Origin of the sequence: Ferrimonas kyonanensis DSM 18153, assembly GCF_000425405.1 — a bacterium.
Taxonomy (GTDB): Bacteria; Pseudomonadota; Gammaproteobacteria; order Enterobacterales; family Shewanellaceae; genus Ferrimonas; species Ferrimonas kyonanensis.
Window position 1 is genome coordinate 1 of record NZ_AUDJ01000024.1, and the last position, 56,786, is coordinate 56,786.

Annotated in this window: 52 protein-coding genes, 1 tRNA gene and 1 other RNA gene (1 of these 54 running past the window's edge); 29 read left to right on the forward strand and 25 right to left on the reverse strand. The window is 59.9% G+C overall.

The window, feature by feature from the left end:
- Nucleotides 1-3: 3 nt before the first annotated feature.
- Together H598_RS0109315 and H598_RS0109320 are read left to right on the forward strand one after the other, a co-directional pair.
- Nucleotides 4-79: transfer RNA gene (locus H598_RS0109315), tRNA-Thr, on the forward strand.
- Between the two features lie 103 nt (nt 80-182).
- Nucleotides 183-1,484, forward strand: coding sequence for a CinA family nicotinamide mononucleotide deamidase-related protein (locus H598_RS0109320; protein ID WP_028112787.1), 1,302 nt, complete (start codon nt 183-185; stop codon nt 1,482-1,484).
- Here the strand turns inward: H598_RS0109320 and H598_RS0109325 are convergent.
- From H598_RS0109325 to argE, 3 genes are all read right to left on the reverse strand, one after another.
- The gene (locus H598_RS0109325) at nt 1,481-2,023 is read right to left on the reverse strand and encodes a YceB family lipoprotein (RefSeq protein ID WP_028112788.1); all 543 of its coding nucleotides are present in this window, start codon (nt 2,021-2,023) and stop codon (nt 1,481-1,483) included. The two genes, H598_RS0109320 and H598_RS0109325, sit on opposite strands and share 4 nt — an antisense overlap.
- Before the next feature lie 48 nt (nt 2,024-2,071).
- The gene (gene ppc, locus H598_RS0109330; RefSeq protein ID WP_028112789.1) at nt 2,072-4,714 is read right to left on the reverse strand and encodes a phosphoenolpyruvate carboxylase; all 2,643 of its coding nucleotides are present in this window, start codon (nt 4,712-4,714) and stop codon (nt 2,072-2,074) included.
- A 100-nt stretch (nt 4,715-4,814) separates the two neighbouring features.
- Nucleotides 4,815-5,975 carry an acetylornithine deacetylase gene (gene argE / locus H598_RS0109335; RefSeq protein WP_028112790.1) on the reverse strand — a complete coding sequence of 387 codons (1,161 nt, stop codon included), beginning with the start codon at nt 5,973-5,975 and terminating at the stop codon, nt 4,815-4,817.
- Between the two features lie 205 nt (nt 5,976-6,180).
- On the opposite strand from argE, the gene argC reads away from it, so the two are divergent.
- From argC to argH, 5 genes are read left to right on the forward strand one after another with little or no spacing between them, the layout of a single operon-like run.
- A complete protein-coding gene (argC, locus tag H598_RS0109340) occupies nt 6,181-7,188 on the forward strand; it encodes an N-acetyl-gamma-glutamyl-phosphate reductase (protein WP_028112791.1) in 1,008 nt (335 codons plus the stop codon).
- Nucleotides 7,185-7,955 (forward strand): acetylglutamate kinase, encoded by a 771-nt coding sequence (gene argB, locus H598_RS0109345; RefSeq protein ID WP_028112792.1) that lies wholly within the window; start codon nt 7,185-7,187, stop codon nt 7,953-7,955. The genes argC and argB overlap by 4 nt, the downstream gene beginning before the upstream one ends.
- A gap of 12 nt (nt 7,956-7,967) precedes the next feature.
- Nucleotides 7,968-8,870: an ornithine carbamoyltransferase gene (locus H598_RS0109350; protein WP_028112793.1), complete on the forward strand. Its 903-nt coding sequence runs from the start codon at nt 7,968-7,970 to the stop codon at nt 8,868-8,870.
- A gap of 11 nt (nt 8,871-8,881) precedes the next feature.
- Entirely contained in the window at nt 8,882-10,090 is a 1,209-nt protein-coding gene (locus H598_RS0109355) for an argininosuccinate synthase (protein ID WP_028112794.1), read from the forward strand.
- 1 nt (nt 10,091) lies between these two features.
- The gene (gene argH / locus H598_RS0109360) at nt 10,092-11,978 is read left to right on the forward strand and encodes an argininosuccinate lyase (RefSeq protein WP_028112795.1); all 1,887 of its coding nucleotides are present in this window, start codon (nt 10,092-10,094) and stop codon (nt 11,976-11,978) included.
- 58 nt (nt 11,979-12,036) lie between these two features.
- Here the strand turns inward: argH and H598_RS0109365 are convergent, their stop codons facing one another.
- On the reverse strand, nt 12,037-14,598 hold the full coding sequence (locus H598_RS0109365) for a penicillin-binding protein 1A (RefSeq protein WP_028112796.1): 2,562 nt from the start codon (nt 14,596-14,598) through the stop codon (nt 12,037-12,039).
- 164 nt (nt 14,599-14,762) lie between these two features.
- On the opposite strand from H598_RS0109365, the gene pilM reads away from it, so the two are divergent.
- From pilM to H598_RS23880, 9 genes are all read left to right on the forward strand, one after another.
- Nucleotides 14,763-15,677, forward strand: a complete 915-nt coding sequence (gene pilM, locus H598_RS23870; RefSeq protein ID WP_051252627.1) for a type IV pilus biogenesis protein PilM — start codon at nt 14,763-14,765, stop codon at nt 15,675-15,677.
- Complete coding sequence (locus tag H598_RS0109375) at nt 15,664-16,233, forward strand: PilN domain-containing protein (RefSeq protein WP_028112797.1); 570 nt, start codon at nt 15,664-15,666, stop codon at nt 16,231-16,233. The genes pilM and H598_RS0109375 overlap by 14 nt, the downstream gene beginning before the upstream one ends.
- Complete coding sequence (locus tag H598_RS0109380; protein ID WP_028112798.1) at nt 16,230-16,814, forward strand: type IV pilus inner membrane component PilO; 585 nt, start codon at nt 16,230-16,232, stop codon at nt 16,812-16,814. Before H598_RS0109375 ends, H598_RS0109380 begins: the two co-directional genes overlap by 4 nt.
- Complete coding sequence (locus tag H598_RS0109385; protein WP_028112799.1) at nt 16,811-17,347, forward strand: pilus assembly protein PilP; 537 nt, start codon at nt 16,811-16,813, stop codon at nt 17,345-17,347. The genes H598_RS0109380 and H598_RS0109385 overlap by 4 nt, the downstream gene beginning before the upstream one ends.
- Entirely contained in the window at nt 17,347-19,356 is a 2,010-nt protein-coding gene (locus H598_RS0109390) for a type IV pilus secretin PilQ (RefSeq protein ID WP_051252628.1), read from the forward strand. Before H598_RS0109385 ends, H598_RS0109390 begins: the two co-directional genes overlap by 1 nt.
- 148 nt (nt 19,357-19,504) lie before the next feature.
- Entirely contained in the window at nt 19,505-20,020 is a 516-nt protein-coding gene (gene aroK / locus H598_RS0109395) for a shikimate kinase AroK (protein WP_028112801.1), read from the forward strand.
- Between the two features lie 20 nt (nt 20,021-20,040).
- Nucleotides 20,041-21,123: a 3-dehydroquinate synthase gene (gene aroB, locus H598_RS0109400; protein WP_028112802.1), complete on the forward strand. Its 1,083-nt coding sequence runs from the start codon at nt 20,041-20,043 to the stop codon at nt 21,121-21,123.
- Nucleotides 21,116-22,591 carry an AAA family ATPase gene (locus tag H598_RS23875; protein ID WP_035415766.1) on the forward strand — a complete coding sequence of 492 codons (1,476 nt, stop codon included), beginning with the start codon at nt 21,116-21,118 and terminating at the stop codon, nt 22,589-22,591. The genes aroB and H598_RS23875 overlap by 8 nt, the downstream gene beginning before the upstream one ends.
- 39 nt (nt 22,592-22,630) lie before the next feature.
- Nucleotides 22,631-23,452, forward strand: coding sequence for a Dam family site-specific DNA-(adenine-N6)-methyltransferase (locus tag H598_RS23880; protein ID WP_035415767.1), 822 nt, complete (start codon nt 22,631-22,633; stop codon nt 23,450-23,452).
- 13 nt (nt 23,453-23,465) lie between these two features.
- Here H598_RS23880 and H598_RS0109415 read toward each other — a convergent pair whose 3' ends face one another.
- From H598_RS0109415 to H598_RS25515, 3 genes are all read right to left on the reverse strand, one after another.
- The gene (locus H598_RS0109415) at nt 23,466-23,645 is read right to left on the reverse strand and encodes a DUF2970 domain-containing protein (RefSeq protein WP_028112803.1); all 180 of its coding nucleotides are present in this window, start codon (nt 23,643-23,645) and stop codon (nt 23,466-23,468) included.
- Nucleotides 23,642-23,893, reverse strand: coding sequence for a hypothetical protein (locus H598_RS23885; protein WP_035415768.1), 252 nt, complete (start codon nt 23,891-23,893; stop codon nt 23,642-23,644). Before H598_RS23885 ends, H598_RS0109415 begins: the two co-directional genes overlap by 4 nt.
- Nucleotides 23,894-24,011: 118 nt before the next feature.
- Nucleotides 24,012-24,656: a TorF family putative porin gene (locus tag H598_RS25515; protein ID WP_084144404.1), complete on the reverse strand. Its 645-nt coding sequence runs from the start codon at nt 24,654-24,656 to the stop codon at nt 24,012-24,014.
- A gap of 187 nt (nt 24,657-24,843) precedes the next feature.
- Here H598_RS25515 and rpe point away from each other — a divergent pair, with 187 nt between their 5' ends.
- From rpe to trpS, 3 genes are read left to right on the forward strand one after another with little or no spacing between them, the layout of a single operon-like run.
- The gene (gene rpe / locus H598_RS0109430; RefSeq protein WP_028112804.1) at nt 24,844-25,518 is read left to right on the forward strand and encodes a ribulose-phosphate 3-epimerase; all 675 of its coding nucleotides are present in this window, start codon (nt 24,844-24,846) and stop codon (nt 25,516-25,518) included.
- Complete coding sequence (locus tag H598_RS0109435; RefSeq protein WP_028112805.1) at nt 25,518-26,216, forward strand: phosphoglycolate phosphatase; 699 nt, start codon at nt 25,518-25,520, stop codon at nt 26,214-26,216. The genes rpe and H598_RS0109435 overlap by 1 nt, the downstream gene beginning before the upstream one ends.
- Nucleotides 26,213-27,214 carry a tryptophan--tRNA ligase gene (gene trpS, locus H598_RS0109440; protein WP_028112806.1) on the forward strand — a complete coding sequence of 334 codons (1,002 nt, stop codon included), beginning with the start codon at nt 26,213-26,215 and terminating at the stop codon, nt 27,212-27,214. Before H598_RS0109435 ends, trpS begins: the two co-directional genes overlap by 4 nt.
- A gap of 52 nt (nt 27,215-27,266) precedes the next feature.
- On the opposite strand, the gene dolP is transcribed toward trpS, so the two are convergent.
- The 4 genes from dolP to H598_RS0109460 are packed head-to-tail and all read right to left on the reverse strand — an operon-like array spanning nt 27,267 to nt 30,616.
- Nucleotides 27,267-27,827, reverse strand: a complete 561-nt coding sequence (gene dolP / locus H598_RS0109445) for a division/outer membrane stress-associated lipid-binding lipoprotein (RefSeq protein WP_028112807.1) — start codon at nt 27,825-27,827, stop codon at nt 27,267-27,269.
- Between the two features lies 1 nt (nt 27,828).
- Nucleotides 27,829-28,419 carry a phosphoheptose isomerase gene (locus tag H598_RS0109450; RefSeq protein ID WP_028112808.1) on the reverse strand — a complete coding sequence of 197 codons (591 nt, stop codon included), beginning with the start codon at nt 28,417-28,419 and terminating at the stop codon, nt 27,829-27,831.
- An 11-nt stretch (nt 28,420-28,430) separates the two neighbouring features.
- Nucleotides 28,431-28,766 (reverse strand): YraN family protein, encoded by a 336-nt coding sequence (locus tag H598_RS0109455; RefSeq protein WP_028112809.1) that lies wholly within the window; start codon nt 28,764-28,766, stop codon nt 28,431-28,433.
- Nucleotides 28,763-30,616, reverse strand: coding sequence for a penicillin-binding protein activator (locus H598_RS0109460; protein WP_245595584.1), 1,854 nt, complete (start codon nt 30,614-30,616; stop codon nt 28,763-28,765). The genes H598_RS0109455 and H598_RS0109460 overlap by 4 nt, the downstream gene beginning before the upstream one ends.
- A 60-nt stretch (nt 30,617-30,676) precedes the next feature.
- On the opposite strand from H598_RS0109460, the gene rsmI reads away from it, so the two are divergent.
- The 3 genes from rsmI (at nt 30,677) to H598_RS23895 (ending at nt 34,168) form a co-directional block, all read left to right on the forward strand.
- The gene (gene rsmI, locus H598_RS0109465) at nt 30,677-31,516 is read left to right on the forward strand and encodes a 16S rRNA (cytidine(1402)-2'-O)-methyltransferase (RefSeq protein WP_211227282.1); all 840 of its coding nucleotides are present in this window, start codon (nt 30,677-30,679) and stop codon (nt 31,514-31,516) included.
- Between the two features lie 19 nt (nt 31,517-31,535).
- Nucleotides 31,536-31,919: RNase P RNA component class A (rnpB, locus tag H598_RS25525), an RNA gene on the forward strand.
- A 644-nt stretch (nt 31,920-32,563) separates the two neighbouring features.
- On the forward strand, nt 32,564-34,168 hold the full coding sequence (locus H598_RS23895) for a methyl-accepting chemotaxis protein (protein WP_051252630.1): 1,605 nt from the start codon (nt 32,564-32,566) through the stop codon (nt 34,166-34,168).
- Between the two features lie 74 nt (nt 34,169-34,242).
- Here the strand turns inward: H598_RS23895 and H598_RS0109475 are convergent, their stop codons facing one another.
- From H598_RS0109475 to H598_RS0109485, 3 genes are all read right to left on the reverse strand, one after another.
- The gene (locus H598_RS0109475; protein WP_028112812.1) at nt 34,243-35,730 is read right to left on the reverse strand and encodes a SulP family inorganic anion transporter; all 1,488 of its coding nucleotides are present in this window, start codon (nt 35,728-35,730) and stop codon (nt 34,243-34,245) included.
- A gap of 547 nt (nt 35,731-36,277) precedes the next feature.
- Nucleotides 36,278-38,740: a S9 family peptidase gene (locus tag H598_RS0109480; protein WP_028112813.1), complete on the reverse strand. Its 2,463-nt coding sequence runs from the start codon at nt 38,738-38,740 to the stop codon at nt 36,278-36,280.
- Between the two features lie 75 nt (nt 38,741-38,815).
- A complete protein-coding gene (locus tag H598_RS0109485; protein ID WP_028112814.1) occupies nt 38,816-39,403 on the reverse strand; it encodes an anthranilate synthase component II in 588 nt (195 codons plus the stop codon).
- A 105-nt stretch (nt 39,404-39,508) separates the two neighbouring features.
- Here H598_RS0109485 and H598_RS0109490 point away from each other — a divergent pair, with 105 nt between their 5' ends.
- The gene (locus H598_RS0109490) at nt 39,509-40,537 is read left to right on the forward strand and encodes a Kelch repeat-containing protein (protein ID WP_028112815.1); all 1,029 of its coding nucleotides are present in this window, start codon (nt 39,509-39,511) and stop codon (nt 40,535-40,537) included.
- 12 nt (nt 40,538-40,549) lie between these two features.
- Here the strand turns inward: H598_RS0109490 and H598_RS0109495 are convergent, their stop codons facing one another.
- Both H598_RS0109495 and H598_RS0109500 read right to left on the reverse strand, forming a co-directional pair.
- Nucleotides 40,550-41,233 carry a hypothetical protein gene (locus H598_RS0109495; protein WP_028112816.1) on the reverse strand — a complete coding sequence of 228 codons (684 nt, stop codon included), beginning with the start codon at nt 41,231-41,233 and terminating at the stop codon, nt 40,550-40,552.
- A gap of 163 nt (nt 41,234-41,396) precedes the next feature.
- Nucleotides 41,397-41,828, reverse strand: coding sequence for an autonomous glycyl radical cofactor GrcA (locus tag H598_RS0109500; RefSeq protein WP_028112817.1), 432 nt, complete (start codon nt 41,826-41,828; stop codon nt 41,397-41,399).
- A 305-nt stretch (nt 41,829-42,133) separates the two neighbouring features.
- Between H598_RS0109500 and H598_RS0109505 the strand changes: the two genes are divergently transcribed.
- From H598_RS0109505 to H598_RS0109525, 5 genes are all read left to right on the forward strand, one after another.
- Complete coding sequence (locus tag H598_RS0109505) at nt 42,134-43,219, forward strand: HDOD domain-containing protein (RefSeq protein WP_169629244.1); 1,086 nt, start codon at nt 42,134-42,136, stop codon at nt 43,217-43,219.
- Between the two features lie 324 nt (nt 43,220-43,543).
- Nucleotides 43,544-44,761, forward strand: coding sequence for an aspartate aminotransferase family protein (locus H598_RS0109510; RefSeq protein ID WP_035415769.1), 1,218 nt, complete (start codon nt 43,544-43,546; stop codon nt 44,759-44,761).
- 40 nt (nt 44,762-44,801) lie between these two features.
- Entirely contained in the window at nt 44,802-45,824 is a 1,023-nt protein-coding gene (gene astA, locus H598_RS0109515) for an arginine N-succinyltransferase (protein WP_028112820.1), read from the forward strand.
- A gap of 11 nt (nt 45,825-45,835) precedes the next feature.
- Nucleotides 45,836-47,296 carry a succinylglutamate-semialdehyde dehydrogenase gene (astD, locus tag H598_RS0109520; protein ID WP_028112821.1) on the forward strand — a complete coding sequence of 487 codons (1,461 nt, stop codon included), beginning with the start codon at nt 45,836-45,838 and terminating at the stop codon, nt 47,294-47,296.
- A gap of 14 nt (nt 47,297-47,310) precedes the next feature.
- Nucleotides 47,311-48,102: a DUF1338 domain-containing protein gene (locus tag H598_RS0109525; RefSeq protein WP_028112822.1), complete on the forward strand. Its 792-nt coding sequence runs from the start codon at nt 47,311-47,313 to the stop codon at nt 48,100-48,102.
- A gap of 73 nt (nt 48,103-48,175) precedes the next feature.
- On the opposite strand, the gene crp is transcribed toward H598_RS0109525, so the two are convergent.
- The 7 genes from crp to H598_RS0109560 all read right to left on the reverse strand — a co-directional run bounded on the left by crp (nt 48,176) and on the right by H598_RS0109560 (nt 54,785).
- Entirely contained in the window at nt 48,176-48,811 is a 636-nt protein-coding gene (crp, locus tag H598_RS0109530; RefSeq protein WP_028112823.1) for a cAMP-activated global transcriptional regulator CRP, read from the reverse strand.
- Nucleotides 48,812-49,033: 222 nt separating this feature from the next.
- On the reverse strand, nt 49,034-49,948 hold the full coding sequence (locus H598_RS0109535) for a phosphoribulokinase (RefSeq protein ID WP_028112824.1): 915 nt from the start codon (nt 49,946-49,948) through the stop codon (nt 49,034-49,036).
- A 116-nt stretch (nt 49,949-50,064) separates the two neighbouring features.
- Complete coding sequence (locus H598_RS0109540; RefSeq protein WP_028112825.1) at nt 50,065-50,310, reverse strand: YheU family protein; 246 nt, start codon at nt 50,308-50,310, stop codon at nt 50,065-50,067.
- A 2-nt stretch (nt 50,311-50,312) separates the two neighbouring features.
- The gene (locus H598_RS0109545) at nt 50,313-51,260 is read right to left on the reverse strand and encodes a DUF3187 family protein (protein ID WP_028112826.1); all 948 of its coding nucleotides are present in this window, start codon (nt 51,258-51,260) and stop codon (nt 50,313-50,315) included.
- A 68-nt stretch (nt 51,261-51,328) separates the two neighbouring features.
- Nucleotides 51,329-52,291 (reverse strand): hydrolase, encoded by a 963-nt coding sequence (locus tag H598_RS0109550; RefSeq protein ID WP_028112827.1) that lies wholly within the window; start codon nt 52,289-52,291, stop codon nt 51,329-51,331.
- An 88-nt stretch (nt 52,292-52,379) separates the two neighbouring features.
- On the reverse strand, nt 52,380-52,880 hold the full coding sequence (locus H598_RS23900; protein WP_051252631.1) for a TIGR02444 family protein: 501 nt from the start codon (nt 52,878-52,880) through the stop codon (nt 52,380-52,382).
- On the reverse strand, nt 52,881-54,785 hold the full coding sequence (locus tag H598_RS0109560) for an ATP-binding cassette domain-containing protein (protein ID WP_028112828.1): 1,905 nt from the start codon (nt 54,783-54,785) through the stop codon (nt 52,881-52,883).
- 73 nt (nt 54,786-54,858) lie between these two features.
- Here H598_RS0109560 and H598_RS0109565 point away from each other — a divergent pair, with 73 nt between their 5' ends.
- Nucleotides 54,859-55,062, forward strand: coding sequence for a YheV family putative zinc ribbon protein (locus tag H598_RS0109565; RefSeq protein ID WP_028112829.1), 204 nt, complete (start codon nt 54,859-54,861; stop codon nt 55,060-55,062).
- Here H598_RS0109565 and lpoB read toward each other — a convergent pair.
- Both lpoB and H598_RS0109575 read right to left on the reverse strand, forming a co-directional pair.
- The gene (gene lpoB / locus H598_RS0109570) at nt 55,059-55,652 is read right to left on the reverse strand and encodes a penicillin-binding protein activator LpoB (RefSeq protein WP_028112830.1); all 594 of its coding nucleotides are present in this window, start codon (nt 55,650-55,652) and stop codon (nt 55,059-55,061) included. The two genes, H598_RS0109565 and lpoB, sit on opposite strands and share 4 nt — an antisense overlap.
- 14 nt (nt 55,653-55,666) lie before the next feature.
- A protein-coding gene (locus H598_RS0109575) for a COG3014 family protein (RefSeq protein WP_028112831.1) crosses the window boundary here: on the reverse strand, nt 55,667-56,786 show its 3' portion. The gene runs 227 nt beyond the window's last position; 1,120 of the gene's 1,347 nt are visible here — the last part of the coding sequence; its start codon lies off the right edge, out of view — the gene reads right to left on this strand; it ends in the stop codon at nt 55,667-55,669.

Here is a 56,786-nt window from a genome sequence, read left to right on the forward strand (position 1 = left end):
TACGCTGATATAGCTCAGTTGGTAGAGCGCACCCTTGGTAAGGGTGAGGTCCCCAGTTCGACTCTGGGTATTAGCACCAGACTTTAAGCCCTGACCTGACGGTCAGGGCTTTTTTTATGCCTGCGATTCATTGCTTTCCCGTTGGCGCTTCTCTAGTGTGGCTATCAACAAGGAGATGCACTATGAAGATTGAGATGATCTGCACCGGTGAAGAGGTGCTGTCGGGTCAAATTGTCGATACCAATGCCGCGTGGGTGGCCAATACTCTGATGGAACAGGGGTATGAACTGAGTCGAAAAACCACGGTTGGCGATCGAATGGATGATCTGGTGGCGGCGTTTCATCACAGCGCCGAACGGGCCGACCTGGTGATCGTTAATGGTGGCCTGGGGCCGACCAGCGACGATCTCAGTGCCGAAGCCGCGGCACAGGCGCTGGGGGAGCCGGTAGTGATGTTTGAGCAGTGGCGAGCGGTGATGGAGCAGATGTTCAGCGCCCGGGGCCGGGTTATGACGCCGAGCAACTTGAAACAGGCGATGCTGCCTCGTTCGGCCATTGTGGTGGACAACCCGGTGGGTACCGCCTGCGGATTTCGAGTGCGGCTGGGCAAGGCCTGGCTGTTCTTCACTCCGGGGGTGCCCCATGAGCTGTTTCGTATGGTGAATGAACAACTGCTGCCGTTCTTACATGATCTGGATCCTCAGCAAGGGGGCTCGGTCAGTGTGCACAAGTTGTTGACCCTGGGCCAGGCAGAGTCGGCCATGGCCAATGACATCGATGCGTTGACCGTGCCCTGTCCAGAGGGGGTCACGGTAGGCTATCGGGCATCGATGCCCCATATTGAGGTTAAGCTGTTTCGGCGCTCGGCGGTGGATCTGGCACAGTGGCACGCCTATGTGGAGGCGGTGAAGGCTGCCCTTGGCGATTCACTGGTGGCGGAAAATCAACCGCTGCTGGCCAATGAGATTCACCGATTGCTGACGGAGCAGGGGGCGACCCTGGCCCTGGCCGAGTCCTGTACCGGCGGTATGATCGCCGATCAGCTGGTGACGCTGGCAGGCAGTTCGGCCTATCTGCAGGGATCGCTGGTGACCTACAGCAATGAGGCCAAGCAAATCTGCTGTGGTGTCCAGGCCAGTACACTGCAGCAGCATGGGGCGGTGTCGTTGCCGACGGTGGTGGAGATGGCCGAGGGGGCCCGTGCTCGCCTGCGCAGCGACTACGGCGTCAGTGTTAGCGGCATCGCCGGCCCGGATGGTGGTACTGACGATAAGCCGGTGGGTACCGTCTGTTTCTGTGTCAGCGGCCCTACAGGCAGTTGGAGCCAGACCCTGGCCTTTGGTTCCGGTGCCAACCGTTCCAGAACGCTGATCCGCAAGCTGTCGGCAGCGGTTGCCCTGGATATGCTGCGGCGACTGTTATTGGGGCAGCCGGTTATTGCCGACTACCCGTTCCTGAAGCGGGTGGATCGCCTTCCCGGTTAATCGCCGCTGCGTAAGTGAAACCTCAGGGCGCCGGGCTCAATGGTGAGTTCGCGCCCGAACTGGGCCAGCAACTCCTGCTTCCAGTCTTTTTGATCCAGGGTGTAGATGGGTTGATTGCTAAGGAATAGCTGCACCGCGGTCAGGCTCTGGCTGGACAGTTGTTGCAGCGGTCCGTTCAGCTCCTTCGGGGTGGCGGTGATCTCCACCACCTGCAGATCCCTCAGGTAGATGCTCTGATCTTCCGGCCGGTACCAGGGGACAGCCGACAGGGTGGCGGTCAGCGAGGCCCGGATCGGCAGCAGTGGGGTTCGAATCACCAACTCGGAAACGGTACTCACTTCCACGTTGTCGCCGCTGCGGCCAATGGCGACGTCGATGCGATTGAGGGTCATCTCGGCATCGACAAAGGGCAGTGGCGATTGCCGTTGCTGCACCGTCATGTTGTCGCTGAGGTAATCCTGCAGCTCATTCTCGGTCAGGGTGTAGCTGGTGGCGCAACCGGTCAGCGCCAGTATCCACGGGATCAACAGCCAGCGCATGAGCGTCCTCCTGTAAAAAAGCGGGCCGGAGCCCGCTGTGATTGATGGTTAGCCGGTGTTGCGCATGCCGGCGGCGATGCCGGCGATGGTGATCATCAGTGCCTGACGAATGTCGTCCAACTCCTCCTCCTTGCCTCGGCAACGTCGTAGCAGTTCCGCCTGCAGGAAATTAAGGGGATCGATGTAGGGATGACGCAGCTCCACCGATTCCCGGTTCCAGGGGGTGTGCTCCATCAGTGCCTGTTCCTGAGTCAGTTGCAGCACGGTTTGAATGTCCTGCTCCAGCTGTTGGCGCAAGGTGGTACCCAGACCATGCAGATCCTGCGGTACCAGTACCCGGTCGTAGTAAGCCGCCAGGTGCGGTTCGGCCTTGGCGTACACCATCTCCAGCATCGACAGTCGAGTGCGGAAGAATGGCCAGGATTGGAACATGGCGGTCAGGGTAGGCTGATCGCCGGCATCGATGGCTGTTTTCAAGCCGGCTCCGGCGCCGAGCCAGGCTGGCAACATCAGGCGGTTCTGAGTCCAGGCGAAGATCCACGGAATCGCCCGCAGGGACTCGACGCCGCCGTCGGCACGGCGTTTGGCAGGGCGACTGCCCAGAGGCAGATCGGCCAGTTCCTGCTCCGGGGTTGCGGCACGGAAGTAGGGCACAAACTGTGGCTCGTCGCGGACGATGCTGCGGTAGGCGTCCACCGAACTGGCGGCAATGCTGTCCATCAGCTCCCGCCAGGCCTGCTTAGGCTGAGGCGGTGGCAGCAGGGTGGCTTCCAGTACTGCCGAGGTATAGAGGGCCAGGCTCTGAACTGCCACCTTGGGCAGGCCAAACTTAAAGCGGATCATCTCGCCTTGCTCGGTCACTCGCAGGCGACCGTCGACTGAGCCCGGAGGCTGAGACAGGATCGCTTCGTGAGCCGGGCCGCCGCCTCGACCAATGCTGCCGCCACGGCCGTGGAACAGGGTCAAATCCACGTTGGCGGCTTTGCACACTTCAACCAGGGACTCCTGCGCCCGGTACTGGGCCCAGGAGGCGGCCATCACACCGGCGTCCTTGGCGGAGTCGGAGTAACCGATCATCACCTGCTGTTTGCCGCGGATGTACCCATGGTACCAGTCGATGGCCAGCAACTGCTCTATGCTGTCGGCGGCGTTTTGCAGGTCATCCAGAGTTTCGAACAGCGGCACGATGGGCATGGTGAACGGGCAGCCACACTCTTTGAGCAGCAGGGCTACCGCCAACACATCCGACGGTGAACTGGCCATGGAGATGACGTAGGAACCCATGGCTTCCGCCTGCTGTAGGGCGATCAGCTTGCAGGTGTCGAGTACCTCTTTGGTGTCGTCGGAAGGGGTCCAGTTGCCGGGCAGCAGCGGCCGTCGGTTGGCCAGCTCCCGCAGCAGGAAGGCTTGCTTCTCTTCCTCTTGCCAGTGTTCGTAGTCGCCCAGTCCCAGGAAGCGAGTGATCTCGGCCAGGGCACTCTCGTGACGGGCCGCATCCTGACGAATATCGAGTCGAATCAGACCGATACCGAAGCAGTGAATCCGGCGCAGGGTATCAAGTAGCAGACCGTTGGCGATCAGGCGCATCTTGCATTGCAGCAGGCTGTCGTAGATCAGTTGCAGTGGCTGCAACAGGTCGTCACGGGATTGAATTCGTTGTTCCGGCTCCAATGAGGAGGGGAATCCGTCCAGTTGGGCGTTGACCTCTTCCAGGTTGATCAGCAGGCGATCGCGCAGGCGGCGTAATTCCACCCGGTAGGGTTCGTTGGTGGTGCCGACCCGGGCCGCCAACTCGTCGCTGCACTCAACCATGGACAGTTCGCTGATCAGGGTTTTGACGTCCTGCAGGTACAGGCTCAAGGCCATCTTGCGGTTTTTCAGCAGCACTCGGGCGCTGACTTTGGCGGTGACATTGGGGTTGCCGTCGCGGTCGCCTCCCATCCAGCTGGAGAACTTCACCGGTACGGTGTCTGGTGGTAACTGCACGCCGGCGTGGGCTTCGAGGCGATCGTTCAACTGGCGCAGGAAGTCCGGTACCGCGTGCCACAGGCTGTCTTCGACTGCGGCCCAGCCCCAGGAGGCTTCGTCTTCCGGTGTGGGGCGCTGGGTGCGAATCTCATTGGTGTGCCAGATCTGGGCAATCAGCTGACGCAGGCGCAGGCTCTGCTGGTGGCGTTCTCGCTCGCTCAGCTGAGGGTTTTCCAGTTCGGCCAGGCATTCAATGATGGCGCTGTATTTGGTGATCAGGGTGCGGCGGCTGATTTCGGTTGGGTGGGCGGTCAGGACCAGATCGATCTCCAGCCGTCCTAACTCCTTCAGCAACACCTGAGGATCCAGTTGCGCCTTGCCATTGAGCAGGCGTCCGAACAGCAGGTCCACCGGATCTGGTACGCACACCAGCTGGTCGCAGTTGCGGGAGATGGTGTGGAACTGTTCGGCCAGATTGGCCAGGTTCAGAAACTGGTTAAAGGCGCGGGCAAAAGGGACCAATTCTTGATCGGAGAGCTGATTCAACAGTTCCAGCATCTTGTGGCGGGCGCCGGGCTCGCGCTGTCTGGAGGCTTTAGCCAACTGGCGGATGGTCTCCACCTTATCGACGAAACCTTCACCCAAATGATCGCCGATGGTGTCACCCAGCAGCTGCCCCAACAGGTTGACGTTGGCTTTGAGTGGTGCGTTGATATCGCTCATCTTGATCGTACTCCTTAGCAAAGATACCGCTTTCGCAATCGTTCAAAGTATCACGAATGACCCGGCTCAGATAGCCTCGGTCACCATATTAACCAGTGGTTTACTCGGCCAATAAACAGAATTTATTGATGAAATTACTTAATAGCCTGGGGGTGGCGGTGAGATAGTCCATGTGAACAAACTCATCCGGCTGGTGGGCTTGCTCGATGCTTCCCGGGCCAAGCACCAGCGTCTGGCAACCCAACTGGTTGATGTAGGGGGCCTCGGTGGCGTAGTTCACCGCCTCGGCGTCCTGGCCACTGAGTTGCTGGGCCAGATCCAGCAGGGTGTTGTCCCCCTGGTAGGCAAATGGCTCCGACCCAGGAAACAGCGGAGTAATGCTGATGCAATCCGGGTATCGGTTCATTACGGGGGCCAGCGCCTGCTCCAGCAAATGCTGCAGTTGCGACAGGTTCATGCCGGGCAGGGGGCGCATGTCGAGGTTGAGCTGGCAGCAGCCGCAGATGCGGTTGACTGCGTCACCCCCATGGATGTGGCCAAAGTTCAGGGTCGGGTAGGGCACACTGAAGCCTGGTTGATTGTAGCGGTCTGCCAGAGTGCGCTTCAGGGTCATCAATTCGCCAATCACCCCATGCATGACTTCGATGGCGTTGAGCCCCTTTGCGGGGTCCGACGAGTGGCCGCTGCGACCGCTGACCCGAATGCCATGAGCGGCGTGGCCTTTATGCATGTGCACCGGGCGCAGGCCGGTGGGCTCGCCAATCAAGGCGTAATCCGGTGCGATCTGTTTGCTGGCGGCGAAGGCTTTGGCACCGGCCATGGTGGTCTCTTCGTCGGCGGTGGCCAGGATGTACAGTGGCCGCTTCAGTGTCGACAGGTCGAATTGCAGCGCCGCTTCCAGGATCAGGGCGAAGAAGCCCTTCATGTCACAGGTGCCCAGGCCATACCAGCGCTGATCCTTTTCGGTAAGCTGAAACGGATCCTGACTCCAGCGTCCCTCATCATAGGGAACGGTGTCGGTATGCCCGGCCAGCAACAGGCCGCCGGCACCCGCCGGGCCGATGCGGGCCAATAGGTTGGCCTTGTTCGTTTGGCCGGGCAGTGGCAGTACCTCACACTGAAATCCCAGATGGCTGAACCAACCGTACAGCAACTCAATGACCGGCAGGTTGCTCTGATCCCATTCCCCCTCCAGGCCGCTGATGGAGGGGGTGGCGATGAGTTGCTGGAAGCGCTGTTTCAGGTCCGGGAAATTCTTCATAATTATTTATTCAAATTATTTGCATAAGTATAAATTAGTGGTAGTCTATCAGGGTGACAGTAAATAGACGACAACTACCGCTATGAAATTTGCATTCTGGAAACATCAGCCCGCCCCACTACGACGACGATAAAGTCGGTCGTCGCCTCCGTTATGGCTGCCCCCACGTTTTCCTGTTGTTACGTTTGCCAATGGACTCTTCCTCATGACCACTATAGCCATAATTGGTGCATCCGGGTATGCCGGTGCCACGCTGGCCAAATTGATTGCCACCGATGACTCCCTGACCCTGGGCGGGTTGTACGTTTCCGAAGCCAGCGTCGACGCCGGCACGCCGCTCAGCAGCTTGTATCCGGAGATGCTCGGGCTGGTGGACCAACCGCTGCAAGGGCTGAGTGCCGAGGCGTTGCAGCAACTGTGTCAGGATCACCAGGGCGTGTGCCTGGCCACCGAGCATCAGGTCAGCGCGACTCTGGTCCCAACCCTGTTGGAGGCCGGACTCAGCGTGTTTGACCTGTCCGGCGGCCATCGCTTCAAGGATGCCGCCATCTACCCCGAGTACTACGGCTTCGAACATCCCCACCCAGAGCACCTGCTGCAGGCGGAATACGGCCTGGTGGACTGGTACCCGCACACCCTGAATAAGAGCAAGCTCATTGCCGTGCCCGGGTGTTACCCCACCGCCTCTCTGTTGGCGCTCAAGCCGTTGCAGCAAGCCGGTTTGCTGGCCGAGTCGGCGATGCCGGTGATCAATGCGGTCAGTGGGGTCAGTGGCGCTGGTCGCAAGGCACAACTCAACACCCATTTCTGCCAGGTCAGCCTGACCCCCTACGGCGTTCTGGGGCATCGGCATCAGCCAGAGATCGAGACCTACCTGGGGCATCCGGTGGTGTTTACCCCACACCTCGGAAATTTTAAGCGCGGCATCCTGGCGACCATCGTCTGCCAACTGAAAGCGGGAATTACCGATTCTGAGATTGCCGAGGCTTATGCGGTGTATCAAGGCAATGCCGGCGTCAAACTGCTACCACAGGGGAGCTGGCCTAAGGTGGATGACGTCGCCGGCAGTGACCGCTGCCTGCTGGCCTGGAAGTTCGATGCCGGCAAACAGACTCTGGTGGTGGTCAGTGCCATCGACAACCTGATGAAGGGGGCGGCCAGTCAGGCGCGCGATTGCATAAACATTCATTTTGGTCATGAGGTGTATTCATGAAGACGATGGTCATAAAAGTGGGCGGCGCGCTGCTGGAGTGCGACAAGGGCATGGTGCGCTTGTTCGACACCCTGACCCAGTTGCAGCACAAGGGCTGGCAACCGGTGCTGGTGCACGGTGGCGGCGTATTGGTGGAGCAGCAGTTGAGCGCCAACGGCATGACCACCACCAAGCATCAGGGGCTGCGGGTGACCCCCGAGGCGCAGATGCCCATCGTCGCCGGCGCGCTGGCAGGCATTGCCAATACCAAGCTGGTGGCTGCCGCCAAGCAAGTGGGTTTGGTGCCTGTGGGGCTGACTCTGGCGGACGGCAACCTGGTGCAGGCACAGGTGCAGGACCCCGAACTGGGCTGCGTCGGGCAGGTGACCGCCAACCAACCTCAACTGCTGCAGCAACTGTTAAGTCTGGGTATGTTACCCATTATCTCTTCGGTGGCGGCCGACGCTCAGGGGCAGTTGCTGAACGTCAATGCCGACCAGGCGGCCACGGTCATCTGTCAGTTACTGAAGGCCCCGCTGACCCTGCTGTCAGACGTGTCCGGCGTGCTGGACGGCAAGGGGCAGTTGATTCCCGAGCTGACTCCGGAGCTGGCCCAAAGCCTGGTCAAAAGCGGGGTCATCGATGGCGGCATGAAGGTCAAAGTGGAGGCGGCTCAGGCGGCGGCCCGGGCCATCGATAATCGGGTTCTGGTGGCCAGTTGGCGCTACCCGGAACAGCTGGCTGGTCTGATTGAGGGCCACAGCGTTGGCACTCAGGTTTACCCCTAAAGGAATTGAATGATGCAGAACTTGTTGACGTTGAAAGACTGGACGCCGGAACAGATTCTGGCGGTGCTGGATAAAGCCAAAACCCTGAAGGCCGATTACGGCCCTTATCAGGACGCCCTCAAGGGGAAGAGCGTGGCCACCCTGTTTGAAAAGCCATCGCTGCGGACCCGGGTCAGTTTCGATGTGGGCATCAATAAGCTCGGTGGCCATGCGGTCTACCTGGATCAACAGAATGGCGCCCTGGGTAAACGCGAGTCGGTAAAAGACTTCGCCCAGAACCTGTCGCGCTGGTGTGATGCCATCGTGGCACGGGTGTTCGATCATGCCACCCTGGTGGAGCTGGCTGAGCATGCGACGGTGCCGGTGGTCAATTCGCTGTGCGATCTGTACCACCCGTGCCAGGCGATGGCCGACATGCTGACCATCATGGAACACAACCCCAATTGGCAGCAGTCCAAGCTGGCGTACGTCGGCGACGGCAACAACGTCACCCATTCGCTGATGATCATCGCCGCCAAGCTGGGCGTCGACATGGTGGTGGTGTGCCCTGCGGGCCACTTCCCCGATGGCCAGCAGGTACTGGAAGCGCAGGCGTTGGCGACTCAGTCGGGCGCCAGCCTGACCCTCAGCAGTGACGTCGCCGCCCTGGAAGGGGTGGACGTTATCTACGCCGATACCTGGATCTCCATGGGCGATGCCACGCCGATGGAAGAGATCAAAGCCAAGTTCGCCCCTTATCAGGTGAATGCACAGATGATGGCCGCCAGCGGCGCCAGTCATTTCCTGCATTGCCAACCCGCCCACCGCGAGGTGGAAGTGACTTCAGAGGTGATGGACTCGGAGCAGTCGCTGGTCATGGACCAGGCTGAAAACCGGATGCACGCCCAAAACGCAATTCTACTGACTCTGATTTAAAGGACACCCCCATGACAAAGATTAACAAAGTGGTACTGGCTTATTCCGGCGGCCTGGATACTTCCGCCATTATCCCTTACCTGAAAGAGCAGTACGATTGCGAAGTGGTGGCCTTTGTGGCCGATGTTGGCCAGGGCGCCGAGGAGTTGGTGGGCGTTGAGGAGAAAGCGATTGCTTCCGGTGCCTCCAGCTGCCACGTGGTGGATCTGAAGGAGGAGTTCGTCGGTCACTACATCAACCCGATCCTGCAGACCGGCGCCCTGTATGAAGGCACCTATCTGTTGGGTACCGCCATGGCCCGTCCCATTATCGCCAAGGCCCAGGTAGAACTGGCGCTGCAGGTGGGCGCCGACGCGGTGTCCCACGGCTGTACCGGCAAGGGCAACGATCAGGTGCGTTTCGAGTCCACTTATGCCGCCCTGGCGCCGCAGTTGAAGGTGATTGCCCCCTGGCGGGACTGGACCATGAAGTCGCGGACCGACCTGCTCAACTACCTGGCCAGCAAAAACATTCCGACCACCGCTTCGGCGGAAAAGATCTACAGCCGTGATGCCAACTGTTGGCACATCTCCCACGAAGGGGGGGAGCTGGAGGATCCAAACTGTGAGCCGTCCGAACAGGTATGGACCTGGAGCGTGTCGCCAGAGCAGGCGCCGGATGCGGCCGAGTACGTCACCCTGGGCTATGAGCACGGCGTGCTGACTCAGGTTAATGGCGAAGCCGTAACCCCGTTTAACGGCCTGAGCGTGCTCAACGAATTGGGGGCCAAGCATGGGGTCGGTCGCATCGACATCGTCGAGAACCGCCTGGTGGGCATGAAGTCCCGCGGCTGTTACGAAACCCCGGGTGGCACCATCGTCAATGCCGGCCTGCGTGGCCTGGAGACGCTGGTACTGGATAAGTCGGCGTTCAAGTTCCGGGAACAGATTGGGCTGGAGTTCTCCCACGTGCTGTATGACGGTCGCTGGTTTACTCCGGTGTCCAAGGCATTGCTGGCGGCGGCCGCCAGCCTGGCCGAGCCCCTGACCGGCGAGATCGTGGTTAAGCTGTACAAAGGTCAGGCGGTGGTGGTGAAGCGGACCAGCCCCAACAGCCTGTACTCGGAAGCGTTCTCCACCTTTGAAGAGGACGAAGTCTACAACCAGAAGCACGCGGAAGGCTTCATTCGGTTGTTCTCATTGTCGAGCCGGATTGCGGCCCTGCATAAGGAGCAGAACTGATATGGCGTTATGGGGTGGGCGGTTCAGCGGCGCTGCAGACAGTCGCTTTAAGCAGTTTAACGATTCTCTGCCGGTGGACTACCGTCTGCTGCAGCAGGACATCACCGGATCCATCGCCTGGGCCGGTGCCCTGACCCAGGTGGGGGTGCTGGATCAGCTGGAGCACGGCCAATTGGTTCGTGCCCTGCATCAGCTGGCCGAGGAGGTGACCGAAGAGCAGATCCTGGCGTCCGGCGCCGAGGACATCCACAGCTTTGTGGAGCAACAACTGATCGCCAAGGTCGGTGACCTGGGCAAGAAACTGCACACCGGCCGCTCCCGTAATGATCAGGTGGCCACGGATCTGAAACTCTGGTGTAAAGATCAGGGCCAGATTCTGGTGGAGGCGCTGGTGAAGGCGCAGCAGCAGTTGCTGATCCTGGCCGAACGCGAAGCCCAGACCGTGCTGCCTGGCTACACCCACCTGCAGCGGGCTCAGCCGATCACCTTTGGTCACTGGTGTCTGTGTTATGTGGAGATGCTGGAGCGGGACCTGACCCGGCTTAAAGATGCCCTTAACCGGCTCGACACCTGCCCCCTGGGCAGTGGCGCACTGGCGGGAACCGCCTACCCGGTGGACCGGCTTAAGCTGGCTCAGGAGCTGGGTTTTCGCGGAGCCGTCAGCAACAGCCTGGACGCGGTCTCCGATCGGGATCATGTGATCGAGCTGTGTGGGGTGGCCGCCACCTCGATGATGCACCTGTCGCGGCTGGCGGAAGACATGATCTTCTACAACAGCGGCGAAGCCGGTTTTATCGAGCTGGCGGACGCGGTCACGTCCGGGTCCTCGCTGATGCCGCAGAAGAAAAATCCCGATGCACTGGAATTGATTCGGGGCAAGACCGGCCGGGTCTACGGCTCGCTGATGACCATCATGACCACCATGAAAGCGCTGCCGATGGCCTACAACAAGGACATGCAGGAGGACAAGGAGGGGTTGTTTGACGCCCTGGATACCTGGCTGATGTGCCTGGACATGGCGACGCTGGTGCTGGAAGGGGTGCAGGTCAACAGTCAGCGGACCCTGGCGGCGGCGCAGCAGGGCTACGCCAATGCGACCGAACTGGCGGATTACCTGGTGGCCAAAGGGATTCCGTTCCGGGAAGCCCACCACATTGTCGGTGAGGTGGTGCTCGGCGCCATCGCCCAGGGCAAGCCGCTGGAGGACTTTACCCTGCAGGAGTTGCAGGTGTATAGCTACCGCATCGAGTCGGACGTGTATCAGCACCTGACCATCGATGCTTGCCTGGCCAAGCGGGAAGCCTTGGGGGGCACCTCCATCAAGCAGGTTCAGCATGCGCTGTCACTGCAAAACGACTCGCAGATCGAATCGCCGGCCATCGAAGAGGCGCTGGGAGCCAGTCAGCAGCGACTCAATGCCCACAAGGCCGAGATGCTGATGGTGCGCCCGGCCCGATTGTCGGACGTGGATGCCATTCACACCATCAATGGTCACTGGGCCCTCAAGGGCGAGACCCTGCCGCGCAGTCGCGACGATCTGCTGCGTGACATTCTCGATTTTGCGGTGGCGGAACAGGACGGCGAAGTCGTCGGCTGTGCCTCTCTGTACATCTATGAGACCGGGCTGGCGGAGATGCGTTCCCTGGGGGTAGACCCCAACAACCATGGTCAGGGACAGGGTAAGGCGCTGGTGGATTACATGCTGCAGCGGGCGCGTGAGTTGGAACTGAAACGGGTGATTGTGCTGACCCGAGTACCACAGTTCTTTACCAAGGCGGGCTTCAATCACACCGATAAGGAGACCTTGCCGGAGAAGGTGATGAAGGATTGCGACCTGTGTCCGAGAAAGCATGCCTGTGACGAGATCGCCATGGAGTACTGCTTCTGATTTCGATCCGAGCCAGAAAAAACGCCGCTGTTTAGCGGCGTTTTTTTATGGTGGCGGGTTAGAACAGCTCTTCGGTTTCCTGTTCGAATACCGGCTGCTCTTGTTGCTGGTTGTCCGCGTACTCGGTCGGCTCGGTGCCGGCGACAAAGAACTCGAACCGAGAGGTGTAATCGTTGCGCCGTGACAGTTTACCGGACGCCAGATCGATGCGGGCGGTGACCACCCCTTCCGGTGGTGTCATCGGTACCGTGGGTACCCCCTTGAGGGCCTGGTTCATAAACTGGTTCCAGGCCGGGCCGGCGGTCTTGGCACCGGACTCGGCGCCGGTGATCTGGTTGCGGGGGCCGTAGTTGTCCCAGGCGGTGCGCCCTAACTGGCGGCTGTGGTTATCAAAGCCAACCCAGGAGGTGGCGACGATGCCGGGGCCAAAGCCGCTGAACCAGGTGTCTCTGGATTCGTTGGTGGTACCGGTTTTACCACCGATGTCCCGACGTTTGATCAGCTGAGCCGCCCGCCAGGCGGTGCCGTTCCAGCCGGTGCCCTTGCTCCAGTCGCCGCCGCCCCAGATGACGCTGCTGAGGGTGTCTTTGATCAGGAAGGCCACCTGAGGAGACAAAATTCGCGGCGCCAACTGGCTGGCGGGGATCAGGCATTGGGCCTGAATGTCGACGGCGTACTGCTCAGGTTGCTGTTGCAATGCCTGCTCACACTCGGCACAGGCGATCTTGGGCTGGGCCTGATACAGCACCTGACCGAAGCTGTTCTCGATGCGCTCGATGACGTAGGGCTCGACCTTAAAGCCGCCGTTGGTGAAGGTGGCAAATCCTCGGGCCACGTCCATGGGCGTGGCGACGGCACTGCCCAGTGCCAGCGATTCGTTGCGCGGCAGGTCGTTGCGATCAAAGCCAAACTTCTGCAGTTGGGCGATGGCACCATCGATGCCGACATGGCGCAGCGTCCGTACCGCCATGACGTTGACCGACTGACCCAGACCCCGTCGGACCCGGGTGGGACCGGTGTAGACGTCGGGGGAGTTCTTGGGGCGCCAGGCGGTTCCCTGGCTGCGATCCCACTGGTTAATGGGGGCGTTGTTGACCAGAGTCGCCAGGGTATAGCCCTGTTCCAGTGCCGCAGAATAAATAAAGGGTTTAATGTTGGAGCCTAACTGGCGCTTGGCCTGGGTGACCCGGTTGTACTGGCTGTCCTGGAAGTTGTATCCGCCCACCAGGGCCCGCACGGCACCGTCGTCGGGGTTCAGAGCCACCAGGGCACTGCTGACCTGGGGTACCTGCGCCAGCATCAGTCGTTGCGGCTGCTGGCGCACCCAGATGAGATCCCCTTCACTGAGGATATCGCTGGCCTGTTTCGGGGCGGCACCCTGGCGGGTGTCAGAAATAAACTCCCGTCCCCAGTTCATGCCTTCCCAGCTCAGAACCGCATCGCTGCCGTCGGCCATCATCAGCATCGCTTGTTTGGCTTCGGTGCTCATGACCACGGCCGGCAGCAGATCCTGAATCGGCTTGGTGTCGGCCAGGGTCTGCAGAATGCGGTCGCGCTCCCATGGGGTGCTGGCGCTGGCATCGTTGCGGGCGGTGTCCAGTGAGCCGGTGCTGGCCAGGGCGGTATCGGCCGCCGGCTGCGGTTGCCACAACGAAGCGATGGGGCCACGGTAGCCATGGCGGCGATCGTAGCTGTACAGATTGTCGCGCAGGGCCTGCTGAGCCTGACGCTGGGTGGTGGTTTCGATGGAGGTATACACCTGGTAGCCACCGGTGTAGGCGGCGTCTTCGCCGAAACGCTCCACCATGATCTCACGGGCCATTTCGGCCACGTAAGGGGCATCCAGTTCGATCTCGGCACCGTGGTAGCGAGCAGAAATAGGCTGAACCCGGGTGTCGTCGAACTGTTGTTGCGAGATAAAGCCGACGTCCAGCATGCGTCCGAGCACCACGTTGCGGCGGGTGAAGGCGCGCTGCGGATTGCGAATCGGGTTGGCGGCGGAAGGTGCCTGTGGCAGTCCGGCGATCATCGCCATCTGCGCCAGCGTCAGCTGATCGACGTCTTTGCCGTAATACACCTGGGCGGCGGCGCCAACTCCGTAGGCCCGGTTGCCGAGGAAACTGCGGTTCAGGTACAGCTCCAGGATCTCCTCCTTGGACAGCAGCTGCTCGATCTTCAGGGCCAGAAAAATCTCTTTGACCTTTCGAATGTAGGTTTTTTCCCGGCTGAGGAAGAAGTTACGGGCCACCTGCATGGTGATGGTGCTGGCTCCCTGGGCTTTTCGACCTGTGGTGATCAGCACCACTGCCGCCCGAATAACACCGATGGGATCGACCCCTTTATGCTCGAAAAAGCGGGCATCCTCGGTGGCCAGGAAAGCATCGATCAGCGGCTGTGGCACATCCTCGTAACGCACCGGGATGCGGCGTTTTTCACCAAACTGGGACAGCAGGGCACCGTCTTTGCTGTAGATGCGCATCGGGGTTTGAAGCTGCACCGTTTTCAGGCTGTCGACGTCCGGCAGGGTCGGCGCAATCCACAGATACAGCGCCGCCAGAGCCCCCAGACCCAATACCCCACAAAGCACCAAAAACAGAAAAATTCGCTTAAACCAGCTCACCAGCCACCTACTCAGGATCAATCACAGCGGACCAGTATACTAAGATGGGCCTGAATGCTCAAAAATCATCAGGCTGAGTTTTGAGCAAGCCGACGCCGGTCTGGCCGGCTTGTGCTACGCTCAAAAGACGCAAACGGAATTGCGGCCGCTCAGGATACAGGTGGATGCTGTCTTTGTTTTCCCGCTCTGCCCCCACTTTCGTTGGGGTCGACATCGGAACCTCCCAAATAAAAGCCGTGGTGTTGGACAACAGCGGCGCGGCCCCCCGCATTGGTCATGCCTGCAGTGTGGCCATCGATCCCAGCGACGGTGCCGACGCCCTGGCGGCGGCCATGAAACGATTGCGACAGCAGTTGCCGGCCGGCAGTGAACGGGGCGCAACGGCGGTCAGTGGTGCCACGGTGATGACCAAGGTGATCACCATGGAGGCCGGCCTCAACGATCTGGAGCTGGAGACTCAGATCGAAATCGAAGCCGATAGCCTGATTCCCTATCCCCTCGACGAAGTGAATCTGGACTTTGAGCGCCTGGATAGCATCGATGGCAACCGGGTCGAGATCCTGCTCAGCGCCTGTCGGCGGGAGGACGTGCATGCCCGGGTGGAGGCGCTGGCGGCGGCGGAGCTGCGCACTGAGGTGGTGGACGTCGAAGCCTACGCGCTGGGGCGGGCCGCCGCCATGATGGTGGTCTCCGAAACGGTGGTGGCCTTGGTGGAGGTCGGCGTCAGCAAGACCTGTGTGGCCATCAACTGCGGTGACCAAACCACGTTTGTGCGTGAGCTGTCACCGGGTTCGAGTGCTCTGGATCCTGACGACAGCGACCCCGATGTGGCGCAGTTGGCCCAGCAGCTGCAGCGTACCTTTCAGATCTACGTTAACGGTGACACCAGCAAGGCCATTGGTCGGGTGTTGATCTGCGGCGCCATGGCGGAATCGTTGCTGGCACCGTTGCAATCCGCCCTGTCCATTCCCTGTTCGTTGGCCGAGCCCAGATCGGTGTCGCTGCCTGAGCCGCTGCCCGCCAGCGCCTACATGGTGGCTTGTGGGCTGGCCCTGAGGGGGAGCGATGGCACACATTAACTTACTGCCGTGGCGAGAGACCCGACGTCAGCAACTGAAACGCCGGTACCTGGGACTGTTGCTGGTGTCAGTGCTGGCGGCGGTGGTGTTGGTGGTGGCGGTAGAGCAGGTGTTGTCGGCGCTGGTGGCGTCTCAGCAGCAGCGCAATCAGTTTTTGCAGCAGCAGATCGGCGAGGTGGAGCGGCGCATCGCCGAGGTGGCCGAGGTACAGCGCCAGTCTGATGCTTTGCATCAGCGGCTGGACCTGATCGTGGATCTGCAGCGTCACCGCAGTGTGCCGGTGCACCTGATGTCGGAGCTGCACCGGGTGGTGGTGCCCGGAGTGTACCTAACCGAACTGATGTTGCAGGGATCGACTCTGCGTCTCAGCGGCTTCTGTGAATCCAACAATCACCTGGCCAACCTGCTGCGCCAGGTGGATGCCTCGCCATGGTTGTTCAATGCCCGAGTACAGGAGATCGTCGCCAGCCGTCAGCAGTCGTTGCGTCAGCACCGTTTTAGCCTGTCGATGTCGCTGTCGGCCCAGCCGCGACCGACCGAGGAGGCGACCCCATGAACCTTGAGCAGTTTAACGAGCTGGATTTTGACAGCATCGGCAGCTGGCCGCCGATGGCGCGCTGGGCTCTGAACCTGATGCTGGTGATGTTAGTGCTGGCGGCGGGGGGCTACCTGTGGATTGGCGAGCGCTACGGCGAGTTGCAGGCCGGCGTTCGCCAGGAGCGGCAGTTGAAGCAGGAGTACCGGGACAAGTATCAGTTTTCCGCTCACCTGGAGCGTCATCAGCTGGAGTTACAACAGACTCGGCTGGAACTGCATCAACTGTTGAGCATGCTGCCGAGCCGGGATGAGATGCCGGGGCTGTTGGATGACGTCACCTTCCTGGCGACTGAAACCAATCTGTCCATTGTCAGCATCGGCTGGCTGCCGGAGCGCACCGGTGAGCTGTATATCGAACTGCCGCTGAGCATCGAACTGCGAGGTGGCTACGTGGAGTTCGGTCATTTTGTGGCTGGAATGGCGGCGCTGCCACGGATCGTTAGCCTGGATGATTTTTCCGTTACCCGGCAGGAGACACAGCTATCGATGAAAGTGGTGGCCACCACCTACCGGTTGTTGGCGTCGGCGGAGGCACCGTGAGCGGCGGTCGGTGGTGGTTGTGGGCAGGGCTGCTGTTGAGCGGTTGCCAGGGGGATACCGGCGATCTGCAGCGGTATCTGGATCAGGTTCATGCCAATCCGCCCCCGTATCAGGGGCGCCCCCGCAGTCTGCCCCACTTCGAACCGGCTCGTTATGATCCAGGCGCAGGCCGCAGTCCGTTTATGGCAGCCCCCATGGTAACGACGTCGGCGGCTCAGACCGCAGATCGGCCCGGTTGCCTGGGCCCGCCCGCCGGAGTGTCTGGCCATCCGCTGCAGGGTGTGGCGCTGGACAGCCTGGTGATGCGGGGCACCCTCAGTGACCGTCATAATCGCTGGGCGCTGCTGGAAACCGCCGATGGTCTGGTGCACCGGGTTCGGAAAGGGGATTTGGTGGGGATCTTTGCCGGGCGGGTGGTGGCAGTGCACGGCGATCGGGTGGAGTTGGTGGAACGGGTCGAGCAGGGGCTGGGCTGTTACGTCGAACGTCAGGCCAGAATCGTGTTGGTGAGTCAGGACAAGGAGCGACTGTGATGAGAGGGCGGGCATTCTGGGCGGCGGTGCTGATGATGATGGCAACCTCGGTGCAGTCGGCGTCATTGCTGCGGGTAACGGTGGCGGATGAACCGGGCAACCAGTTGCAGCTGGGGTTGGAGTTTGATGGCCCCACCCAGACACCCCAGATTCAGTATCAGGCCCAGTCGCAGCAACTGTGGCTGGACTTTGACGGCGCCGAGTCTGCTCTGCCCGACGGGGTGATCGAGGTGGACGCCCAGGGCGTGGAACAACTGCAGGCACGCAACCGGCCCCAGGGGTTAAGGGTGGCACTTCAATTGACGGCGGCACGTCCGTATCAGGGCCGTTGGCAGGGCGATCGTTACCTGCTGACCTTTGCCGACGCCAATGCCGAGGTGGCGGCGCTGCGCCAGGGCAGTGACAGCGCGGTGGCACTGACACAGGTGCGCGGCATCGAGTTTCAGTCGCCTCAGCCTGGCGTGGGGCTGCTGAGTCTGCATCTGAATCAAGCCCTGGGCGGGGTGCAGGTGATTGAACAGGGGCGGGAGGTACGTTTGCTGTTGCCGGACAGCGAACTTGCCGCTGACCAGTTGCTGGTGATGGACGTGTCGGAGCTGGAGACACCGGTACACAGCTATGAAACTTTCTCCGAGCCGGGGCTGACTTCGGTGTTACTCAGAGTCAGTGAGGCGGTGTCGGTGTCCCAGAGCCGCCAGGGGCAGACGCTGCAGATTCGGGTTGCCGGGCAGCGGTCCGAGACCGTGGCCGACACGGCCGTTTATCGGGGCAAACGACTGTCGATGAATTTTCAGGATGTGCCGGTGCGCACCGTGTTGCAGATCATTGCCGAGCATCAGGGGCTGAACCTGGTAACCAGTGATTCGGTGACTGGCAACGTGACCCTGAGGTTGAACGACGTGCCCTGGGATCAGGCGCTGGCGCTGGTGCTCAAGGTGCGGGGCTTGGCCAGCCGGCTGGATGGCAAGGTGCTGCTGGTGGCGCCCAGGGAGGAGCTGGCGGCGCAGCGGCAAAGCGAGTTGCAGCTGCAGCAGGAGGCTCGGCAGTTGGCTCCGCTGGTGGCCCGCCACTATAAGATCAACTACGCCAAGGCCGATGACATCGCTGCCCTGCTCAAGGGGGATTCCGGCAGCAATCGACTGCTGTCGGAACGGGGATCGGCCACGGTGGATGAGCGCACCAACATCCTGTTGTTGCAGGACACCCGGGCCCAACTGCAGGAGGTCGAGGCACTGATTGAGGTGTTGGATGTGCCGGTAAAGCAGGTGGTGATCGAATCAAGGATGGTCAATGTGCGGGACAACGTCGATTCGGAGCTGGGGATCCGCTGGGGGTTGTCGTCGGGTCAGAGTGATGGCTCGTTTTCCGGCAGCATCGAAGGCAATGACAGCATCCGTCAGGGCGTGGTGCCCGCCATCGGCGATCGCCTCAACGTGAATCTGCCGGCGGTGGCCAACAACGCCTCGACTTTTGCGTTTCAGGTTGCCAATCTGGGGGACGAATTCATTCTGGACCTGGAGTTGTCGGCGCTGGAGGCGGAGGATCGGGGTGAGATCATCGCCAGTCCCAGGTTGACCACCTCCAATCAGTACACCGCCTTTATCGAGCAAGGGGAGGAGATTCCTTACGAGGAAAGCACTTCCAGTGGTGCCACCTCGGTGGCCTTTAAGAAGGCGGTGCTGAGCCTGACGGTGACCCCGAGGATCACCTCCGACAACAAGGTCGTGCTGGATCTGCTGGTGACCCAGGATACGCGAGGACGGGAAAGCTCCAGCGGCGAAGTGGGCATCAATACTCAGAGAATTTCCACCCAGGTGCTGGCAAAAAATGGTGAAACCGTGGTACTCGGTGGTATATTTCAGAAACAGGAGTTAAAAACCGTCACTAAGGTCCCTCTGCTGGGGGATATCCCGTACGCGGGCTGGTTGTTTCGCAATACCCGCAACACGGCGATCAAATCGGAACTGCTGATTTTTGTGACACCTAAGATAATCATTGAGCAGTTTTAGCTCCCTGCCTCAGAGGAAGGGTGAGTCTCTATTGCCTTCACCTAGTCTTCCTTGCGATAATCGACGACCAAATTTATGTCACAGTGGTGTTTTAAAGCCATCTGCTGATGGTCGATTAGTTATAGAATTGAGTAATTAGACGTAGAAAATGGCTGAAAAAAGAAACATTTTCCTGATTGGCCCTATGGGTGCCGGTAAGAGCACCATTGGCCGCCATCTGGCTCAAATGCTGCATTTGGACTTTTACGATTCCGATCACGAGATCGAAGCACGCAGTGGTGCGGACATCGCCTGGGTGTTTGATGTTGAAGGTGAAGAGGGCTTCCGTCAGCGCGAAGCCAAGGTGATCGAAGAGCTGACCGAGAAGCAGGGCATCGTCCTGGCGACCGGTGGCGGCTCCGTCAACAGCAAAGACATCCGCAACCGTTTGTCCGCTCGCGGCATCGTGGTGTACCTGGAAACCACCATCGATAAGCAGGTAGCCCGCACCCAGCGCGACAAGCGTCGCCCGCTGCTGCAGGTGGACGATCCGCGTGAAGTGCTGGAGAACCTGGCCGAAGAGCGTAACCCGCTGTACACCGAAGTGGCTGACGTGGTCGTTCGTACCGACGATCAGAGCGCCAAAGTGGTGGCCAGCCAGATCGTAGAACGCCTCGGCTTCTGATCCCAATAAGAAGAGTGACCATGGAACGGATTCAGGTAGACCTGGGGCAGCGCAGCTACCCCATCATGATTGCCGAATCGGTACTGAAACAGCCGGATCTGTTTCAGCCCTATGTTGCCGGCCGCCGTTTACTGGTGGTCAGCAACGACGTGGTTGCTCCGCTCTACCTGTCGACCCTGACCTCGACCCTGGAACAGGCGGGGGCGACGGTCGAGTCGCTGGTGCTGCCCGATGGCGAGCAGCACAAGAATTTAGACAACCTGAATGCCATCTTCACCCGCTTGCTGGAAGCCAACTTTGGCCGTGATGCAGTGCTGGTTGCCTTAGGTGGCGGCGTCATCGGTGACATGGTCGGCTTTGCTGCTGCCTGTTATCAGCGTGGCGTTTCCTTCATTCAGGTGCCCACCACCCTGCTGTCGCAGGTGGATTCCTCGGTCGGCGGTAAAACCGCCATCAATCATCCGTTGGCGAAAAACATGATCGGGGCCTTCCATCAGCCTCAGGCGGTGTTTATCGATACCCTGTGTCTGGCGACGTTGCCGGCGCGGGAGTTTGCGGCAGGGATGGCCGAAGTCATTAAATACGGCATCATCTGGGATCGGGCGTTTTTCGATTGGTTGGCAGAACACGCCAATGCCCTGCAGCATCTCGATAGCCAGTTGATTGCCCGTGCCATTGGTCGCTGCTGCGAGATCAAGGCCGAAGTGGTGGCCGAGGATGAGACTGAGCGCGGTGTCCGTGCCTTGTTGAATCTGGGTCATACCTTTGGTCATGCCATCGAGGCCGATCAGGGGTACGGCGTGTGGTTGCACGGTGAAGCCGTGGCCGCAGGCACTGTGATGGCCGCCAGACTGGCTCATCGCCGCCAGCAGATGACCGACGACGAACTGGCTCAGGTGATCGCCATCCATGGCGCCTACAACCTGCCAGTGACGCCACCTCAGGAGATGGATTTGCAACGCTTCCTGGTGCCGATGCAGCGGGATAAGAAAGTGGTCGCCGGATCGCTGCGTTTCGTGTTGCCGGTTCACCTGGGTCAGGCCGAACTGGTTGCCGACGTGTCGCACCAGGAGCTGGCCGACATCGTCAATGCCAATGGCTGAATCGACGCTGCCCTTCTCTTTGCTGCCCAGCCAGCATGTCCTGCTGGAACGGCTGAAATACCTGATTGAATACGGTGACCATGCGATTCTGTTGCATGGCCGTCCCGGTGTGGGCAAGTCGGTGGTGTCGCGGGCACTGCTGGACAAGGCCGAGGGCTTTAATCAGGGCCTGATTCAGTGCCAGCCACAACCGGACCCGGCCCAGTTGCGGGTGGACATCCTGCAGCAACTGTTTACCAATCCGCTGTTTGATCCCCATGAACCGCTGGTAGACAGCTTTGAACGCATTCTGGCGGACAGCCAGCAGCGGCTGTTTGTGGTGATCGACGATGCCCATTACCTGCCTCAGGTGATTTTGGCTGAGCTGCTGGCCATTCTGCTGGGGCAGGAGCAGCGTCACTGGCGCATGACCCTGGTGCTGGTGTCGCAGCCGGTACTGGTGGAGCACCTGCTGGCGGAGTTGCCGTCGGAGTGCCAACAGCACCTGTTGCCGGTGACCATCGAGCCCTTGTCCCTGGCCGAGCAGAAACAGCTGTACCATCAGCTCACCGGCGATCGCCCTTTAGCGCGTTTTATCAGCCAGATGAGCATCGATGCTCAGTTGCAGCAATCCGATGGCAGTGCCGCGGCGGTGGTGGCTCTGGCTAAGGGGTTGTCCACCGGTAAGGCGATCCCGGTCAGTGCGCTGCGGCATCGGAACTGGATTATGGCCATCGCTACGGTCATTTTGATGTTGATGCTGTGGGTGTGGGTGTCGCCGACGCCGCCGGCAGAGATCGAACCCGAGCATGGTGGTCGCTCCGCCAGCGTTAAGCTGGTTGAAGTGGCCCCGGGCCTGCAGGAAAACCACGCTTCGGCAGCGGAGGCTGTGGAGGGGAAGGGTGTCCCGGGCAACGCCGAAGCAGCCTCAGAGGTGGCCGAGTCGGCGCAGTTGGGACTGGCAGGCGAATGGCAGGCCATTAACCAACCGGCCGCTCCCCTGCCTCAGCGCAAACGGAAACAGGCCGAGGCAGCGGATCCGCTGCTGGAGTCAGCCCGGGCCGGTTTGCAGGAGCTGGAACAGGAGTTGTCCCGGCCTAAGCCTAAGGTGGAGAGCCAGCCTAAGCCGAAGCCGGCGCCGACAGCAACGGCCAAGCCGGTGCTACCGTTGCCGCAACAGCCGCTGATGGAACGCCCGGCCAGCGGTTATACCCTGCAGTTGGCGGTGTACTCCTACCCGCAACTGGCGCAGCGTTACCTTCGCCGCCTGCCCTCAACCGACGGGCTGGCGGTATACAAGAAGCGTCGCGACCCCCAACCTTGGTTTGTGGTGGTCTACGGCGGTTATGTCGATAAAGCGGCGGCTCAGGCGGCCGTGGCAACCTTGCCACAATCGATTCAGGACAGTAAACCCTACGTGAAACCGGTACGGGATGTGCAGCGGGAGTTGCTTGAGCAACTCGATTTAGCTGCGTTTTTATCTGAGTGACGGTAGAATCACGTCTTTTCCACGGTGATTGGCGAGCGAATGAACATTAAGACGCGGGCATTTTTGAAATGGGCAGGCGGGAAGTACTCTCTCGTCGAAGAGATTGCCCGTCGCCTGCCAGACACCGACAGGCTGGTGGAGCCTTTTGTGGGCGCCGGCTCGGTGTTTCTGAACACCGATTATCCCAGTTACCTGCTGAGTGACATCAATCCGGATCTGATCAACCTGTATCAGACCCTGCAGACCGATTCCGATCACTACATTCAGGAAGCGCGGAAGCTGTTTGTGGCCGAGATGAACCACAAGCCGACATACTACGACATGCGCACCCGCTTCAATGCCACCAACGATACCTTCGAGCGGGCGGTGATGTTCCTGTACCTGAACCGCCATGGCTACAACGGCCTGTGTCGTTACAATAAGAAGGGCGGTTTCAACGTGCCCTTTGGCTCCTACAAGCGCCCCTACTTTCCCCAGAAAGAGCTGGAGTTCTTCGCCGAAAAAGCCCAGAAAGCCACCTTTATCTGCGCCGACTATCACGCTACCTTTGCCCAGGTGAATGCCGGTGATGCGGTGTACTGCGATCCGCCGTACCTGCCGCTGTCCAACACCGCCAGTTTCACCAGCTACGCCAGTGGTGGCTTCAACCTCGATGCCCAGCAGGCCCTGGCCCAGTGTGCCTATGACGCCGCCGCCAAAGGGGCGACGGTGCTGATCAGCAACCACGATACCCAGCAGGCCAGAGAGATTTACTGCGATGCGGATCGGCACGAGTTTTTGATGGTGAAACGCACCATCAGCCAGAAAGGGGCCGGCCGTAAGAAGGTCAACGAGATTTTTGCCGGCTACGGTCAGGCCTGAGCGGCGGCGTCGCTCAGTCGAGCACCGCAGACACCACGGCCATCAGTCCGAGCACAAACAACACCACCATCACCACCGCGGTGATCATGTAAGGCAGTGGCGACTGTTGACTGAAATCGTGTTGCCGATTGGCTTCGCTCTGAACTCCCAGCAGGGCGGCGAGCACGCTGGCCACCACCCGCAGCGGATTCATCGCTGCTCCATCGGCGAGTTGGCGTTGTCGGTGTCTTTATGAGTAGTGCGGTACAGCAGTTCCAGCAGATCCACATAGTGAAACTGATTCGAGCCGCTGCTGCCGGCCAGCCAGGTACGCCATTTCAGCGATTCGATGCTGGCATGGGCACACTGGTTGTCACAGTGATGCAGGTTCCACAGTACGGCTGCGCCCGTAGGCAGGGACAGGGTCAACACCAGTAGCCAAATTTTCCGTTTTTTCAGCATGGTTGCTCAGTCCTGGAACATGAAAGGTTACACAGTATAACAACCTGGCCACAAATTGAACACCCTTAATCGAGCCGGTCGGTGACAGAGTCTGTCACCGACCGGTTCATTCGCTGAATCAGTAGCTGAAGGTGACACCGACCACGTAGGTGTCGTCCAACTCCTCGTGGTAGGCGGCGCCGGCATACAGGTCGATGTTGGGGTGCACCACATAGCCGACGGTGGCCATCAGATCGTAGAAGCCGTCGCCCTTGTCCGGTTCGGCGTAGCCGCCGTGGAGGCTGACGTACAGCGGCTCGGTGATGTTGATGTCGTAGTTGACTTCACCGTACCAGGACTCCAGGGTTTGATCGTAGTGCAGGGCGGTACCGATGCCGTACAGATCCAGGCCGACGTGCCATTCGGTGGTGTGGCCACCGACATCGGCGTAGTAGTAGCGGATGGCACCGACATCGACACTGACGTCGTCGTTGATGGCAAAGGTGTAGCCACCGTACCAATCGATTTCGATCTCATCGTCGCCTTCCAGATCATAACTGGAGGCCCAGATTCCGGCATAGAGGCCGCTGTCATGGGCATAATCCACGCCGCCCTGATAGGCCACATCCTCATCGGACAGGGACACACCACGGAAGATGTAGTTGCTCACCAGACTGGCATTTACGCTGATTTCGTGCCCGCCATCCAATTCGACGGCGCAAACACTGGCGGAAGCCATTACCAGAGCGGCAACGGCAGAGGTTTTGAACAGAGTTGTCATCATCCTGACCCTTATTTATCAATTGGCATCAGTGCCATAAAAGCTTGAAAAACGAGTCGGACCTGGGGGGTAGTTATGAAACTAATTACTTTTTATTAACAATGCAAGGGCTTTTTGCCCCTTGGGTCGAATCGGTAATGGGGCTAAAATGAGCGCCAATAGAGTGACTTCAACCCCCCGAGGAAAGCTGATGAGCAAGTTTCTGATCGCTCCGTCCATTTTGTCTGCCGATTTTGCCCGCCTGGGCGAAGAGGTCGAAAAGGTGCTGGCGGATGGCGCCGATGTGGTGCATTTCGATGTGATGGACAACCATTACGTCCCTAACCTGACCATTGGCCCCATGGTGTGCCAGGCCCTGCGTGACTACGGCATTCAGGCTCCCATCGACGTCCATCTGATGGTGAAGCCGGTGGATCGCATCATTCCCGATTTCGCCAAGGCCGGGGCATCGATCATCACTTTCCACCCGGAAGCGTCTGAGCACGTCGACCGCAGCCTGCAGTTGATCAAGAGCCTTGGCTGTCAGGCCGGCCTGGTGTTCAACCCGGCGACGCCGCTGCACTACCTGGATTACGTCATGGACAAGGTGGATGTGATCCTGCTGATGAGCGTCAACCCGGGCTTTGGCGGTCAGTCATTCATTCCGGCCACCCTGGACAAGATTCGCGAAGTGCGTCAGCGTATCGATGCCAGCGGTCGCGACATTCGTCTGGAGATCGATGGCGGCGTGAAGGTCGACAACATCGGTGAGATTGCCGCGGCGGGTGCCGACATGTTTGTGGCCGGTTCCGCCATCTTCGCCAAAGATGACTACAAGGCCGAAATCGACAAAATGCGTGCCGAACTGGCTAAGGTCGCCGGCTAATGACGGACTTCTCTGCCATCAAGGGCATAGGCTTCGATCTGGACGGCACCCTGGCGGACAGTGTGCCGGATCTGGCGGTGGCCTGTGATGCAGCCTTAAAACAGTTTAATCTTGGGGGCTGCACCGAGGCGCAAGTGCGCCACTGGGTCGGCAATGGTGCCCGGGTGTTGGTGCAACGGGCGTTGGAGTCGGTGATGACATCGCCGTCCGAGGCGCTGGTTTCCGAAGCACTGGCGGCGTTTGAGTGTCATTATCAGGCCACCAATAACCGCGGCAGTCGCCTTTATCCGGGCGTGGCTGACACCCTGGAAGTGCTGGCGCGTCGTGGCTATAAGATGGCGGTGATCACCAACAAGCCGATGCAGTTTGTGCCCGAACTGCTGGAGTCGCTGGGCATTGCCCACTACTTCAGTCAGTGCCTGGGAGGCGACTCGCTGGCCGAGAAAAAACCGTCGCCGCAACCCTTGCACCATGTGATGGGGCAGTGGCAACTGCCGGCCTCGGCGTTCCTGATGGTGGGAGACAGTCGCAACGACATTCTGGCTGCCGAGGCAGCCGGAGTGGCCAGTGTCGGCCTCAGCTACGGTTACAATTACGGCGAGGACATTCGCCTGAGCCAGCCAACGCTGGCTCTGGATCATTTTGAAACTCTGCTGGCGCACCTGCCAGCGCAAACAGAAGAGAGCACAAGGGTATGACTAAACCTGTCGTTTTGAGCGGCGCCCAGCCGTCCGGCGAACTGACCATCGGCAACTACATGGGGGCGCTGCGTCAGTGGGTCAAACTGCAGGAGAGCCACGATTGCCTGTTCTGTATTGTTGATCAGCACGCCATTACCGTGCGTCAGGATCCCGAGGCACTGCGTAAGGCTTGCCTGGATACCCTGGCCCTGTACCTGGCGGTAGGGATCGATCCGAACAAGAGCACGGTGTTCGTGCAGTCCCATGTGCCGGAGCACGCGCAGTTGGCCTGGGTGCTGAACTGCTACACCCAGATGGGTGAGCTGAACCGCATGACCCAGTTCAAGGACAAGTCTCAGAAGCACGCCAGCAACATCAACGTTGGCCTGTTCAGCTACCCGGCACTGATGGCGGCCGACATCCTGTTGTACCAGGCCGATGAGATTCCGGTGGGCAGCGATCAGAAGCAGCATCTGGAACTGACCCGCGACATCGCCGCTCGGTTCAACAACGTCCATGGTGACATCTTCACCATTCCTGAGCCGTTCATTCCGCCGGTGGGCGCTCGAGTGATGAGCCTGCAGGATCCGACCAAGAAGATGTCCAAGTCCGATGACAACAACAACAACGTCATCGGCTTGCTGGAAGATCCGAAGAAGGTCACTAAGAAGATCAAGCGAGCGGTGACCGACTCTGATGAGCCGCCAGTGGTGCGTTTCGATATCGACAACAAGCCTGGTGTGTCTAACCTGCTGAGTATCCTGTCCGGTGCGACCGGCAAGAGCTTTGAAGAGCTGGAAGCGGAGTTTGAAGGCAAGATGTATGGCCACCTGAAAGGCGCGACTGCCGAGGCAGTCGTGGCCATGTTGGAGCCGTTGCAGGAGCGCTACACCGCCATTCGTAATGACCAGGCCTATCTGGAGCAGGTGATGCGCGATGGCGCCGCCGCCGCTCGGGAACGTGCCGCCAAGACCCTGAAGCAGGTGTATCAGGCCATCGGTTTCCCGGTGCTGTAAGGGTCAGACACAAAAAAGCCGGGCAGCTGCCCGGCTTTTTTTATGCCTGAGATCAGAGGAACTCGAACACCTTGACCACCTTGCGCACTCCGGCGGTATTGCGGGCAATTTCTACCGCTTTCTCGGCTTCCTCCCGGGTCACCAGGCCCAGCAGAAACACCTCGGCGTTTTCGGTGATGACCTTGACCCGGGTGCTGTCGAACTCGTCGGCGGTCAGCATGCGGCTTTTCACCTTGGTGGTGATCCAGCTGTCGTTGCTGATGGTGCTAAAGCCCACCGGGTTGCCGATGCGCACCTGGTTGTGTACCACCCGCACCTCCCGCAGGGGGCGCACCAGTTCAACGGCTTTGCTGCGCAGCATCTCGTTGGGCGCCTGCCCCACCAGCAGTATCGCCTGGTTCATGCTGATGGCGGTGATGTGGGTCTGGTTCTTGATGCCGTCATCGGCGCTCAGGGCGTTGTTGACCTTCACCTCCAGGGTTTGGTCATCAAACTGACTGCCCACACTGCGGCGATCGTTGAGCATCATCGCCCCGCCGACGGTGCCCACGACCACGGCGCCGGCACAGCCATTCAGGATCAGGACGATGAGCGCCATTACCCCCCAGCGCATATCAATCTTCCTGTTGCGGGAACAGGGTGCGATCGATGGAGTCGCACAGGCAGTGAATCGCCAACAGGTGCACCTCCTGAATGCGGGCGGTGCGATTGCTCGGCACTCGAATCTCCACATCCCGGTCGGACAGCAGGCCAGCCATGGCACCGCCGTCTTTACCGGTGAGGGCGATGATGGTCATGTCGCGGTTGACCGCCGCTTCCATCGCCTTGATGACGTTGTCGGAGTTGCCACTGGTGGAGATCGCCAGCAGGATGTCGCCGGGCTGACCCAGGGCGCGTACCTGCTTGGAGAACACCTCGGAGTAGCTGTAGTCGTTGGCGATGGAGGTCAGGGTTGACGAATCTGTGGTCAGGGCGATGGCCGGCAGGCTTGGACGCTCGGTCTCAAACCGGTTCAGCAATTCGGAAGAGAAGTGCTGCGCATCGCCGGCACTGCCACCGTTGCCGCAGGTCAGAATCTTGTTGCCATTGAGCAGGCATTGCACCATGGCGCCCGCGGCTTTTTCCAGTGACTCCGGCAGCGCCTCCAGGGCGTCAATTTTGGTCTGGATGCTTTCGGTGAAACTCTCTTTAATCCGCTCTAGCATGGATAACCCTCTTAAAATGCATTTTGAATCCAGTCGATGCGATCGCCCACTACGGTAACCACATCGAAGCGGCAGGGACGGTCATTCCAATCCCGCTGCTGTAAAAATAGGGCTGCGGTCTGGCGCAGTCGTCGTTGTTTGGCCTGGGTAACGGCGCCAATGGCGCCGCCAAAGCCCGGAGTCTGGCGGTATTTTACCTCAATAAACACCAATTCGTTACGCTGTTGCATCACTAAATCCAACTCACCTATTCGGCAGTGGAAGTTGTGGGCCACCGGCGTCAGGCCACGCTGTTGCAACCAGGTTTGCACCTGCTGCTCAACGATTTGACCTTTTTCCCGGCTCATTGTTCAGCGCGTAACTTGCCGCGGCGGTATTGAGCCCAGCCCAGCTGACGGCTGAGAACGCCCTTATCGGTGACCGCTAACTGCCCCGACAGCCCTTGAACCCGGTAGCCGGAGAACACCCGCATCTGTGCCAGGCGGTCGATCAGGGCCCAGCTGTCGTGGCCCATGGCGTACAGGCGCAACTGACTGTCGCTGCGATCCGGCCACAGAGTGTGGACCTGCTGGCGATTGGTGGTGTTGCCCAGCAGCCACGGCATGTCACTGACGTACAAGCCATCGAGCTCGCCTCGAGCCTGACGGCTGTCGCTGCGGGCATTGGCGCGACTGCTGGTGTACAGCTGTGGGGGCTCGGCGAACACCGCGATGTTGACGTCGATAAACGGCTTCAGCAGCCTAACCTCGTTGACGTCGGCCACCACGAAGATGGCGTCGATGTCGCGGCGGGAGCGGAAGTCGGCAATGGTCTTGTTGCCAAAGGCCTGTTTCACTTCGGCAATTTGAGCCAGGCTGGCATCCACCAGCAGCGCGCTGCGAACCGCCGCCTGCATGGTATCGGTGCGATCAAAGTAGTGTACTTCCACCGGCTTGCTGGTGAGGGTCTGCCAGGTGGCATCGAACTCCCTGGCCATGCGCCGGCCCACCGATGAGGCGGGAGCCAACACCAGTGGCGTGGTGCGTCCGTCCTGATACAGGCGTTCGGCCACGTGCATCGCTTCCTCTTCCGGCGACAGGGCGAAGAAGAAGTGGTTGTCTTCGTTATTGAACTCGATGCCCGGTTGATTGAGCATCAGCATCGGCAACTGCGGATCGGCGATGGCCATCACCTTGTCGACATTGGTTTTCAGCAGCGGGCCGATGATGAACTCGGCGCCGTCGCTGACCGCCTGTTGATAGGCGTCGGCCGCATCCAGCTTGCCGGTGTCGTAGAAGCGCACCTGACGGCCGGTTTCCTGCTCCAGGGCCCGGGCCAGGATGCCATCCTGAATCGACTTGGCCTGGGCGGCCACTCGGCCACTCAGGGGCAGCAGCACGGCTACGGCCTGGGGCCGGTAAGGCTGTACTGTCAGGGCCAGTTGCAGATCCGCCGGCAGATTACGGGCCGCCGGGTGCTGCGGATTATCCCGTTGCCAGCGGGCCAACTCGCCCACCAGGGTCGAGGGTTGAATGGCGAAATGCTTGGCCAGCCACGCCAGTTCCAGCCAGCCGCGCCACAGCGGATCCTGAGACTCGCCGATGGCGGTTCTCAGCTGGGTTTCATCGGCCTGGCCCAGGCTTTGCCACAGGCTGTCCTGGCTTTGCTGGCGTTCCCCCTTGGGCTGGTAGCGGGACAGGGTGTAAAACGATGCCGCCGCCGGTAGCGGTGCCGCCGACGCCTGGTACAGCTCACCTTTCAATCGGTAGTAGTGTTGCCACTGGGCGTTGCTCAGGGGCCAGTTCAGGGGCCAGTCCAGCAGAGTCAGGGCTTCGGCGCGTTTCTGAGCCGCCATCGCCTGTTCACTGAGCAGCAGCCGGTATTCCGCCTGTAACTGGGGGGCCTGGCCCAGACGCGACTCCAGCCCAGTCAGGATCTGAGCGGCGTCGGCCAGATCCCCCTGTTCGGTGTAGGCCCGGGCTGCCAGCAGCAGCCAGCGCTGCTGTTTGTCGCCCTCAGCCTGGCTGGCTTGTTGCAGGTAATACTGCGGCGTGTCGGTGACCACCCCCAGCTCAACCTGAGTCTTTGGCGCCGACGTCGGGGCGCTGGGGCCCGAGGCGCAGGAGGCCAGCAGCATGGTCAAAGCCAACAGACTGGCGGTTTTTGCCAGTTTTGAGGAGAAGTTTTTCAACACCGGAACCCACTCTGATAAAATCACAGCCAATAGTGTAACCCTCTGTCGATGCTAAACCAATCAACAGTCACCAAGAGTTTATCCATGGAATCCAAGCCAACGCTCTACATCGTGCCAACCCCCATTGGCAATCTGGACGACATTACCCAGCGCGCGCTGACGGTGTTGGCTCAGGTGGATCTGATCGCCTGTGAAGATACTCGCCACAGCGGCAAGTTGCTGAGTCACTTTGGTATTAAAACCAAAACCTTGTCGGTTCACGACCACAACGAACGGCAACGGGCGCAGTGGCTGATCAGCAAGCTGGACAGCGGCGAGTCCATTGCCCTGGTGTCGGATGCCGGTACGCCGCTGATCTCCGATCCGGGCTATCACCTGGTGTCTCAGGTGCGCGCCGCCGGCCACCCGGTGGTGCCGCTGCCGGGCCCCTGTGCCGCCACCACCGCCCTGTGCGCGGCGGGGCTGCCGTCAGACCGCTTCAGTTTTGAAGGTTTTTTGCCGGCCAAGAGTAAGGGCCGTCAGGATAAGCTGCAGGCGCTGTTGCAGGAGCCTCGCACCATGATTTTCTACGAATCGCCCCGGCGGGTGCTGGATACTCTGGCTGACGTGGTGGCGGTACTGGGGCCGGATCGGGACGTGGTGCTGGCGCGGGAGATCACCAAGACCTTTGAGACCATCGAAGGACGGCCGGCGGCGCAGCTGCTGGAATGGTTGCAGGAAGACGACAACCGTACCCGTGGTGAGATGGTGCTGATGATTGCCGGTTTCCGCATGCAGGACGATACCCTGCCGGCGGAGACGGTGAAAGCGCTGAAACTGTTGGCGCAGGAGTTGCCTTTGAAGAAGGCCGCTGCCATCACCGCCGAACTGTTCGGTCAGAAAAAGAACGCTCTGTACAAGTATGGCTTGGAGCAGGGCTGGTAGCGGGGTATACTCCCGCCTCGGAGTTGGCTAGGCAATCGCTGCCTCGTCGTTGTGTTCCTCTTTCGGGAGGGGCAGACGGGCGAGGGGGAGGAAAGTCCGGGCTCCACAGGGCAGGGTGCCAGGTAACACCTGGGAGGCGTGAGCCTACGACCAGTGCAGCAGAGAGCAGACCGCCGATGGCTCCTTCGGGAGCACAGGTAAGGGTGAAAGGGTGCGGTAAGAGCGCACCGCGCGGCTGGCAACAGTTCGCGGCACGGTAAACTCCACCCGGAGCAAGACCAAATAGGGGTTCATTGGTGCGGCCCGCACTGAACCCGGGTAGGTTGCTTGAGCCCAGGAGCGATCCTGGGCCTAGAGGAATGATTGTCCACGACAAGACCCGGCTTATCGGCCAACTCCAACCTACATTAGAAAAACCGCATCACCGTCAGGTGATGCGGTTTTTTGTTTTTTTTGGGAGAAATTGGCTCAGGTGGCCGCAGGCAACGGCGGCGGTGCCGGGGAGAGCGTCCACTCCGCTAACATAAGAGCGGCGGCTTATGGGCCAACGCCAACCTACAATAGAAAACCCGCTGATTCGACAGAGTCAGCGGGTTTTTGTTTAAAAGGGATTTACCCTGATGGCCGCAGGCAACAGCAGCGGTGCCGGGGAGAGTGTCCACTTCGCTAACATAAGAGCGGCGGCTTATGGGCCAACGCCAACCTGCAACTGAAAACCCGCTGATTCGACAGAGTCAGAGGGGGTTTTCCTCTGTGACGGGCACCGGGTGAGTTGTGGGATCGGTACAGCGAACGGCTTGGTGGTGTGGATGTTTCTTCAAGATAGATTGGCGCTTCGGATCTCAAAATGGGGAAAAACATGATCCAGCTCGGCTTTGGTGTGGCGGGATCGTGGTACAACTCACATTGAAAAATTGAACCCGCTTCACAGAGTGGCGTTCAATCCACATTTTGCACTTACATGGATGGTGCATACGGTCGATATCAAGATTTGTATGCCAGAAGAATCAAAGGCGGCAGTCGATCGCCGATAAAGGAGAGGTGTTCATGGCGAACCAACTTAATCAGTGGCTTCATCAGTGTTTTAGGGCCGTCGGTATTCGGTCGGTTAAACGTCAGTTTTTGGTGATTTATGCCCTGCTGTTCCTGTTGGCATCGGTCAATGCGGTGATGTTGTACGCCACTTCAGGCAATAGTGCCGAGATGATCAATGTCGCCGGGGCACAGCGAATGTTAAGTCAGCGCTATGCCAAGGAGGCGCTGCTGGTGGTGCAGGGCGGAGTCGATCACGCTGCCCTGGACAAAACTGTGGCCCGATTTGAGCGGGCCCATCGCCTATTGCTGGAGGGGGACGCCAATCGAGGCCTGCCACCGGTATCGGAACCCGCCATTGTGCAGCAGTTGAATCGAGTCGGGGAGTTTTGGAGTAGCTATCGTCAGCAGGTGGATGCCTATTTAATGGCGCCGTCGCCTCAGCAGCTGCCTCAGATTCAGGAGTTGTCGGTACAGGTGCTGAAAAACATGCATCAGGCGGTGGGGATGATGGCCTCGTCGGCCAATGCCACGGTAGCCTTGCAACAGCAGGTGGCTCTGGGCACCTCGGTGGCCATTTTGCTGATGGTGTTGCTGGGGCAGTGGTATGGCCGTTGCAGTCTGATTGAGCCCTTGGCTCAGATGGCCGTGGCGTTGCAGAAAGTCGGCCGGGGTGAGTTCTCCCACCCTATTGCCGCCACGGTGATCAGTCAAGACAACGAACTGGAGCAGCTGCACAGCGCTTACAACAGTATGTTGAGTCAGGTCAGTGCCCTATTGACCCGAATTCAGACGGTGACCGAACAGGTCGAGCAGCGGGCGTTGTCGGTTCGGCAAACCGCATTAACTGCCAGTGAAGGCATGACCCGTCAGTCTGATGAAGTGGCGCGCATTGCCCAGTCCATGAACGAGATGAATCTTACCGTGCACCATGTTACCAGTAACATTGCTCAGGCGTCGGAAGCTGCCACTCGGGCCGATGGTGAAGCCCACCTGGGCTCAGAAACGGTGGCGGACACCGCGGTAAGCATCAATGCCATGGCCTGCCAGGTGGACTCGGCCTCAGAGGAACTGTTGAAACTGGAGCAAGAGAGTCGCCAAGTGGGACGGGTACTGGAGGTGATCACCGGCATTGCCGAGCAGACCAACTTACTGGCGCTGAATGCCGCCATTGAAGCAGCACGGGCCGGAGAGCAGGGGCGTGGCTTTGCGGTGGTGGCCGATGAAGTCCGTTCCCTGGCGCAAAAAACCCAGCAGTCTACCGAGGAGATTGGCAACATCGTTCGGCGTCTTCAGAGCCAGGCTCGCAACGCAGTGTCTGTTATGGGGGAGAGTCGCGATCAGGCCCAGGGGAGTGTTCAGAAAACCGAACAGGCCAATGAAGCTCTGGGAAAAATCGTGACGTCGGTGTCGGTGATAAGCGATATGAATCGACAGGTTGCAACTGTGGCGGAGCAGCAAAGCGCGGTGGCCGAGGAGATGGATGCCAGCATGGTGAACGTGTCCAGTCTGGCTCAGGATACCTCCCAGGCGGCGGCCCGTATGCTGGCATCGGCGCAGCAGATTGAGCAGGAGATGCAGGAGCTGCACGGCCTGGTGGCGCGCTTTACTCACTTGTAATTATGCCGGCTCTCCGGTTCCGGGGAGCCGGCCTGTTGTCCGGTTCTGGGCAATCGCCGGGCGTCGCCCCGGATTTAGTGCCCGGCCAGCAGCGCGTCCGCCTGCTCCGGTTTATGGTGCACGGCCAGTTTGTCGATGATGGCCTGGGTGGCCGGGTTCATCCCTTCCAGGTTGACCGTGGCGCCCTGGCGCCGAAACTTGATCACTACCTTGTCCAGTGCCGACACGGCGCTGATGTCCCAGAAGTGGGCCTGGGACAGATCCAGGGTGACGGTCTCCACTGTCTCTTTGAAGTCGAAGCCTTCCATAAAGTGGTCTGCCGAGGCAAAGAACACCTGGCCGATCACCTGATATTCCCGCATCGACGGCTGCGGAGTCTGGCGTTTAACCACCATCAACCGGCTGATCTTATGGGCGAAGAACAACGAGGCCAGCAGCACGCCGACAAACACGCCCAGCGCCAGGTTGTGGGTCAGCACCACGATGCAGACGGTGGTCACCATCACGACGTTGGTGGACAGCGGATGCTGTTTCATCTGGGTAATGGAACGCCAGGAGAAGGTGCCGATGGCCACCATGATCATCACCGCCACCAGCGCGGCCATGGGGATCTGTTGTAACCACGGCCCCAGAAACACCACCATCAGCAACAACCAGGCGCCGGCTGCCAGTGACGACAGCCGGCCGCGGCCGCCGGACTGAATGTTGATGATCGACTGGCCGATCATGGCGCAACCGGCCATGCCGCCAATCAGTCCGGTGAGGATGTTGGCCATCCCCTGGCCCTTGCACTCGCGGTTTTTGTCACTGGCGCTGTCGGTCAGCTCGTCCACGATGGTGGCGGTCATCATCGATTCCAGCAGGCCCACCACCGCCAGTGCCGCCGAGTAGGGCAGGATGATCAGCAGGGTGTCCAGGGTCAGAGGCACATCCGGCCACAGCAAAACCGGCAGGGTATCCGGCAATTGCCCCATGTCGCCGACGGTACGAACATCGATATGAAACACCATGGCGGTGGCGGTCAGCACCACGATGCACACCAAGGGGGAGGGGAGGGTTTTGCCGATGAGCGGCAGGTAGGGAAACAAGTAGATGATCGCCAGTCCGGCGGCCGTCATCAGGTACACCTGCCAGGAGGCACCGGTCAGTTCCGGTAGTTGCGCCAATAGGATCAGGATTGCCAGTGCGTTGACAAAGCCGGTGACCACAGAGCGGGACACAAACCGCATCAGGCTGCCAAGCTTAAGGTAGCCACAGCCGATTTGCAGGACGCCGGTGAGCACCGTGGCGGCCAGCAGGTACGCCAGGCCATGTTCTTTGACCAGGGTGACCATCAGCAAGGCCATGGCGCCGGTGGCGGCAGAGATCATGCCGGGCCGACCGCCACTGAAGGCGATGACCACCGCAATGCAGAAGGAGGCGTACAGCCCGACTTTCGGGTCGACGCCGGCGATGATGGAGAAGGCGATGGCTTCGGGAATCAGGGCCAGGGCGACCACAATGCCGGCCAAAAGGTCGGCGCGAGTGTTGGAAAACCAGTGGGTTTTTAGGTGTTTTAGCATGAATATTCCAGGTTGCACACAGCCGCACGCCCTCCAGAAAGCCTGGAAGCGACTCGGTGTGTTAACAAAAGTGACGGGCACAACAAACCCTGCAGCGAGGTGCAGTCAGTCGCAGAGGACCAGAGTGTGTGGCGCGTGAATTGGCAATGAGTGCCGAGGGGGAGGATGAATTAAGGCGGCGTAATGGACACGGGGATCGAATCGTTCTCTTGTGGATTGTGGGGGCCGCAGTGTAGCAAAAGTCGCGGTGAAGCGTCCATGTGAAATGCGGGTCACCTTCCGGGTTAGCCGGGCTAACGCCTCGAACGATTTATCCTGCTGCCGGTGTCGCCGCAGTGTTGTTGCGGGCAAAAAAGAAAATGCCCCACCAACTCCGTGGCGGGGCAAAAGTAGGACGAACACAACCATTCAAGGTAGTCACAGTGTCAGTGACAGTTTCAACTTAACGTGGTGTGATTAAATATTCAACATTTTAAAATAAATATTTAACCTTTTTTAAACCACATTTCAGTCATTGTCATTAATAGTCACCCGTGACTGCGTTTTGCTAGGGGTTGAGATTTTCCTCGAACAACTCAAAAATGCGTCGATATTCATCCAGCCAACTGGAAGGCTGGCGGAATCCATGCGGCTCCACCGGGTAGATGGCGGTCTCAAACGTCGGCTTTTCCAGTTCAATCAGGCGCTGCACCAGGCGAACGCTGTCCTGGAAGAATACGTTGTCGTCCAGTACGCCGGTCATGATCAGCAGCGGTTTCTCCAGCCCCTGGGCAAACTCGATGGGCGAGCTGCGTTCGTAGGCGATGGGATCGACCTGCGGCGTATTGAGAATGTTGGAGGTGTAGCCGTAGTTGTAGTGGGCCCAGTCGGTGACCGGCCGCAGGGCGGCACCGGCCTGAAACGCCTGAGGCTGGGTAAATAGGGCCATAAAGGTCAGAAAGCCGCCGTAGGATCCACCGTAGGTGCCGACGCGCTGCTCATCCACCTGCAGCGCCTGGGCCATCCAGTTGACCCCATCGAGCATGTCTTCCACCTCGCTGTGGCCCATGTTGCGGTAGATGGCGGTGCGCCAGTCGCGGCCATAGCCCTTGGAGCCGCGGTAATCGATGTCCATCACCACGTAACCCTGCTGAGCCAGCAGGTTGTGGAACATGAACTCACGGAAATAGCCGGACCAGCCATAGTGGGCATTCTGCAGGTAGCCGGCACCGTGATTGAAGATCACCGCCGGATAGCGGCCCTGCCGCTTCTTGCTGTCGTTCTGTGGACGGTAGATGCGGGCGTACACCGGTTTGTCCTGATGGCTGGAGGGGATGGCGACCACTTCTGGCGTTTGCCAGGCGTAATCAAGAAACGCGTCGCTGCTGGTGTGAGTCAGCTGGCGGGCCTGGCCGCCAATGGGCTGAATGAACAGCTCCGGCGGGCGGGTGCGGCTGGAGGCGCTCAGCAGCAGCTGGCTTTCGTCCGGGCTGAGCCGGTAGTCCAGTCCCCCTTTGAGGTCGGTCAATTGCTGAATGTCGCCGCTGGCGGTGGCCACGCTGAACACCTCGTACTGGCCCGGGTGGTTGGCGTTGGCCTTAAACAGAAACTGGCTGCCATCGCGGCTCTGGGTCAGGTTGGAGACCACGTACTGCCCCTGGGTCAGGGCACGGGCCTTGCCATTCAGCGGCTTCAGATACAGCTGCGAGTAACCGGACTCCTCAGACAGGTAGTACAGCGATTCGCCATCGCGGCTCCAGCCAAACTCATTGTGGGTGTAGTTGACCCAGGCGTCGTCATGGAGTCGATGCTGACTGGTCAGGGTGCCCCGCTGCAGATCGACGGTGGCCAGCCAGCGATCCTTGTTGTCGGCACCGGCCTCCACCATCACCGCCAGCTTGCTGCCGTCCGGTGACCACTGAATGGCGCTCTGCTCCCAGCCCCAGTCCTGCATCAGCCGCAGGGTGCGCAGCGCCTTGGTCGACTGGTATTTTTCGCCATTGCGGGCGGCATTTTCCCGCTTCACCTCGGCCAGAACGTCGGCGTCGAAACCGGGCAGTCCTTCCCAGCTGACGTCGGTATGCTGGCCGGTGTCAGTATCCAAAATCACCAGTCGCTGCGAGGCCACTTCGGCTTCGGCGACCCGGGCGCGGGCTTTGACCGCCTCGACGTAGCCGCTTTTATCCAGGTAGTTGGGCATGATGTCGTGGTCTTTGCGCCAACTGCCGTCTTTGTCGGTGACCACCGCCAACAGGTAGCGCCCTCGAGGAGACGGGCTCAGGGTTACCAGCTTTTCGCTGCCATTGAGGTAGAACGGGCGCGGCGCCAGGGTCGGATCCGCCTGTTGACGCTGCTGCTGACGTTGGGCCTTGTCGGCGGCATCTAGGTACTGCTTGTCGACGTAGCGGATCAGCCGCTTCTGTTGCTGGGCCAGGTAACTGTCCGGCACCTTGGTGGCATCCGGTTTCTGGCCGAACACCAATTCGCTGTGCAGCCGGGTCAGGCCTGAGCTGGGATCTATGCGAAACAGCTTATTGCCACGGCGGATCAGCAGTTGGTTGTCCAGGGTAAAGCTGAAGTCATCCAGGGCACTGCTGTCCCGGGTCAGCTGACGCGGGCTACCGTCGGGAAGATCCATCACCATCAGGTTGCCTTCGTACAGCCAGGCGGCCAGTCGACCGTCTTCGCTCAGGCGCTTGTATTCGGCCCGGTGCCACTGTGGGTAGGCCAGGGCCTCGGTGTGGCCTTGAATGTCCACAAAAAACGGTACGCTCAGTTCAGAGCCGGCCTGTTTCTGCCAGTAAAAGAGGCCACTGCCGTCCAGGGCCCAGCTGGGGTCTTGCGGGGCGTTGCCCATCCAGTCCGGGTTGGCCATGATCCGCTTCAGGGTCAGGGGTTGGTCAACGGTCAGTGGTGCCAGTGCCGGCAGGGTGACGGCGGTGGCGGGGGAGGGGTCGGTGAAGGTGGGGGTGACCGAGGCGCAGGCCGTCACCAGGCTGAGCGTGCAACCCAGTCCAATCCATTTTTTCATTGTTGTGTTTCCTTCATGGGGGATAACTGTGGGTTATATCACACCTTGAAGGGCAGCTTAAAAGTTCGCGCCGGCTCAGTTGTGGCTGTTTTGTTTCAAGAAGTTATTCAGCAGTGTCAGCCCCTGTTCGGTCAGGATCGATTCCGGATGGAACTGCACCCCCTCCAGTGGCAACTGCCGGTGACGAAAGCCCATGATCTCTTGCTCGCCGGCGGCGTTGTCGCACCAGGCGGTTACCGTCAGGCACTCCGGCAGACTGGCAGGGTCCACCACCAGGGAATGGTAGCGGGTGACCCTCAGCGGCTGGTTGAGGCCCTGAAACACGCCGCGGCCATTGTGGTTGATCAGCGAGGTTTTGCCGTGCATTACGGTGTGGGCCCGCACCACCCGGGCTCCCAGGTGCTGGGCGATGGTCTGGTGGCCCAGACAAACGCCAAGAATCGGAATCCGGCCGGCAAAGTGGCGCACCAGCGCCAGCGACAGTCCCGCTTCATTGGGGCTGCAGGGGCCGGGGGAGATCACCAGGTAGTCCGGCGCCAACGCTTCGATCTCCGCCAGACAGGTCTGGTCGTTGCGACGCACCACCACTTGCTGCCCCAACTGCTGGAAATACTGCACCAGGTTGTAGGTGAAAGAGTCGTAGTTGTCGAGCATCAAAAGCATGCGGTCATCCGTTGTCTGCGGTTGCTGGGGGTAGTCGGGCGGTGGCATTCTACCTGTCCGGCACGCCAAGATCACCTTGGGGTGCACCATCAGTATGAGGTAAGGATGTCTCTGTTTGCGCTTTTGTTGGCGACGGCGCCGCTGTCGCTGCCCCCCATGCCTGAGCCGGTCAGTAATAACGCGGTGGCTGGCGTTCACGTCGATGGCCGAAATTACCTGCTCAGTTTTAATGGTTTGGGGTCGAACAAAGACCACCGGGATGTACACAACCGGGCCTGGGCACTGGCGCTGGATGGCGTCTCCCGTTGGCAGTCATTGGCTCCGGTACCCGGCCCGGGGCGATTGGCGTCGGTGGCGGTGGGCATCGGTGAATCGGCGTATGTGTTCGGTGGGTACACGGTGGCGGCAGACCACTCTGAAGTGTCGCTGGCGGACGTATGGCGGTTCGATGTGGCCAGCAATCGCTATACCGCGCTGGCGCCGATGCCGGTGCCGGTGGATGATGCGGTAGCGGTGGCCTATCAGCAGCGCTACCTGTACCTGATCAGTGGCTGGCATAACGACGGCAACGTCAACCTGGTGCAGCTGTATGACACCCACACCGATCGCTGGCAGCAGGCCAGTCCCTACCCGGGCACGCCGGTATTTGGCCATGCCGGTGCCCTGGCCGGCAATAGCCTGGTGGTGTGCGACGGTGCCAAAGTGGTGTATCACGACAGTCGGCGCCGCAGTTTTGCCGCCGAACCGGCCTGTTACCGGGGCGAGATCGATGCCGATAATCCGGCTCGCATCGACTGGCGCCAGGCTGCGCATCACAGCGGTGTGGCCCGATACCGAATGGCCGCCATTGGCCTGCCCGAGCGCGGTGAGCTGTGGTTTATCGGTGGTACTGAGACCCCGTACAACTACGACGGTACCGGCTACGATGGCATTGCCGCCCGTCCCAGCGATCGCATCAGCGTGTATGAGCTGGCCAGTGGCCGCTGGCGCAACCATCAGGATGCGGTGGCCACGATGGACCACCGCGGTGCCCTGAAGCTGGGGCAGCAGTTGTTGATACTCGGCGGTATGGGGCCGCAGCAGCGGGTGCTCGACACGGTGCGTCAGATTCCGTTGTCGGCGCCTACCCCCTGATTGCCGCCACGGTTACAGGTCTTTTTCTGCCGCTTCCGTCAGGCCTTCACTGGCGTCTTTGATCAGGGTAATGGGCGCGGTCAGTACCCCTTTGACCGAGCCCTGGACCACCCCTTCGGTGGCTTTGGCCACCACTTGCTCGGCGTCTTGAGTCAACCGCTGTGCTTCAGCCAGCACCTGGGGCGTCAGGGTACGGACCTCGGCGGACTCCGCTAACAGGGCTGGAATGGTGTGATCCTGCAGTTGTCGGCTCTGGGCCAGCAGCGCCGGAATGGTGTGGTCCTGCAGTTGTCGGCTCTGGGTCAGTAGCGCCGGAAGGCTGTGTTCGTTGATCAGCGCCACTTGAGTCAGCAGCGGCGGCATCACCTGAGTGCGAATCAGGGTCACCTCGTTGAGGATCGCCGGTACCGTCTGCTGCTGGAGCCGGGTCACCTGCTCCAGCAGCGCCGGCAGCTGTCGGTTAACGGCTTCCACTTGCTTGAGGGCGCCGGGCAGTTGCTGATTCACCCGTTCCGCCAGAGTCAGCCAGCGGCCGATTTGCACGCTCTGCTCCAGAGTCTGAACCTGCTGCACCAGTTGCGGCAGTTGCTGGCGAACCTGACGCACCTCCTGGCCGACCTGAATCAGGGCAAAAGCCAGGTAGGCGATGGCGGCGGCCAGGGCCAGCTGGACGATCGGTTTCAGTGTGGCTGTCATGATGCGGCTTCCGCTCCGTAGGGTTGTCACTGCTCTAACGCCATGAAAATGGGGGGGATTTCTGTATGAGGCGAGTGTATCACGTTGGCGGTGGGCGACGGCAGGGGCAAACAACAACGCCGCTCGGTGAGCGGCGTTGTGGGGGTAAGCGCGCAGGGCGAACTTACATGCTCTGGGTAAAGGTACGGGTGATGACGTCCTTTTGCTGTTCCAGAGTCAGGGCGTTGAAACGCACGGCATAGCCGGAGACGCGAATGGTCAGCTGGGCGTTGTCCGCCAGCAGCGCATGGTCGTCGTCGTTGGCGGCACCGGCTTCGACGCGCTCGCGGGCGTCCATCAGCTGCTGCAGAACTTCACGCTTGAGCACGTTGACGTTCAGGTGCTGACCGCCTTCACGGCCACTGGTGGTTTGACCTTCAACCGGCAGCTCCCGGTACTCAAACTCACCCAGTTGATCCAGAGAAACCGTTTCATCGGCTTGGTACTGGTCCTTGGCGGCCAGGCAGCGGGCTTGCTGTGCTTGCTTATCGATGAGCCAAATACTGCCTACCAGAGAAGCAGTTGCGGATTGTGTAATTTGAATACCTGTAACCATCTTCATACTTCCTATATTGAGGATTGGGTCAAGATTACGACATTCAAACCGCATTGACACATGATCAATTTCGTGGTGGTAAATGAAATCCACTCATCCGACAGGGTTTTTGCTTCATGCGAACCGTTGCTAATCCAGCTGTCACGGGCGCTGCAGCCGGATTTGGGTGTTGGAAAAATGATCAGAAAAAGCCGCTAACCCCCCGGAAAAGAAGTTGAAATTGAGTAAATTGATGCAGATTTTTAGTGCGGTTCCGGTAAATGCTTATGTTATAAATGGGACAAAATCATCGACACCGAGACTCCGTGAACGCCCATCTTCCCAAGCCTGAGGTTCTGCAAAACCTCGAACGCCAGTTCTGGCAATACCAAAGTCTGGCCGAGCCGGTGTTTTCCAACAAGCCCTCCATGGACGACGAAGTGGCCTTCGTCTGGCGTCATAAACTGGCGGTGGAGCGGGCGGCAGAGTTCAAGCGAATCCAGAGAAACCGTCAGCGGGACGAGCAGGAGCAGCGGCTGAGGCTGTTCTTTGATCGGGCCTATGCCGCCGAGCTGGATCGGCACCTGGAGCAGCCGCAATGGCTGCAGCGGGATCTCGGCATTCAGATCACTCAACTGGAGTTGCTGGAGGAGTTGCTGGACGACGACGGCGACATCCGCCGCCTCAGTCGCCTGATTGAGGCGGACATCTGGTTAAGTAAGGCACTGATTCGACACATCAACTCCAATCGATTCGATTTTCGGCGGGTCAATGACGTTCAGGATGTGCAACTGGCGATCAACTACCTCGGTTACGAGCGACTGCGCAACCTGTTGCCCGGGTTGATCTTCGAGCATTGGAGTTGGTCACCGAACCAGAGCCAGGGAATTCATCAACGCAAACTGTGGCGCTGGTGCCGGTTGATGAAGACCCGCAGCGCCCATTGGTTGAAGCTGGAGGGGTTGGATCCGCAGACTGCGCGGGTGTATTCCTGTGTGTTTGCCCTGGGGGCGATTCTGGTGCACCGTCAGGCCACCACTCTGTATCAGAGTATGCGCCAGTCCTGGCTGAGCCAGGCACGGTTGGAGTCAGGCAGTGAGGTGTATGAGGGGGTGCGGTTCTTACGGATGCCTTGTCAGCCCATCGCCGGGCACCTGCAGCAGCACCTGAAAGTGGCAGAGGCCTTTCTGCAGGGGATCGGCTATGAGGGCCGGTTTCTTGCTCTGATGCAGGGGCTACAGACGCCCTGGTTTAACAGCGATGCCGAGGCGCGCGCCCTGAGCCGGGCTTTTGGTGAGGTGGTGTACCTGACACTGGGCAGTCGAGTGATCAAGCAGGTGGAGGGGTTGGAGGTGATCACCGCCTATTATCAGATCCCTGAGGCCCGAGTAACGGCAGCGGTACGTTCCTGAAGCGGGTTTTTTCGCTGCATAGGCGGTCGTATTTGCTGCATGACTAAGTGAAACCAGCCTTTGGTGAAAGTTTTTTCGCTTAAATGCTAATAACTTGCATTAAGCTGCGGCACGTCTATAAAAACAGCAGCTTAAATAATGTTCGTGAACGAAAGCGGGAAAAATCAGTGCCTTTTATGGTGAATAATTACCCTTTTTAGGACGTTTTCTGTACCAGCCCGCAGTTTTGACTGCATTGCTACAATTTTATATGGTTGGTTGTTATCAGAATGATAATTAGGTCACGTTTGCATCCCCTGCAAAACAAAAGACCAAGGAGAATTTATGACAATGCAATCAACGCTAAACCGTGCTCTTTTCGACCAGGTAATGGTACCAAACTACAACCCTGCTGCGGTGATCCCCGTTCGTGGCCAAGGCAGCCGGGTCTGGGACCAGGAGGGCCGGGAGTTCATCGATTTCGCCGGAGGCATTGCCGTTAATTGTTTGGGCCACTGTCACCCTGCGCTGGTGGCGGCCCTGAAAGACCAGGGCGAGAAGCTCTGGCACCTGTCCAACGTGATGACCAACGAACCGGCCCTGCAGTTGGCCAAGACGCTGACCGACTCCACCTTTGCCGAGCGCGCCTACTTTGCCAACTCCGGCGCCGAAGCCAACGAGGCGGCCCTGAAGCTGGCTCGCCGTTGGGCACTGGAAAACGGCGGTGAACAGAAAGATCAGATCATCGCCTTCACCAAAGCCTTCCACGGCCGCACCTTCTTTACCGTGACTGTCGGCGGCCAGCCGGCCTACTCTGACGGCTTCGGTCCTAAGCCTCAGGGCATCGACCACATCGAGTTCAATGACCTGGCGGCACTGGAAGCGGTGATCTCCGATCGCACCTGCGCGGTGATGATGGAGCCGATCCAGGGCGAGGGCGGCATCATTCCGGCCACTCAGGCGTTTATGGAAGGGGTGCGGGCCCTGTGTGACAAGCACAACGCTCTGCTGATTTTCGATGAGGTTCAGACTGGTGTTGGCCGTACCGGCAACTTGTACGCCTATCAGCACTACGGTGTGGCGCCGGACATTCTGACCACCGCCAAGGCGCTGGGCGGCGGTTTCCCTATCGCGGCCATGCTGACCACCGCCAAGATTGCCGAAAGCCTGAAAGTGGGCACCCACGGCTCCACCTACGGCGGTAACCCGCTGGCCTGTGCGGTGGCGAACGCGGTATTGGGCGTGGTCAATACCCCGGATGTCCTGGAAGGGGTGACGGTCAAGCATCGTAAATTCCTCGAGGGCCTGAATGCCATCAACGACAAGTACCAGGTGTTCAGCGAAGTACGGGGCCAGGGACTGCTGATTGGCGCGGTGCTGAATGACGACTTTGCTGGCCGCGCTCGCGATTTCCTGGTGGCGTCGGCGGACGAAGGCCTGATGTGCCTGGTTGCCGGTGCCAATGTGGTTCGATTTACTCCCTCTCTGGTCATTAGCGACGAAGAGATCGAGTTGGGCCTGGCACGCTTTGAAAAAGCCGTTGCCAAAGTGAAACTGGGCTAACTCCCTCCCCGCCAGGGGCGGGCTGGAGTGGAGACCGGCCATGCTGAAAGTACGACCGATTGCGGAGCGGGATTACCCCGCCCTGCTGCAAATTGCTGAGGATTCCGGACACGGATTCACCTCGTTGCCCATCGATGAGACCTTGCTGAAAAGCAAGATCCAGCGATCGCTGCGCAGCTTCGCCAGGCAGGTGGAGGTGCCCGGTGATGAGCTGTACCTGATGGTGTTGGAAGACACCAGCAGTGGCGATGTGGTGGGCACCTGTGCCATAGAAGCGGCGGTGGGCATCGAAGATGCCTTTTACCACTACCGGTTGGGGAAAGACGTGCATGTCTCGCCGCAACTGGGGATTCGCCGTGAAGTCAGCACCCTGACCCTGTGCAACGACTACACCGGTGCCGCCGAGCTGTGCACCCTGTATCTGAAACCGGATTGGCGCAAAGACGACAATGGCCGCTTCCTGTCCATGTGTCGTTTCCTGTTGATGGCGGCCCACCCGCAGCGCTTCGGCGACAAGGTGATCGCCGAGATGCGTGGCGTCTCCGATGGCGACGGATCGTCGCCGTTCTGGCAGTGGCTGGAGCGGCACTTCTTTGGCATCGATTTTCCCACTGCCGACTACCTTACCGGCATTGGTGACAAGGTGTTTGTGGCTGAGCTGATGCCCCGCCACCCCATCTACGTCAACCTGCTGAGCCCGGAGGCCCAGGCGGTGGTCGGTGAGGTGCACGACAACACCCGTCCGGCACTGCGGTTGCTGGAGAACCAGGGCTTCCGTTGCCAGGGCTACGTCGACATCTTCGATGCCGGACCGACCGTCGAGTGTCAACGGGATCAAATCAAAGCGGTGCGGGAATCCGCCAGCTATACCCTCAAAGTCAGCGAGCACACCAGTGACGCCAACCTGATCGTCTGCGGCAGCGAACTGGCGCAGCTGAGTATCATTAAAGCCAATGCCCACATCGATGCTGAGGCCGGGGAACTGACCCTGAAGCCTGCCGATGCCAAGGCACTGGGATTAACCAACGGGGCAAAAGTCTGGGCCCTGGGACTGAACCGATAAGGATGTAACCGATGAGTCTTTTTATTAATGGCCAGTGGGTCGAGGGACAGGGTCATGAGATGCAGTCTCTTAACCCGGCCACCGCCGAGGTGATCTGGCGTGGCCACAGCGCCACTGCGGCTCAGGTCAGCGACGCGATTCGGGCGGCACGAGCGGCCCAGTTTGCCTGGTTCAGTCAGGGCATCGACGCCCGCCTGCAGGTGATTGAAGCCTACAAGGGACAGCTGGAGCAGAACAAGGAACAGATGGCAGTGACCATCGCCGAGGAGACCGGCAAGCCACTGTGGGAGACCCGCACCGAAGCGGCGGCGATGATCGGCAAAATTGGCCTGTCGATTACCGCCTACCACGAGCGTACCGGCAGCAAGGAGGGGGAAACCCCGGCCGGGCGTGCGGTGCTGCGCCATAAACCCCATGGGGTGGTGGCGGTATTTGGCCCGTACAACTTCCCCGGCCACCTGCCCAATGGTCACATCGTGCCGGCACTGATTGCCGGTAATGCCGTGGTGCTGAAGCCGTCGGAGCAGACGCCGAAAGTGGCGCAATTGATGCTGACTCTGTGGCAGCAGGCCGGCCTGCCCGACGGTGTCATCAACCTGGTACAGGGTGAGCTGGAAACCGGCAAGGCGCTGGCGTCCGACATCGACATCGACGGCCTGTTCTTTACCGGCTCCTCCCGCACCGGTCACCTGTTGCACCAACAGTTTGGTGGCGAACCGGGCAAGATTCTGGCGCTGGAGATGGGCGGTAACAACCCGCTTATCGTCCGCCAGGTGGCCGACGTCAAGGCGGCGGTGCACGACATCATTCAGTCGGCCTTTATCTCCTCCGGTCAGCGCTGCACCTGTGCCCGTCGCCTGTACCTGCCGCGGACCGCACAAGGGGAGGCGATCCTCGAGATGCTGGTGGCGGCCACGGCCAAGATTCGCGTCGGTGAGTACAACGCCGAGCCTCAGCCGTTCATGGGGTCGATGATCTCCGCCCAGGCGGCCGCCGGGATGGTGGAGGCGCAGCAGCGTCTGCAGCAACTGGGTGGTCAGTCGCTGATCGAACTGGCGCCACTGGTGCCCGGCACCGGCCTGGTTAACCCGGGTATCATCGATGTGACCGCCATTGCCGAGTTGCCGGACGAAGAGTACTTCGGCCCGCTGCTGCAGGTGATTCGCTACGACGAGTTCGATGAGGCCATCGAGCTGGCCAACCGGACCCGTTACGGTTTGTCGGCGGGACTGCTGTCCGATGATCGCTGTGAGTGGGACTATTTCCTGGCGCGCAGCCGTGCCGGTATCGTTAACTGGAACCGCCAGATCACCGGGGCCGCCGGTTCGGCGCCGTTTGGAGGCATTGGAGCCAGTGGCAACCACCGGGCCAGCGCCTATTACGCCGCCGACTACTGTGCCTATCCGGTGGCGTCGGTGGAAGCGGACAAAGTCACTCTGCCAGCAACGCTGGCTCCGGGTCTGGATCTTTAAGGAGCGTTTGCGATATGGACATCAATACCTTGTTTAACCACATGTGGCAGGACTACCTGCATCAGTGCCCCAGTGCCGATGCCATTCATCGGTTGCTGGGCAAGGGTGAGGCGATCATCAATGACCACGTGGCTTTCCGTACCTTCCGGGCACCGGGGCTGGGCATCGACAAATTGGCTCAGCACTTCCTGGCGTTGGGCTACGAGGCCAAGGGTGAGTATCACTTCGAAGCCAAGAAGCTGTATGCCCGTCATTACGAGCATCCGGATGCCAGTCAACCAAAGGTGTTTATCTCCGAGCTGATGCTGGAGCAATGCAGCGAAGCGCTGCAGGCCACCGTGGCCAAACTGGTGGCGCAACTGCCACCGGGCTACACCGACGAGGTGGCGCACCTGTACGGGGGCGCGCCCTGGCAGGTGACCCAGGAGCAGTATCGCAGCCTGCTGGCGGAGAGCGAGTACGCCGCCTGGTTGTCGGCCTTTGGTTTCAGAGCCAACCACTTCACGGTCAGTGTCAATGACCTCAGTGGCTTTGACACCCTGGAGGCCGTCAATGAGGCCCTCAAGGGGGCAGGATTTGTACTCAACAGCGCCGGGGGGGAAATCAAAGGCAGTGCCGAGGTGTTGCTGGAGCAATCCTCCACCATGGCCGATAAGGTGGCGGTGGCGTTTAACGATGGGGCGCTGGAGATTCCGGCCTGCTTCTATGAGTTTGCCCTGCGCTACCCCATGGCGGACGGTGCGCTGTACAGCGGCTTCGTGGCGGCCTCGGCGGACAAGATCTTCGAGTCCACCAACGCCGGTTGATCGCCGTTTGCCGGACAGAAAAAAACCTCGCCAAGGCGAGGTTTTTTTTATGCCATTGTCAGGGCGGTGTTCCTTAGCGGGTACCGTACACAACAATGGTCTTACCGTGGGCCTGAATCAGGTTCTGCTCTTCGAGCATCTTCAGGATACGACCAACGGTTTCACGAGAACAACCAACAATCTGGCCGATCTCCTGACGGGTAATCTTAATCTGCATGCCATCAGGGTGGGTCATGGCATCAGGCTGTTTTGCCAGGCTCAGCAGAGTCTGGGCAATACGGCCGGCAACGTCGAGGAAGGCCAGATCACCGACTTTCTGAGAAGTGTTCTGCAGGCGGTTGGCCATTTGAGCAGACAACTTCATCAGGATGTCAGGGTTAACCTGAATCAGCTGACGGAATTTCTTGTAGGAGATCTCTGCGATTTCGCACGGAGACTTAGCGCGAACCCAAGCGGTACGTTCGGGCTGCTCTTCGAACAGTCCCAGCTCACCGATGAAGTCACCCTGGTTCAGGTAGGACAGGATCATCTCCTTGCCCTCTTCATCTTTGATCAGTACAGCCACTGAACCCTTTACGATGTAGTACAGGGTGTCAGACTCTTCGCCAGCGTGGATGAGCGTGCTCTTCGCTGGGTACTTATGAATGTGACAGTGAGAGAGGAACCACTCTAGAGTAGGATCCGGTTTTGGCTTGCCGATAAGCGCCATAAGTGTTGTCCCTCAGTTTGGTAAGGAAAAGATAAACAACTCAGAATTCTAGGTTCAAATGTTAATTAGGTCTAGTCCAAAGCACTATGACCTTGATCGAAGTTTTTTATATTAAATAAAAAAAATGCTCACTTCAGGTTAATTGTGTGCCTCCAGATGGCCATTTTTGGTCAAACACCATTACTCCACTACGGAGATTTTGTCAGTTTGAGTCATTTCTGGCTATTGTTCGCTGTTGCCGGTCCCCAATTCAAATTGTTCGGTGATCAGGGTTTGTTTTCGTTGTTGAATCAATTTTTTTATCACCGGAGTCAAAATCAGCTCCATGGCCAGGCCCATTTTGCCGCCTGGAACCACTAGCGTATTGATTCTGGACATAAAGCTGCCTTGAATCATCTGTAGATAATAGCTGAAGTCGACGTCCTTTACCCCTCGAAAGCGGATCACCACGAAGCTCTCATCATCGCTGGGAATGTCTTTGGCGCTGAACGGGTTGGAGGTGTCTACCGTGGGTACCCGCTGAAAGTTGATGTGGGTGCGGGAGAACTGCGGTGTCATGTGGTTGACGTAATCGTCCATGGAGCGGACGATGCTGCCCATCACTTTTTCGCGGCTGTGGCCCCGATCGCCGGTATCGCGGATGATCTTCTGAATCCACTCCAGGTTGACGATGGGCACCATGCCGATCAGCAGGTCGACCTTCTCGGCGACATTGGCGTCGTCGGTAACCACGCCGCCGTGCAGGCCTTCGTAATACAGTAGGTCGGTGTTTTCCGGCAACGGCTGGAACGGGGTAAAGGTGCCGGGCATCTGGTTGAAAGGCACCGCTTCATCGAAGGTGTGCAGGTAGCGGCGCACCTGGCCCTCACCACTGCTGCCGTAGCTGTCAAACAGCGACGCCAATGCCGGGAAGTCGTTGGCTTCCGGGCCGAAGTAGCTGATGGAGTGGTTCTCCTCGCGGGCTTTTCGAATCGCCAGTTCCATTTCGGCACGGGTATAGCGGTGAAAGCTGTCCCCTTCCACCAATGCCGCTTCGATGCCCAGCTGTCGAAAGATGTGCTTAAAGGCCTTAGTGGTGGTGGTGGTGCCGGCACCGGAGCTGCCGGTAACCGCGATGATGGGGTGTTTGGCTGACATGTCCTTGCCCTTCCCTGCTGTTGGCCCTCTGTTATAAAAGGGTTACCGCCATCAGGTCAAGTGTTACAGACCGCGGGTCAATGGCGATGCTCATGAATTGATGACGGTTTCTCGTGTCAGTCCTGCCCGGCCAGAGACTCGGCGGAACGGATGGCCACCGACTCCTCCTCCTCGCTGAATTCCACCACCAACTCACCCCGCTTCAGGGCCGCCTCGATGCGGGGCAGGGCTTGGCTGACGCTGTCGCCATCCAGTTGGTCAAAGCCCTGATCGCCAATCTGCTGCAACAGGTACTCCTTGATCAGGTTGGCGAAGGCTTCCGGAGACAGGGCGGATTTCAGATCGTCATAGGGGATCAGCATGGTCAGAATTGGTACCGTAGTTTGGCGACCAGCGCCACGTCGGCGCTGTTGTCCGGGTATTTGAAGTTTTCAATGATAACCCCTTCCAGCGCCAGTTGGCGATAGTGGTAACGGTAGCCGGCGTTGATCTCATGCACCGAGCTCTTAAATTGCCCCAGATTATGCAGGATGCCGTCGGCGGCGTTGTATTCCAGCAACAGCTGGTGCCTCGGCGCCAGTTGATGGCGGAACCCCAGCCCCCAGTGCCAGCTGCTGGTTTCCAGTTCGAAGCCGAACAGGGTATCGCCGTCGGTGTAGGCCATGGCCCCCATCAGGTAGGCCACGCTGTCGCCCCAGGCGTACTGGTAGTCCAGCTGCACGCTGCCATCCCAGCCGCCGCCACTCCTGGGGTTGTCGTCGTCTTCGTAAGCCAGCACCACGGTGGTGGAGAGGTTATGGCGATGGCGGTTGTACAGGGAGCGGCCGATGGAGAGCTCATACTGGCGGCCGATGGACTCGCCGCTAAAGTCCGCCACCTCGAAGTCGGCCTTGGGAATACTCAGGTAGCTGCGGTGCTTCGGCACCTGGTCGCGGCCGTTCTGATCGATGCCGAACAGCTTATGGAAACTCAGGGTCAGTTGATCGAGATGGGCGTCGTTGGTGGTGCGACTGGCGATGGACCAGCCAAATTGCCACCGCTGCGACGGGCTCCACAGCATCCCCAGCCGGTACTCGATGGTGTAGTAGTCCATGACGTAGTCGGTATCGATGGCGTAGATGCTGGCGGCGTAGAAGGCGGCGTCAACCTGGGGGCCGCCGGGTTGGTAGTAGGCGGGCCGGAACATCGGGCTCAGTACCAGCGACTTTACCGGGGCCTGGGAGCGCACCATCAGTGGGCCATCGCTCCAGTTAACCGCCTGCACCAGGCCAGGAATAAATGCGATTAATAGACTGATTTTTATTGGTTTCATTCTGCCTTCCCCCTGCATACTGCCTCTGATCCAGTGTAGGAGGGGTTTTTCGGCAATGACGGTTTTTCCTAGGCTGGGTTCAGGAAACTCTGAATTCTCGGCTCCAGATAGAACTGGGGTCGCCACGGTGGCCCATGGCTGATGAAGCCCACATGACCGCCCCGAGGGCACAACTCTAGGGTCACGGATTCAGACAACTCGTGGGCGGCCGGGATCACCGCCTCGGTCATAAAGGGATCGTCGGCGGCGTGCAGCAGCAACAGCGGCCGTTGCACCGTGCTCAGGAACTGCTTGCCACTGGCGCGGCGATAGTAATCGTCGGCGCTGGCGAAGCCATGCAGCGGAGCGGTGACCTGATGATCAAACTGGTAGAATGTCACCAGCTGCTGGCACTGGCTGGCCGTCACCGGAATCTGTGGGCCATGGGGGCCCGCCAGTTTCTGGTGAATCTTGTGGCGCAGCTTTTTCAGCAGGTAGTGCTGATAGACCCGGGAAAAGCCCCGTTCCATGCGGCTGGCACAGGCGGCCAGATCCAGCGGCGGAGACACCGCCACGCCGCGCTCCAGCAGGCTGGCGTCGCCGGTTTCACCCAGGTACTTGCACAGCACATTGGCCCCCAACGAGTAGCCTACCGCCCGCAGCGGGTGACCGGGGTAGCGCTGCGTCAGGTGGGTCAGCACCTGGGCCAGATCGCCGGTTTCACCGCTGTGGTAGGTACGGGGCAGGGCATTCATGACCCCGCTGCAGCTGCGCTGGTGCACCACCACACCGACCTGGTCTTGTTGAGCCAGGCTGTGCAGCATCCGCCGCACGTAATGGGAGTCTCTGTCGCCTTCCAGGCCGTGCAAGATCACCGTGATCGGGGCCAGCGGTTGCGGTTGGCCCATCCAGTCCAGGTGGACAAAGTCGCCGTCGTCCAGCGCCAGGGTGTGTCGCCGCAGCGGCAACGATTGAGGCTTGGTCAGCAGCGGCCAGATGGTCTGCAGATGGGGGTTGCGCCACCAGCGGCTGGGTTGAAATCGGGAAGTCATCCGTGTGGTCGAATCCTGAGTGTTCGAATTCGTTAGAGTAGCGGATTGGCGACAGAATTTCAGCCGGCCGGGGCCGGCTGATGGCAGGCTAGCGTACGGCGGCTAGCTGGGGCTGGTGAAACAACTGGCTGGCCAGATCGAACAGCTCCGACAATTGCCCCAACAATTCAGACGGCAGGTCGCCGTTGTTGAGGCCGTGGGCTTGCAAACAGGCGCTGAGGTTATCGCCTTCGGGGTCGACGTTCAGGTGTTGCAGCGCTTTGACCATCAGTCGTTGGCTGCGTTTTTCCATCACCAATTCCACTTCCAGCATCTGGCGGTAGCTGTCCTCGGGCAGGCTGGACTTGGCCAGCTTGCGCAGTTGCCGGTAGGGGCCGACCATGCGCTCTTCCCATTCGTCTTTGGCCTTGCGCAGGGTGGTGAACTTGGCACCGTCGAGAAACATCTGTTCGTGTTCCATCAGGATGGCCAGCAGCAGCAGGTTGGGGTCGATCTGGTACTCGTCCTGCATCAGCAGGCACAGCTGACGGGCCTGGGGTTGTTGCCAGACCTTGTCGCCAAATTGCCACAGGCTTTCATGGCTAATCATCTATTGGTGCTCCTTTGCGGCGTCCCGAATGGCTTCCATCTGTTCCTGGATGTCCAGCCATTCCATCTCCTGTTGTTCGAGTGAGGACTGCAGTTCGCCGCGCTCTTGTAAAAGCTCGTTGAGCGCTTTCTTGTGCTCATCGCTGTAAAGGCGACTGTCGGCCAGGGACTCTTCAATCTCAGTCAGTCGAGTTTGCGCCTTTGTCATGCGTTTATCGATGGCAGTTTCGATTTTTTTGAGCGGTGACAGTTTTTGCCGAAGCTCTGCTTCCTGACGCTTGCGATTCTTGCGCTGTTCTGACTGGGAGGGGCCGTTGTCACTGTCATCGATGCTGCGGGCCTGCTGAATCAGCCAGCTGTGGTAGTCCTCCAGATCGCCGTCGAAGTCGGTGACCCGGCGCTGATCCACCAGGTAGAACTCGCTGCAGGTGGCGCGCAGCAGGTGGCGGTCGTGGGACACCACCACCATCGCCCCTTCAAATTGTTGCAGTGCCAGGGTCAGCGCTTCCCGCAGTTCCAAATCCAGGTGGTTGGTGGGTTCATCCAGCAGCAGCAGGTTGGGCCGTTGCCAAATCACCAGTGCCAGTACCAGCCGGGCTTTCTCGCCACCGGAGAACGGTGCCACCACCTCCAGGGCCTTGTCGCCACTGAAGCCAAAGCCGCCGAGGTAGTCGCGCAGTTGCTGCTCGGTGGCGTCCGGCGCCAGCAGGGCCAGATGCTGCAATGGCGTCTGCTGAGGGTGCAGGGTTTCCAGCTGATGCTGGGCGAAGTAGCCAATCTTCAGCGCCGGGTTCGGCGACAGCTCGCCACTCATGGGCGTCAGTTCGCCGGCCAGCAGCTTGATCAGGGTCGACTTACCGGCGCCGTTGCGGCCCAGCAGGCCGATGCGGCTGCCCGGCACCAGGTTCAGTTTGATCTGCTCCAGTACCGTGGTTTGACCGTATCCCCCTTGGACCTTATCCATCTGAATCAGCGGATTGGGCAGGGCTTGTGGCTCTCGAAACTCGATGTGGAATTGGCTTTGGGCGTGCAGCGGTGCCAGTTCGGTCAGCTTCTCCAGTGCCTTGAGCCGGCTCTGGGCCTGGCGGGCCTTGCTGGCCTTGTAGCGGAAGCGATCCACAAACGCCTGCATGTGGGCTTTCTGCCGCTGCTGCTTGTCGTACTGGGCTTGCTGCTGCGCCAGTTGCTCGGCCCGTTGGCGTTCAAACTGGCTGTAGTTGCCCTTGTAGTGATTCAGTTTCTGGTGTTCGATGTGCACCACTTCGCCGGCCACCTGGTCGAGGAAGTCGCGGTCGTGGCTGATCAGCACCAGGGTGCCCTGATAACGCTTTAACCAGGTTTCCAGCCAGATCAGGGTATCCAGATCCAAGTGGTTGGTGGGCTCGTCCAACAGCAGCAGATCCGAAGGGATCAGCAGGGCTCGGGCCAGGTTCAGGCGCATCCGCCAACCGCCGGAAAAGGCTTTCACCGGTTTGCCCTGGGCCTGTTGATCGAAGCCCAGGCCATCCAGCAGCTCCGCCGCCCGGGCCGGAACCTGGTAGCCATGATAGGCCTCGAAGGCATCGTGGCTGGCGGCAATGGCCCGGCCGTCGCCGCTGTCCTGGGCACTGACCAGATCCTGCTCCAGCTGGCGGTAGTGGCGATCGCCGTCGAGGACATAGTCCAGCGCAGTGGTGGCCAGTGCCGGGGTTTCCTGGTCGACGGTGGCCAGGCGCCAGCCCTTGGGCTGATACAGGTCGCCGGCGTCGGGTTGCACCTGTCCGGTCAGCATCGCCATCAGGCTGGTTTTACCGCAGCCGTTGGCGCCGACCAGGGCGACTTTGTGACCGGGGTAGATGGTCAGTGAGGCGTTATCCAGCAGGCGTTTGGCGCCGCGGATGAGTTGCACCTGATTTAGCGTTATCATGGGGATCGGACATTAACAGTGAATTGGTCGCAGTGTACCACAAGGGTCGCTGCCGACGCATGGGAGTCAGACAATGGGATCCAACCGGAAGAAGCGGTTTATTGCCGGTGCCACCTGTCCACAATGTCATGCCATGGACAGCATCATGTTATACCTCGAGCAGAACGTGGAGGTGATGGAGTGCGTTGAGTGCGGCCATCAGCAGCGTCAGGCCGAGGCACCCGCCCAGAAGCAGGCGGGTACCGGTCAGGTTATCGGGGTGTTCCAGCCCGATTAGAGTCCCAGGAACGAGCGATTTTTCTGCTTACGAATCTCTTTCTCGTCGGCCCATTCGATCAGGCCGGTTTCCAGATCCATCAGTCGCATGGTCATCTTGTAGTACACATCCTTGGTGGAACCGTCCTGCTTAACGATGCTGGACAGGTTGCCGTACAGCATGTACTGGGCACCGATCTGGCGACCAAACTGAATGGCGGTGGAGGGGTTGACCAGGCCACCGTTGTTCTGGAAGTCCAGCTGTTTGCGCACGGTCTCGACCTTGGTCATGTCGACGAAGCGGAACTGACCGCTGCGCAGCAGACGGGTGCTGATGGTGTCGGTGATGGACTCGGTGTCGATGTGCTCCGAGGTCTTGTTCTTGATCTTGTCCACAAACACGATGGGACGATCATTGGCGGTCAGCACCATCACCGAGGGGGTGGTCAGCATCGAGTCCACCATCTTGGCAGCCACCGACTGCAGATCGGAGGAGCCGAAGTCGACGGTGACGGTTTCAGTTTCCGTTGCGTCCCGGTACTCCACCTTTGACTGACAGCCGCCGAGTAGGGCGATGGCCGCCACGGCCACTACGAATTTCAAGCTTTTCATCTTCGGTTTCCTTCTTACAAAATTACGGAATGGATCCGGTAACGGGGTCCGGTCTGTACGGCCCAGATCAGGGTGGTTTTGCCCGCTTGTACCTCTATCGGCTGCGGGCTGCCGTTGATGGTCAGTTGGTACTGACCCGGGGTGACCTGATGGGGCCACATCCACGCCTGATGGGGCAAGGTTAACCAGCTGCGCCGGTCGGCCTGCTCCGTCAGGGCGTTAAACAGTTGCATGGCGATAGCGCCGACGTCACCGCCTTTTTTCTCGGCCCACTGGTTGGTGCCGGCTTTGGCGGCCACCCTCAGTGCCTGGCGCACCAGGATGCCCGGGTACTGCTCCTGCAGGGCCCGCACCGCCAGATGGTCCATGTTGCCAATGACTTCCGCCTGGCCCTGGTATTGATGATCGCCGCTGAGGCGCACGGTCACCGGTTGGGTGATGGGGCGCTGACTGCGGTAGGTGGGCATGGAGACCTGCTGATAATAGCCATCGATGGTAAAGGGGATGGTGATCGCCTGCTTGGCGGCCACGAAGCCGGTTTCCACCAGTACCACTACCCGGCCCTGGCCCGCCTTGGTGGCCGGGGCTTGGCCGAAACGTTTGCGGGCGCCGTCACAATCGATCTGCAACTGACAGGAGAGGCGGACGTACTCGCCTCCCAGCAGTTGGTTGTCCGGGTAGGCCTGCAGCGCCTTGCGAATGTCGATCAGGGCGTCGTTGGCTTCGCCCTGAGCCTCAAACAGCACCGCATTCTGATACAGGGTGTAGCTGTTGAGGAAGGAGTTGAGGGCGGTGCCTCCCTGGCTGTCGAGCCGGGACAATTCGGCGTTGATGCTGGCGTTGTTGAGGGTTTTGACCTCGTCGCGGTTGCGGTACGCCTGCAGCGCCAGAGTCTGGGCCTGGTCGGCGCGGCGGGCTTCGACGGTGGCGCCGCTAAGATCGCCGCTGAACAGGTAGTTGAGCGCCTGGTACTGGTGCACCATGATCCGTTCGTAGGCCTGGCCACGGTAGGGGATCAGCTGATCGGACACCGTGCTGGCCGCGGCCTGGGCGCTCAGATCGGTGAGGCTGACCATGGCTTTCCAGTCCCGCTGGTCGTACTGTGCCATCGCTTGTTCGAAATAGCCGCGGCTC

Coding starts and splice junctions, on each gene's coding strand:
- H598_RS0109380 (WP_028112798.1), top strand. CDS start 16,230: ATGAACCTTGAGCAGTTTAACGAGCTGGATTTTGACAGCATCGGCAGC.
- aroB (WP_028112802.1), top strand. CDS start 20,041: ATGGAACGGATTCAGGTAGACCTGGGGCAGCGCAGCTACCCCATCATG.
- H598_RS0109565 (WP_028112829.1), top strand. CDS start 54,859: ATGGGATCCAACCGGAAGAAGCGGTTTATTGCCGGTGCCACCTGTCCA.
- H598_RS0109325 (WP_028112788.1), bottom strand. CDS start 2,023: ATGCGCTGGCTGTTGATCCCGTGGATACTGGCGCTGACCGGTTGCGCC.
- H598_RS23880 (WP_035415767.1), top strand. CDS start 22,631: ATGAACATTAAGACGCGGGCATTTTTGAAATGGGCAGGCGGGAAGTAC.
- H598_RS0109510 (WP_035415769.1), top strand. CDS start 43,544: ATGACAATGCAATCAACGCTAAACCGTGCTCTTTTCGACCAGGTAATG.
- H598_RS23900 (WP_051252631.1), bottom strand. CDS start 52,880: ATGATTAGCCATGAAAGCCTGTGGCAATTTGGCGACAAGGTCTGGCAA.
- H598_RS0109490 (WP_028112815.1), top strand. CDS start 39,509: ATGTCTCTGTTTGCGCTTTTGTTGGCGACGGCGCCGCTGTCGCTGCCC.
- H598_RS0109550 (WP_028112827.1), bottom strand. CDS start 52,291: ATGACTTCCCGATTTCAACCCAGCCGCTGGTGGCGCAACCCCCATCTG.
- H598_RS23885 (WP_035415768.1), bottom strand. CDS start 23,893: ATGCTGAAAAAACGGAAAATTTGGCTACTGGTGTTGACCCTGTCCCTG.
- H598_RS0109435 (WP_028112805.1), top strand. CDS start 25,518: ATGACGGACTTCTCTGCCATCAAGGGCATAGGCTTCGATCTGGACGGC.
- H598_RS0109480 (WP_028112813.1), bottom strand. CDS start 38,740: ATGAAAAAATGGATTGGACTGGGTTGCACGCTCAGCCTGGTGACGGCC.
- H598_RS25515 (WP_084144404.1), bottom strand. CDS start 24,656: ATGATGACAACTCTGTTCAAAACCTCTGCCGTTGCCGCTCTGGTAATG.
- H598_RS0109485 (WP_028112814.1), bottom strand. CDS start 39,403: ATGCTTTTGATGCTCGACAACTACGACTCTTTCACCTACAACCTGGTG.
- H598_RS0109500 (WP_028112817.1), bottom strand. CDS start 41,828: ATGGTTACAGGTATTCAAATTACACAATCCGCAACTGCTTCTCTGGTA.
- H598_RS0109540 (WP_028112825.1), bottom strand. CDS start 50,310: ATGCTGATCCCCTATGACGATCTGAAATCCGCCCTGTCTCCGGAAGCC.
- crp (WP_028112823.1), bottom strand. CDS start 48,811: ATGGCGCTTATCGGCAAGCCAAAACCGGATCCTACTCTAGAGTGGTTC.
- lpoB (WP_028112830.1), bottom strand. CDS start 55,652: ATGAAAAGCTTGAAATTCGTAGTGGCCGTGGCGGCCATCGCCCTACTC.
- dolP (WP_028112807.1), bottom strand. CDS start 27,827: ATGCGCTGGGGGGTAATGGCGCTCATCGTCCTGATCCTGAATGGCTGT.
- H598_RS0109560 (WP_028112828.1), bottom strand. CDS start 54,785: ATGATAACGCTAAATCAGGTGCAACTCATCCGCGGCGCCAAACGCCTG.
- astA (WP_028112820.1), top strand. CDS start 44,802: ATGCTGAAAGTACGACCGATTGCGGAGCGGGATTACCCCGCCCTGCTG.
- H598_RS0109525 (WP_028112822.1), top strand. CDS start 47,311: ATGGACATCAATACCTTGTTTAACCACATGTGGCAGGACTACCTGCAT.
- H598_RS0109350 (WP_028112793.1), top strand. CDS start 7,968: ATGCAGAACTTGTTGACGTTGAAAGACTGGACGCCGGAACAGATTCTG.
- pilM (WP_051252627.1), top strand. CDS start 14,763: ATGCTGTCTTTGTTTTCCCGCTCTGCCCCCACTTTCGTTGGGGTCGAC.
- H598_RS23895 (WP_051252630.1), top strand. CDS start 32,564: ATGGCGAACCAACTTAATCAGTGGCTTCATCAGTGTTTTAGGGCCGTC.
- H598_RS0109415 (WP_028112803.1), bottom strand. CDS start 23,645: ATGAATCCGCTGCGGGTGGTGGCCAGCGTGCTCGCCGCCCTGCTGGGA.
- aroK (WP_028112801.1), top strand. CDS start 19,505: ATGGCTGAAAAAAGAAACATTTTCCTGATTGGCCCTATGGGTGCCGGT.
- H598_RS0109355 (WP_028112794.1), top strand. CDS start 8,882: ATGACAAAGATTAACAAAGTGGTACTGGCTTATTCCGGCGGCCTGGAT.
- H598_RS0109535 (WP_028112824.1), bottom strand. CDS start 49,948: ATGTCAGCCAAACACCCCATCATCGCGGTTACCGGCAGCTCCGGTGCC.
- H598_RS0109455 (WP_028112809.1), bottom strand. CDS start 28,766: ATGAGCCGGGAAAAAGGTCAAATCGTTGAGCAGCAGGTGCAAACCTGG.
- argH (WP_028112795.1), top strand. CDS start 10,092: ATGGCGTTATGGGGTGGGCGGTTCAGCGGCGCTGCAGACAGTCGCTTT.
- H598_RS0109545 (WP_028112826.1), bottom strand. CDS start 51,260: ATGAAACCAATAAAAATCAGTCTATTAATCGCATTTATTCCTGGCCTG.
- rsmI (WP_211227282.1), top strand. CDS start 30,677: ATGGAATCCAAGCCAACGCTCTACATCGTGCCAACCCCCATTGGCAAT.
- H598_RS0109495 (WP_028112816.1), bottom strand. CDS start 41,233: ATGACAGCCACACTGAAACCGATCGTCCAGCTGGCCCTGGCCGCCGCC.
- trpS (WP_028112806.1), top strand. CDS start 26,213: ATGACTAAACCTGTCGTTTTGAGCGGCGCCCAGCCGTCCGGCGAACTG.
- rpe (WP_028112804.1), top strand. CDS start 24,844: ATGAGCAAGTTTCTGATCGCTCCGTCCATTTTGTCTGCCGATTTTGCC.
- H598_RS0109475 (WP_028112812.1), bottom strand. CDS start 35,730: ATGCTAAAACACCTAAAAACCCACTGGTTTTCCAACACTCGCGCCGAC.
- H598_RS0109450 (WP_028112808.1), bottom strand. CDS start 28,419: ATGCTAGAGCGGATTAAAGAGAGTTTCACCGAAAGCATCCAGACCAAA.
- argE (WP_028112790.1), bottom strand. CDS start 5,975: ATGAAGAATTTCCCGGACCTGAAACAGCGCTTCCAGCAACTCATCGCC.
- H598_RS0109390 (WP_051252628.1), top strand. CDS start 17,347: ATGAGAGGGCGGGCATTCTGGGCGGCGGTGCTGATGATGATGGCAACC.
- H598_RS0109375 (WP_028112797.1), top strand. CDS start 15,664: ATGGCACACATTAACTTACTGCCGTGGCGAGAGACCCGACGTCAGCAA.
- H598_RS23875 (WP_035415766.1), top strand. CDS start 21,116: ATGGCTGAATCGACGCTGCCCTTCTCTTTGCTGCCCAGCCAGCATGTC.
- H598_RS0109320 (WP_028112787.1), top strand. CDS start 183: ATGAAGATTGAGATGATCTGCACCGGTGAAGAGGTGCTGTCGGGTCAA.
- ppc (WP_028112789.1), bottom strand. CDS start 4,714: ATGAGCGATATCAACGCACCACTCAAAGCCAACGTCAACCTGTTGGGG.
- argB (WP_028112792.1), top strand. CDS start 7,185: ATGAAGACGATGGTCATAAAAGTGGGCGGCGCGCTGCTGGAGTGCGAC.
- astD (WP_028112821.1), top strand. CDS start 45,836: ATGAGTCTTTTTATTAATGGCCAGTGGGTCGAGGGACAGGGTCATGAG.
- argC (WP_028112791.1), top strand. CDS start 6,181: ATGACCACTATAGCCATAATTGGTGCATCCGGGTATGCCGGTGCCACG.